The following is a 52,036-nucleotide window of genomic DNA, read 5'->3' on the forward strand; positions in this document are numbered from 1 at the left end:
ATTGTTAAAGAGCGTTGCGGCCAGTGCTTTCGCTTCCTGCCGCGAGGTGGCGTATATTACGCTTTCCTCCTTCAGAGTCAACCTCTTTTTCAGAAGTTTTTCTCCGGCGATTCAGCTTCCTGAACCTCCTGAGCCGCTGGCTGTAAGCCGTTGTGCCGTCTCAGTGGTTGCGCATTATAGGGATCCGTTCGGATAGCACAACCCTTTTTTTGATCTTTCTTTTCGACCGCTGATTTTTCACGCTTATCGTTGTGATAACGGACAATTTGCACAAAAATAGCGCTGATTTTAGTGAAGTTATTGATCGTTATTAGCCTGGGATGCCAGGCTTCATGGATCCTTTTATAAATGAGAGGCAGTTATGTCCGGAAATTTACGTCCTTATAAAGATACGTATCCCCAATGCGGCGAACGCGTCATGGTCGATGCTTCAAGCGTGGTGGTTGGTGAGGTGCAGTTAAATGATGACGTCAGTATCTGGCCGTTGGTTGCCATCCGGGGGGATGTAAATCGCGTTGTTATCGGTAAACGCAGTAATATTCAGGATGGCAGCGTACTGCATGTTACCCACAGGTCTTCTGCTAACCCGGAAGGCTTTCCGCTGATGGTCGGGGAAGATGTTACGGTTGGCCATAAGGCCATGCTCCATGGTTGCAGCATTGGTAATCGTGTACTGGTTGGCATGGGCTCGATACTGCTGGATGGCGTAATAGTAGAAGACGACGTCATGATTGGTGCAGGTAGCCTGGTACCGCCGGGTAAACGGCTGGCCAGCGGCTTTCTTTATTTAGGCAGCCCGGTAAAACAGATTCGGCCGCTTACTGAAGCTGAAATCAGCGGCCTGCTTTATTCATCTAACAACTATGTGAAATGGAAAGATGACTATCTGGCTCAGGAAAGCCAGATCCAGCCCTGAGCGTCTTCCTTTTCCGCCTTGATCGCCGCTTCTGCTTCCTCCTCCAGATCCCAACGATGTTGGCGGAAGCTTTCTATTACTTCTTTATCTTTACCAAAGCGGCGGATCAGCGATTCGCCGTCAATGGCGCAAAGGATCTGAAAGCCGTTGACCAAAGCGGGAAAGCAGATGGCGTTCGCCGACTCATCCCACCATTCACGATCGGGAAACAGGATCGCCTGGTTCATCCCTGAAGTTCCGCCTGCAAAGTAGCAATCACGGGCGCGACATCAGGAAACACATCGTGCCATAAAAAGAATGACCAGGCCGCCTGCCCTACCAGCATTCCAAGCCCGTCCGCCCTATGCGTTGCGCCCCGCTCCCGGCACCAGTGCAGAAACGGCGTTGCGCCAGGCTGATAAAACATATCGTAGCAGCGGGTTTGCGGGCCGATTAGCGATGCCGGTATAGCCGGTATTTCTCCGCCAACGCCGCTGGAAGTGGCATTGATAATAAGATCAAACTGCCTTGCCTCCAGGCTGTCCATCGGTTCGGCAGTGATTTCGCCAGCCTGCCGAAAAAGCTCAGCTAATGTCTGCGCCTTCGCCAGCGTGCGGTTAGTAATAGTCAGATCACAGCGCAAAGACAGCAGAGGCAGGATCACACCGCGAGCAGCGCCGCCCGCGCCCACCAGCAGTACCCGGTCGCCAGGCTTGATCAACGACAGTCTTTCTAAATCGGTCAGCAGACCAATCCCATCGGTGTTGTCGCCCAGCAGCCGCCCGTCGTCCAGCTTCTTTATAGTATTGACCGCGCCCGCCAGCGAAGCCCGCTCGGTCAGTTCATCCACCAGCCGGTAAGCCTGCTCTTTAAAAGGCAGCGTCACGTTAGCGCCCGCGCCGCCCTGAGCAATAAAGTCCGCTACTGAACGATCGAATTCATCCACCGGCGCGCAAATACGACCGTAGGGATGAGGGATGCCGGTCTGCTCTGCAAAAAGCTGATGGATCCGTGGCGACTTGCTGTGATTAATCGGATTACCGAATACCGCAAAATTTCGCATTGTTTATCCCTGTCGAATCAGTTCGCCGGTTAAAGCATCGCGAATTTCAGAAGGATTGTTCCGTCCGCCTGTCTCAGACTGCAAAACGGGGAAATCTTTACCAAACTGCTGATGAACTTCCGCAGCGTGGCGGCAAGGCGGCAGGCCGGTAAGGTTGGCACTGGTGGACACCAGCGGCTTGCCGAAAGCCTCGCATAGCTGACGAACATCGGGATGGTCGCTGACCCGCACCGCCAGCGAATCAAACCGCCCTGTCAGCCAGCGAGGCGTAGTGTTGCGCGCCGGCACTACCCAGGTCACCGGGCCAGGCCAGAACGAGAACATCTTTTCTTTCTGTTCTGCCGTCAGCTGTGTTTCATCAAGGTAGGGCTGCAACTGTTGATAATCCGCCGCAATCAGGATTAATCCTTTTTCGACCGGACGCTGTTTTAACGCCAGTAGCGCCATGACGGCTGTTTCGCTGTCCGGGTTACATCCCAGACCAAATACCGCTTCGGTGGGATAAGCGATGACGGCATCCTGTCGTAAGTGCGCAAGGCAGGCATCCAGCGAGCCTGCCGGGTAGTTATTCTTCAATGCTGTTTCCTGCTGTAACGGGCTTGCCGCAGGCTTTGCTGGCACAAAAGCGCCTGACGCCGCGCGCGGTTTTTTTCTCAATTAATAGAGGGAAATGGCAAAGCTCACACTCGCCCTCTACCGGTGTAAAATTAACTGCAAACTGGCAGTCCGGATAACGATCGCAGGCATGAAACGTCTTGCCGTAGCGTGAACGCCGCTGCACCAGCTTTCCCTTCTCGCACTGTGGGCAGGCAAGCGTGGTTTCGTCGGGCTTATCGATGAGTTCCGTATGCGTGCAGTCGGGATAGCGGCTACAGCCGATGAACATGCCGTAGCGACCCTGACGTAAAGCCAGCTCCGCCTGGCAAACCGGGCAAAACTGGCCTTCAAGGATTTTAACAATATGGCCGTCGGCCTGGTTTTTAAGGGGGCGGATATAGTCGCATTCGGGATACGCTGAGCATCCCAGAAAAGCGCCGTGCTTTCCTGAACGAATGACCAGTTCCGCCCCGCACTGTGGGCAAGGCTCATTTTTTCGCACAGCGAAAAGCGCTGTTTTATTCATAGCATTTACGACACGAAGACGTTCTTCAGTGCACTATTCCTTCATTGACGTCAAAAAGAAGTTCTTCCATCTGTTGGTAGGCGTTTTCACATCCGGGGATGTTAAACAATACCATCAGCACCACCCATTTGAGATCTTCCAGATCGAACTCAAGCGTGTCCAGCGCCATAATACGCTCAATAACCATTTCCCGGGTTTCCAGATTCAGCACCTGAATTTGTTCCAGGAACAGAATGAATCCCCGGCAGTTGGCATCCAACCGCTGGCTCTCTTCTTCGGTATAAATCCTCATGGAAAGCGGATCGGCCGCCAGCAAAAAAGGCGCCGTCAGGCCATCCTGATAATCCGCCAGCTTTTCTAACCAGTTCAACGCATTATAAATATCTTCACGATGAAAACCGGCGTCGGTCAAATCGTCCGTCAATTTATCCTGATCGACGCGCATCTCTGCTTCGCTATGAATATACGTTTCAAATAAATACATCAGTACGTCGAACATGGCTTGCCCTCCTCAATCGGACATAGCCGCCGGGTACAGCTGCGATCCACCCTGCTAACTCCAGCTCAAGCAGCTTAGCTACGATAACTGGCACAGGCTGGCAGGCACGTTCAGCGACGACGTCAACAGGTGTAACCTCATCTCCTACGTTAGCCAACACCTCGGGAAATGGCAATGAACTATTGTCTTCCACAGCAGAATATATTGTTGAGTTTTTCGCCAGGGGTAACCATTTCAAATCGCTTTGTAACTGTTCAAGGATAGTATTGGGATGCGCGGTCAACAGCGCGCCCTGCTGAATAAGCCAGTGCGTGCCTTCACTACCGGGATTGCCGATCGCGCCAGGCAGCGCATAAACATCACGATTTTGCTCTAAAGCCAGCCTGGCGGTTACCAGCGAGCCGCTTTTCAGGGCCGCTTCCACCACCAGCACGCCCAGGCTCAAGCCGCTGATAATTCTGTTACGCCAGGGAAAATGCCAGGCGAACGGCGCAGCGGCAAGCGGGAATTCAGAAACCAGCGCGCCGCCCCCGGCAACAATCGCTTTCGCCAACGAAAGATGCTGGCGAGGATAGATTTTCATCAGCCCGCCCCCTAATACCGCCAGCGTTTTTCCCTTTACCTCTAATGCGGCCCTGTGGGCAACGCTATCGATGCCCAGCGCGAGCCCACTGGTAATGGTAATGCCGCTGAGCGCCAGCGTTTGTGTAAAGAAGGTTCCCCAGTTTCTGCCGTAGGCGGAGCAGCTGCGGCTGCCGATAACCGCTATCTGCGGCGTGGTCAGCAGCGCCGGATCGCCCTGAACAAAAAGGGCGGTGGGGAAATCGTGGATGTTTTTCAGTAAAGGAGGATACGCAGGGCTGTCGCAGGCAATAAAGTAGTGGTTATCCTGTTCCAGCCAGGCGAGCGTGCTGTTGATGACCGTCCGGTCATAAGCCAGAAAAGCCTCGGCTTGCTCAGCCCGCAGGCCCGCTTCAAGAAGCGTATTTTTATCCAGCGCCGTCTTGCATTGCAGCCTGGCGACGATCGCTTCACGCTGTAGCGCGGACAATTGCTTTACGGCTGACAGACGCAGCCAAATCTCCGTTGCCGTCATCGGTGCCATCCCTGCCCTGGGCTTTGGTTAACGTAGCGGGAATGCTGTCAATCATGAGGCGAAATGTCTACAATAAGAGGGATAAATCTCTTATTCCTTGAACACAAATCTGGAAAGTTATGTCCGTTTTGCAGGTATTACATTATCCCGACGATCGTCTTCGCATCGTCGCTAAGCCCGTGGCGGAAGTAAACGCCGATATTCAGCGTATCGTTGATGATATGTTCGACACCATGTATGCCGAAGAAGGTATTGGCCTGGCGGCGACGCAGGTCGATATTCATCAGCGCATTATCGTTATCGACGTTTCAGAAAACCGCGACGAGCGTCTGGTGCTGATCAACCCGGAGCTGCTGGAAAAAAGCGGCGATACCGGTATTGAAGAAGGCTGCCTCTCTATTCCGGAACAGCGGGCACTGGTGCCGCGCGCCGAAAAAGTGAAAATCCGCGCGCTGGATCGTGAAGGCAAAAGCTATGAGCTGGAAGCGGACGGCCTGCTGGCTATCTGTATTCAGCACGAAATGGATCATCTGGTCGGCAAGCTGTTTATCGATTACCTGTCGCCGCTGAAGCGCGATCGTATTCGTAAAAAGCTGGAGAAACTCTATCGCCAGACAGCTCAGGACTGATGAACATCTGAAGAAGGGAACCCCGTGTCCGACTCTTTAAACATTATCTTTGCCGGCACGCCTGACTTTGCAGCGCGTCATCTTGATGCGCTGCTGTCGTCCAGCCACAAAGTAGTAGGCGTTTTTACCCAGCCCGACCGACCGGCGGGCCGCGGCAACAAGCTGACGGCCAGCCCGGTTAAACAGCTGGCTGAGCAGCATGGTATTCCCGTGTTTCAGCCAAAATCCCTGCGTCCCGAAGAAAACCAGCAGCTGGTTGCCGATCTGCATGCTGACGTTATGGTCGTGGTGGCTTATGGCCTGATCCTGCCGGCCGCCGTGCTGGCTATGCCGCGCCTGGGCTGTATTAACGTACACGGTTCGCTGCTGCCAAAATGGCGCGGCGCGGCGCCTATCCAGCGTTCGCTCTGGGCTGGCGATGCGAAAACCGGCGTGACCATCATGCAGATGGATGTAGGCCTGGATACCGGCGATATGCTGCACAAGCTGGCCTGCCCGATTGAAGCGGACGATACCAGCGCCAGCCTCTATCAGAAGCTGGCCGAACTTGGCCCGCAGGGCATGCTGACCACGCTTGAGCAGCTTGCCAGCGGCAGCGCGCAGCCGGAAGTACAGGATGAAGCGCTGGTTAGCTATGCGGAAAAGCTCAGTAAAGAAGAAGCGAAGCTGGACTGGACGCTATCCGCCGCCCAGCTGGAACGCTGCATTCGCGCTTTTAATCCCTGGCCGGTCAGCTATTTCACTATTGACGACCAGCCGGTCAAAGTGTGGAAAGCCTCGGTATTGCCGCACGTGGCAAAACAGCCTGGCGAAATTGTGCAGGCGGACAAAAACGGCATCCAGATTGCGACGGCCGATGGCGTTCTCAATATCGAAGAGCTACAGCCTGCCGGTAAAAAAGCCATGAAGGCGCAGGACCTGCTGAACTCCCGCCGTGAATGGTTTAATCCTGGCAACATCCTTGCCTGACTCCTCGCCCGACCTCGTGTCGGGCGATATTTAAAGCGATCCTATGAAAAAAAATACCAATCTGCGCAGCGTGGCTGCCGAGACTATTGAGAAAGTAGTCGAGCGTGGCGAGTCATTAAGCACCGTGCTGCCTGTCGCGCAAAAATTGCTGGCGGAAAAAGACGCCGCGCTGCTACAGGAGCTTTGCTATGGCGTGTTGCGTACGCTGCCGCAGCTGGAGTGGGTTATCAGTCAGCTGATGGAGCGCCCGCTTACCGGAAAGCAACGCGCCCTTCATTTCCTGATTATGGTGGGTCTTTACCAGCTGATGTTTACCCGTATCCCTGCTCACGCTGCGCTGGCGGAGACGGTGGAAGGCGCGGTCGCACTCAAACGGCAGCAGTTGAAGGGGCTGATCAACGGCGTACTGCGCCAGTTCCAGCGCAAGCAGGAGGAACTGACGACGGCGATGGCCGAAGGCGATCAGCAGTACCTGCATCCAAAATGGCTGCTGGCAAGGCTCAGAAACGCCTGGCCCGAGCAGTGGCCGCAAATCGTGGACGCTAACAACCAGCGCCCGCCAATGTGGCTGCGCGTTAATCGACAGCATCACAGCCGTGAAGCGTGGCTGACGCTGCTGCAGGAAGCCGGTAAAAATGCCGAGCCGCATCCGGTGCACAAGGATGCTCTACGGCTTGAAGCTCCCTGCCCGGTCTCGCAGCTACCCGGATTCGATCTGGGCTGGGTAACGGTACAGGATGCCTCTGCCCAAGGCTGTGTCGCCTTGCTCGATCCGCAAAACGGCGAAACGATTCTGGATCTCTGCGCCGCGCCGGGCGGTAAAACCACGCATATTCTGGAAGCCGCGCCTGAAGCCAGCGTGCTGGCCGTAGATATCGATGCAAAGCGGCTGGCCAGGGTCAGCGAAAATTTGCAGCGGCTGAATATGACTGCCGAAGTGAAAGTCGGCGATGGGACAGCGCCTGAACAATGGTGCGGCGACAGGCAGTTCGATCGCATTTTATTGGATGCGCCATGCTCGGCAACCGGCGTTATTCGTCGTCATCCGGATATTAAATGGCTGCGTCGCGACCGCGATATTCCCGAACTGGCGGCTATTCAGCAGCAAATTCTGGATGCTGTCTGGCCACATCTGAAGCCCGGCGGGACTTTGCTCTATGCTACCTGTTCGGTTCTGCCGGAAGAAAACCATCTGCAGGTTGCGGCATTCTTAGCGCGTCATACTGATGCTACGCTGAGTGATACCGGTGACGAAAAGCAGCCAGGGATTCAGGTTTTTCCTGATGCTCAGGGCGGTGACGGGTTTTATTATGCGAAGCTGGTAAAAAAATAACGTAGCGGCCGGCACGTCCGGCCTAATCCATTTTCCTGAACAGACTGAAGCACAATGAAAATCATTATTCTTGGCGCCGGTCAGGTCGGCGGCACGCTTGCCGAAAACCTGGTAGGTGAAAACAACGATATTACCGTGGTGGATACGGATTCCGGTCGCCTGCGTCAGTTACAGGATAAATACGATTTACGCGTTGTGCAGGGCCACGGTTCCCATCCACGGGTGCTGCGTGAAGCGGGCGCGGAAGATGCCGATATGCTGGTAGCGGTAACCAGCTCGGACGAAACCAATATGGTTGCCTGCCAGGTAGCCTACTCTCTTTTTAATACGCCAAACCGTATCGCCCGTATTCGCGCGCCGGACTATCTGCGCGATGCCGAGCGGCTCTTTATCCCGGAAGCCGTGCCGATTGATCATTTGATCTCGCCAGAACAGCTGGTTATTGACAATATTTACCGGCTAATCGAATATCCGGGCGCGCTACAGGTGGTCAATTTCGCCGAAGGCAAGGTCAGCCTGGCGGTAGTAAAAGCCTATTATGGCGGGCCGCTGGTCGGTAATCCTCTGGCGATCATGCGTGAGCATATGCCGCACATTGATACGCGCGTCGCCGCTATCTTCCGTCAGGACCGCCCTATCCGTCCGCAGGGTTCAACGATTGTGGAAGCAGGCGACGAGGTCTTTTTTATCGCCGCAAGCCAGCATATCCGTGCCGTAATGAGCGAATACCAGCGTCTGGAAAAGCCCTATAAGCGCATTATGATTGTTGGCGGCGGTAATATTGGATCGGGTCTGGCACAGCGGCTGGAAAAAAATTACAGCGTAAAACTGATTGAACGTAATCAGCAGCGCGCCGCCGAGCTGGCCGAGCTGCTGCAAAACACCATCGTCTTTTACGGCGATGCGTCGGATCAGGAACTGCTGGCCGAAGAGCATATCGATCAGATCGATCTTTTTATTGCCATTACCAATGACGACGAAGCTAATATCATGTCGGCAATGCTGGCGAAGAAGATGGGCGCGAAGAAAGTGATGGTGCTGATCCAGCGAAAAGCCTACGTCGATCTGGTGCAGGGCAGCGTGATCGATATCGCCATCTCGCCGCAGCAGGCGACGATTTCTGCGCTGCTGGGCCACGTGCGTAAGGCCGATATTGTCGGCGTCTCCTCGCTGCGCCGTGGCGTGGCCGAAGCGATCGAGGCGATCGCGCATGGGGACGAAACCACCTCGCGCGTTGTCGGCAGATCGATTGACGATATCAAGCTGCCGCCGGGGACTATTATTGGCGCGGTTGTGCGCGGCGATGATGTAATGATCGCTAACGACAATCTGCGGATCGAACAAGGCGATCATGTGATCATGTTCCTGACCGACAAGAAATTTGTGCCAGACGTGGAAAGACTGTTCCAGCCCAGCCCGTTCTTTTTATAACGCTTCGCGCTGCCAGGGACTGGCGCCGTGTTACCCCTTAGCGCTGCTCTTTTCACCCGTCTTGTTTTTCTCCGCCGTTAACATGGCAAAAGCCGGTTCGTTTGTTAGACTTACTCACTGGCACAGGAAAGGAGATAACAATGAGTTTATTCAAAGAGTTTCGCGATTTCGCTATGCGCGGCAACGTTGTCGATCTGGCGGTCGGTGTAATTATTGGTGCCGCATTCGGTAAGATCGTTTCTTCTTTAGTGGCGAACATTATTATGCCGCCGCTGGGATTATTGATTGGTGGAATAGACTTTAAACAGTTTGGCTGGGTACTGAAACCTGCCGTCGGCGATGCGCCTGCGGTTGTGATGCAGTACGGTATCTTCCTACAGAACGTTTTTGATTTTATCATCGTGGCTTTCGCTATCTTCCTGGCTATTAAGCTGATGAACAAGCTGCACAAGAAGAAAGAAGTTGAAAAGCCTGCGCCTAAAATCAGCGCGGAAGAAACGCTGCTGACTGAAATCCGTGATTTGCTGAAGCAGAAAAACGGTCAGATCTGACAGTACCAGTAAAAAAAGAACCGCCTTCAAGGGCGGTTTTTTTATGGCCTGAAAGCAGAAGGCCAGTGGTAAAGTCTGCTTTACCACTGGCCTCCCGGGCTACGTGCTTGTCCTTACGCCGATAGCTGCCTTTGCCTTTTTTATTTGCTTCGATACGCGTTTTGAACAGCGGATCGTGTAGTAAAGCCTCCAGCGCGTTATCGCGAATGGTGCCTTTCTTGTGCTGATATTTAGTCATATACCTTCCTTATGGTTGAATCGGCAATGAATATAGAACTCAAACGGCAAAAGATCAATCCGCCGTCGGGGCCAGCGCGCCTTTTTCTAACGCTTCCAGTATAGAGCAGTAAACGCTGCTGTGAGCCGTCCCGCAGCAGGCATCATTCAGCCTGGTCAGTGAACGCTGCATATGTTGCAGTTCAGCGATCATGCTTTCGACTTCCTGCAGTCTCGTTTGCACAATAGTTTTCGACTCCTGACAGGTATGGTGTTCAGGATCGATGCGGATCGAAAGCAGTTCACGAATGGCTTCCAGACTAAAGCCCAGCTGTCTGCCATAACGAATAAACCGCAGCCGCTGAAGATCGTTCTGGCTATAGAGCCGGAAACCGCCTTCCGTGCGGATCTCATGATCCATCATTTGCTGCTTTTCATAATAGCGGATCGTATCGGGCGTTACGTCCGCCAGTTTCGCCAGCTGACCTATTTTATACATGCCTTTTCTCCAAAAAGCCGCTGCTGTAATTGCCCGCCATACTCGCTCCTGAGGAAGTCGGTACTCATTCCTGCCTGCCTGAGCTTGCTTTCTAAAAGCGCGAGGTGTTTAGCATGTTGAGCATAGCGCTCATCCGTGGGTTCGATACCGGCAAGCAGTTCGTTGAGCTCCACCGCTTCGCGACGCATTTCCAGCTCGGGCGGGAGGAAACCGGAATTCTTCATCAGGCGATACGCCGCGCGCAGTTCGGGCGGCACGTGACTGTCGTCATCCAGCGCCAGCTTTTTACCGCTACCGGGCAGATTATCGAATTCACCCTTTTTTTGGGCTTCAGCAATGTGCTGTTCTACCAGCTGGTCAAATAACCACATCATGACCTCGTGGACGGGGGAAAGAACAAACAGGATAGCGCGTTGTAAAAGGGAGGGGAAATTTCAGATATAAAAAAACCGGGCATACGCCCGGTTTTTCCAGATTGCGGCAGATATTACTCTGCTGCTTCTGCTTGAGCTTCTGGACGATCAACCAGCTCGATGTAAGCCATCGGAGCGTTGTCACCAGCGCGGAAGCCACACTTCAGAATACGAGTGTATCCACCGGCACGGCTCGCGAAACGCGGGCCCAGCTCGTTAAACAGTTTTGCCACGATCTCGTTATCACGAGTGCGGGCGAATGCCAGACGACGATTAGCTACGCTGTCGGTCTTGGCAAGAGTAATCAGCGGCTCAACTACACGACGCAGCTCTTTCGCTTTTGGCAGGGTCGTCTTGATGATTTCATGACGAACCAAAGAGCCTGCCATGTTGCGGAACATAGCCTGGCGATGGCTGCTGTTGCGGTTCAGTTGACGACCACTCTTACGATGGCGCATGACCTTATCCTTCTCAGTGAAACCTTAACCTGTGATCGGGTTATTCATCAGCGATGCTAGCGGGCGGCCAGTTTTCCAGGCGCATGCCCAGAGACAGACCACGAGAAGCCAGCACGTCTTTAATCTCGGTAAGAGATTTTTTACCAAGGTTAGGCGTTTTAAGCAGCTCAACCTCGGTACGCTGTACCAGATCACCGATGTAGTGGATAGCTTCTGCCTTAAGGCAGTTAGCAGAGCGGACAGTCAATTCCAGATCGTCAACAGGGCGCAGCAGGATCGGATCGAATTCTGGTTTCTCTTCTTTCACTTCCGGCTGACGTACATCACGTAAGTCAACGAAAGCTTCCAGTTGTTCAGCCAGAATGGTTGCCGCACGGCGGATCGCTTCTTCAGGATCGATAGTGCCGTTGGTTTCCATTTCGATGACCAGCTTGTCCAGGTCAGTACGCTGTTCTACACGCGCTGCTTCAACATTGTAGGCAATACGCTCTACAGGGCTGTAGCAGGCGTCGACCAACAGACGACCGATCGGGCGCTCATCTTCTTCCGAATGAATTCGGGCAGAAGCCGGCACATAACCACGACCGCGCTGAACTTTGATACGCATGCTGATAGCCGCGTTCTCATCAGTCAGGTGGCAGATCACGTGCTGCGGCTTGACGATTTCGACATCACCATCATGGGTGATATCGGCTGCAGTCACAGGGCCAATGCCAGATTTATTCAGAGTAAGAATAACTTCATCTTTCCCCTGAACTCTTACCGCCAGCCCTTTCAGGTTGAGCAGGATTTCCAGGATATCTTCCTGTACGCCCTCTTTGGTGCTGTACTCATGTAGTACACCATCAATTTCAACCTCGGTCACCGCGCAACCCGGCATTGATGAAAGCAGAATACGGCGCAGTGCGTTACCAAGAGTATGGCCAAAGCCACGCTCTAAAGGCTCAAGGGTCACCTTGGCGTGCGTCGAACTCACTTGCTCGATATCTACCAGGCGCGGTTTTAGAAACTCTGTCACAGAACCCTGCATTGTGTCCTCTCTTTGGTACTAAGCTTTACTTGGAGTAAAGCTCGACGATCAGGTGTTCGTTAATGTCCGCAGACAGATCGGTACGTTCAGGAATACGTTTGAACACACCTTCCATCTTAGTTGCATCAACTTCCAGCCAGGTTGGCTTTTCACGCTGCTCAGCCAGCTCCAGAGCGGCTTTCACGCGAGACTGCTTTTTGGCTTTCTCACGGATGCTAACAACGTCATTCGGAGTTACCTGATAAGAAGCGATGCTAACAACGCGACCATTTACCATGATGGATTTGTGGCTAACCAGCTGACGTGCTTCTGCACGAGTGGCGCCAAAGCCCATACGGTAAACAACGTTATCCAGACGACCTTCCAGCAGAGCTAACAGGTTTTCACCGGTGTTGCCTTTCAGACGTGCTGCTTCTTTATAATAGTTACGGAACTGACGCTCCAGCACGCCGTAGATACGACGAACTTTTTGCTTTTCACGTAACTGTACGCCATAGTCAGACAGACGCGGTTTACGCGCACCGTGCTGGCCAGGGGCTTGTTCAATCTTACACTTGGTATCAATCGCGCGAACGCCAGACTTCAGGAAGAGGTCTGTACCTTCACGACGGCTCAGCTTGAGCTTAGGACCCAAATATCTTGCCATTTTCTTTCTCCAACATTCCTAAAAAACGAGCGTTATACGCGGCGTTTTTTCGGCGGACGACAACCGTTGTGAGGGATCGGAGTCACATCAGTAATATTAGTGATGCGGAAACCAGCAGCGTTCAGAGCACGAATCGTTGATTCGCGGCCTGGACCAGGACCCTTAACCATAACTTCCAGGTTCTTAATACCGTACTCTTTCACGGCGTCTGCGCAACGTTCAGCGGCAACCTGTGCAGCGAACGGCGTAGATTTACGAGAACCACGGAAACCGGAACCACCGGCTGTTGCCCAACCCAGCGCGTTACCCTGACGATCGGTAATGGTCACGATGGTGTTGTTGAAAGATGCATGGACATGAGCCACGCCATCAGAGACTTGCTTTCTTACACGCTTGCGTGCACGAACTGGTGCCTTTGCCATTATTCAATCACCCCGATTATTTCTTGATCGGTTTACGCGGACCCTTACGGGTACGTGCGTTGGTCTTGGTACGCTGACCGCGCACTGGAAGACCACGACGATGACGTAAACCACGATAGCAACCAAGGTCCATCAGACGCTTGATGCTCAGGGTGACTTCACGACGCAGATCGCCTTCAACAACAAACTTTGCAACTGCGTCACGCAGAATGTCGATTTGTTCTTCAGACAGCTCACTGATCTTAACATTTTCAGCGATTCCCGTTGATGCACAGATAGCCTGTGAGCGGGTCTTGCCGATACCGAAGATCGCGGTTAGTGCGATAACAGTATGTTTATGATCAGGAATGTTAATGCCTGCTATACGGGCCACTATGCACTCCTACTATTTAAATATGCGCCCCATGCTGAAAAGCCCGTTTTCAGGATACTCAAATGGAAACGCATAGACATACAAAAGATTGGCTGGCTAATCTAGCCAGCTCAACCCGACTTTGCAAGAAAAATATTAGCCCTGACGCTGTTTATGCTTAGGCTCGGCGCTGCAAATCACACGTACGACACCATCACGACGGATGATTTTGCAGTTACGACATAATTTCTTGACGGAAGCACGAACTTTCATTTTTACTCTCCGTAACTTCTCAAGCGCCTGAATTAACGGCCGTAGCCCTTCAGGTTTGCTTTCTTCAATGCAGACTCGTATTGACTGGACATCATCAGAGTTTGCACTTGAGCCATAAAGTCCATGATGACAACAACTACGATCAGCAGTGAAGTACCGCCGAAGTAGAATGGAACTTTCATCGCATCACGCATGAACTCCGGGATTAGGCAGATGAAAGTAATGTAGAGCGCACCCACTAACGTGAGGCGAGTCATTACTTTATCGATGTACTTCGCCGTCTGTTCTCCCGGACGAATTCCTGGTACAAATGCACCAGACTTCTTCAGGTTATCTGCTGTTTCACGCGGGTTGAAAACCAACGCCGTATAGAAGAAACAGAAGAAGATGATTGCAGTCGCATAGAGTAACACATAAAGCGGTTGACCAGGCTGCAAATACATTGAAATAGTCGTCAGCCAGTTCCAACCGGTTCCGCCCCCGAACCATGAAGCTATGGTCGCCGGGAACAGGATAATGCTGGAAGCAAAGATTGCCGGGATAACCCCTGCCATATTCACTTTCAACGGTAAATGTGTGCTCTGCGCAGCATAGACACGACGGCCTTGCTGACGTTTCGCATAGTTCACCACAATGCGGCGTTGACCACGCTCAACGAAAACAACGAAGAAGGTCACTGCAAATACAAGAACTGCAACCAACAGCAACAGGAGGAAGTGCAGGTCGCCTTGCCGCGCTTGCTCGATGGTATGGCCAATGGCCGGCGGCAGTCCCGCAACAATACCAGCGAAGATTATGATGGAGATACCGTTGCCGATACCCCGCTCAGTAATCTGTTCACCCAGCCACATCAGGAACATTGTCCCGGTCACCAGGCTGACAACAGCGGTAAAGTAGAAGGCAAAGCCTGGGTTTAACACCAGGCCCTGCATTCCAGGCATATTCGGCAGACCGGTAGCAATACCGATAGACTGAAATATGCCCAGTACCAGTGTGCCGTAGCGGGTGTACTGGCTAATCTTACGACGGCCAGCCTCCCCTTCTTTCTTTATTTCTGCCAGCGCGGGATGAACCACGGTCAGCAGCTGGATAATAATCGAGGCCGAAATATACGGCATAATACCCAGGGCAAAGATAGAAGCACGGCTCAGAGCACCACCAGAGAACATGTTGAACATTTCAATGATGGTGCCACGCTGTTGCTCAAGCAGTTTGGCAAGTACAGTGGCATCGATACCAGGGATTGGAATAAAAGAGCCAATGCGGAATACAATCAGCGCACCAATCACAAACAGAAGTCTGCGTTTTAGTTCGCCAAAACCACCTTTGGCACTTTGAAAATCTAATCCCGGTTGCTTAGCCATCTGCTACTTATTCCTCAATTTTACCGCCAGCAGCTTCGATTGCAGCACGAGCGCCTTTAGTGACACGCAGACCGCGAACCGTTACCGGAGCAGAGACTTCGCCAGACAGGATAACCTTAGCGAATTCGATCTGAATACCGATAATGTTGGCCGCTTTCAGCGTGTTCAGGTCGACGATCCCGCCTTCAACTTTCGCCAGGTCAGACAGACGAACTTCTGTCGTAACCATAGATTTGCGAGAGGTGAAACCGAATTTCGGCAGACGACGGTACAGAGGCATCTGGCCACCTTCGAACCCACGACGTACGCCACCGCCAGAACGAGAGTTCTGACCTTTGTGACCACGACCGCCGGTTTTACCGAGGCCAGAACCGATACCACGACCCAGACGCTTGGAAGCGTGTTTAGACCCGTCGGCCGGAGACAGAGTATTTAAACGCATCTGTTACTCCTCCACTTTAACCATGTAGGAAATCGCGTTAACCATGCCGCGTACAGCTGGCGTGTCTTCACGCTCTACGGTGTGGTTAATACGACGCAGACCCAGGCCAAGCAGCGTTGCCTTGTGTTTCGGCAAACGTCCGATCGAACTGCGGGTTTGAGTAATTTTAATAGTCTTAGCCATGGTCATTACCCCAGAATGTCTTCAACGGATTTGCCACGCTTGGCAGCGACCATTTCTGGGGAATTCATGTTGGCCAGGCCATCCAGCGTTGCACGAACCACGTTAATCGGGTTAGTGGAACCGTAGGCTTTAGCCAGAACGTTATGAACCCCAGCGACTTCCAGAACGGCGCGCATTGCACCGCCGGCAATGATACCGGTACCTTCAGAAGCCGGCTGCATGAACACACGAGAACCTGTGTGCACACCTTTAACAGGGTGCTGCAGGGTGCCGTTGTTCAGCGCGACATTGATCATATTGCGACGAGCTTTTTCCATCGCTTTCTGGATCGCTGCTGGAACTTCACGCGCTTTACCGTAACCAAAACCGATGCGACCGTTACCGTCGCCTACCACTGTCAGTGCAGTGAAGGAGAAAATACGACCACCTTTAACGGTTTTCGATACGCGATTTACCGCGATCAGCTTTTCCTGCAGTTCGCCAGCTTGTTTTTCGATGTGTGCCATCTTACACCTCTACCTTAGAACTGTAGGCCAGCTTCACGGGCAGCATCTGCCAGTGCCTGGACACGACCATGATATTGGAAACCAGAGCGGTCGAAAGAAACACCAGTGATGCCTTTTTCGATTGCGCGCTCAGCAACTGCTTTACCAACAGCGGCGGCGGCGTCTTTGTTTCCAGTGTACTTCAGTTGCTCACTGATTGCTTTTTCTACTGTAGAAGCAGCAACCAGAACTTCAGAACCGTTTGGAGCAATTACCTGTGCGTAAATATGACGCGGGGTACGATGTACCACCAGGCGAGTTGCACCCAGCTCTTTGAGCTTGCGGCGTGCGCGGGTCGCACGACGGATACGAGCAGATTTCTTATCCATAGTGTTACCTTACTTCTTCTTAGCCTCTTTGGTACGCACGACTTCGTCGGCGTAACGAACACCCTTGCCTTTATAAGGCTCAGGACGACGGTAGGCGCGCAGATCGGCTGCAACCTGTCCAATCATCTGCTTATCAGCGCCTTTCAGCACGATTTCAGTTTGAGTTGGGCATTCAGCAGTGATTCCCGCTGGCAGCGCGTGTTCAACAGGGTGAGAAAAGCCCAGGGCCAGACTCACAGCGTTGCCTTTCACGGCCGCACGATAACCTACACCAACCAGCTGCAGCTTCTTAGTGAAGCCTTCGGTAACACCGATAACCATACTGTTCAGCAGTGCGCGAGAAGTACCAGCCTGTGCCCAACCGTCTGCAAAACCTTCGCGTGGTGCGAAAGTCAGAGTGTTGTCAGCATGCTTAACTTCTACAGCATTGTTGATAGTACGAGTCAGCTCGCCGTTTTTACCTTTAATCGAAATAACCTGACCGTCGAGTTTTACCTCTACGCCGGCAGGAATGACGACAGGTGCTTTAGCAACACGAGACATTCTTTCCTCCGTTAAGCTACGTAGCAGATAATTTCGCCACCAAGACCAGCCTGGCGCGCTGCACGATCGGTCATGACACCTTTAGAGGTAGAAACAACAGCGATACCCAGTCCAGCCATTACTTTTGGCAGTTCGTCTTTGCGTTTGTAGATACGCAGACCTGGACGGCTTACACGCTGAATGCTTTCTACCACAGCCTTGCCCTGGAAATACTTAAGAGTCAGTTCCAGTTCTGGCTTGGTGTCGCCTTCGATTTTAAATTCTTCAATATATCCTTCTTCCTTCAGCACGTTGGCAATTGCCACTTTCAGCTTGGAGGAAGGCATGGTGACCGCAACTTTGTTCGCGGCCTGACCGTTACGGATACGGGTCAGCATATCCGCGATCGGATCTTGCATGCTCATCTGTCTTTACTCCCGTGATTCAATTGGTAATTACCAGCTAGCCTTTTTCAAGCCAGGCACTTCACCGCGCATGGCGGCTTCACGCAGCTTGATACGGCTCAACCCGAATTTGCCCACATAACCATGTGGACGGCCAGTTTGGCGGCAGCGGTTACGCTGACGGGACGGGCTGGAATCACGCGGCAGAGTTTGCAGCTTGAGAACCGCATTCCAACGATCTTCGTCGGAAGAGTTCACACTAGAGATGATAGCTTTTAATTCCTCGCGTTTAGCGCGGTATTTATCAGCCAGTTTTACGCGAACGACTTCGCGTGCCTTCATCGATTGCTTAGCCATGAAGTAACCCTACCTTACTTGCGGAACGGGAAGTCAAAGGCAGCCAGCAGAGCACGGCCTTCATCGTCAGATTTCGCAGTAGTGGTAATGGTAATATCCAAACCACGAACGCGATCGACTTTGTCATAGTCGATTTCTGGGAAGATGATCTGCTCACGAACGCCCATGCTGTAGTTACCACGACCGTCGAATGACTTAGCGGACAGGCCACGGAAGTCACGGATACGAGGTACAGCAATAGAGATCAGACGCTCAAAGAACTCCCACATGCGTTCGCCACGCAGAGTTACTTTACAGCCGATCGGATAGCCCTGACGGATTTTGAAGCCTGCAACAGATTTGCGTGCTTTGGTGATAAACGGTTTTTGACCGGAGATTGCTGCCAGGTCAGCTGCTGCGTTATCCAGCAGTTTCTTGTCAGCGATCGCTTCACCAACACCCATGTTCAGGGTGATCTTCTCGACCCGAGGGACTTGCATGACAGAATTGTAGTTAAACTCAGTCATGAGTTTCTTAACTACTTCGTCTTTGTAGTAATCATGCAGTTTCGCCATCGTACTACTCCAAATTACTTGATAGTTTCGCTGTTAGACTTGAAGAAACGGACTTTTTTGCCGTCTTCGAATCTAAAGCCTACACGGTCAGCCTTGCCGGTGGCAGTGTTGTAAAGCGCAACGTTGGAAACCTGAATAGCGGCTTCTTTTTCAACGATGCCACCTGGTTGGTTCAGAGCCGGAACCGGCTTCTGATGTTTCTTCACCAGGTTGATACCTTCAACAATGACCTTGCCAGAAGACAGGACGTTCTTAACTTTACCGCGCTTACCTTTATCTTTGCCGGTCAGCACGATAACTTCGTCATCGCGACGGATTTTAGCTGCCATTTTTCGCTCCTTAGAGTACTTCTGGTGCCAGAGAGATAATTTTCATGAACTTTTCAGTACGAAGTTCACGAGTTACCGGCCCAAAAATACGCGTTCCGATAGGCTGCTCGCTGTTATTGTTCAGAATAACGCATGCATTACCATCGAAGCGAATGACAGAACCGTCCGGGCGACGAACACCCTTCTTGGTGCGCACCACTACCGCCTTCAGCACATCACCTTTCTTAACCTTACCGCGAGGAATTGCTTCCTTGATGGTAATTTTGATGATATCGCCTACGCCTGCGTAGCGACGGTGCGAGCCACCCAGAACCTTGATACACATTACGCGACGTGCACCGGAGTTGTCGGCGACGTTCAGCATAGTCTGTTCTTGGATCATTTTAGTGCTCCGCTAATGTCAACTACTACTTCGGGACCTGATTCAGGTCGTATAAAAGCCCCATTATTGAGGGCGCAGCATTATAACACCGCATCTCGCATATGGGTAGAAAAAATAAACGACTCATATCGAGTCGATATTTGATCCTCTAAATTGAGGAACGCGACATTCTAAGGAATTGTTCACCCGGTAGCAATCGTAATCTGCACACTTCTTCAGCTTGATGGGTGTTTAAAGGCGTAATTCTGGAAACGGCTCGTAAAAAAGACGGTTTTCTGACCGTCTTTTGTGCCGATTTTCACTGCTCAGGGATAAAGCGTGGCGGCGAGCGCATTGTGCTGCGCAACGGTTTTGTCCAAATCCATCACCGTCATCTGCCCTTTCTCGACCACGACTCTGCCATTAATCACGCTGTAAGCTACCGTTCCCGGATTGCAAAAGACCAGCGCCGCCAGCGGATCGTGTCCGGCGCCTGCCAGGCCGGGACGATTCAGATCGAAAGCGACGATATCCGCCATCATACCGGGCGCAATGGCGCCGACATCGTCACGGTTCAACACTTTTGCGCCGTTAAGCGTCGCCAGTTCCAGCGCCTGCCTGGCCGTCATCGCATCCGGGCCGAAGCCAACCCGCTGCAACAGCATCGCCTGACGCACTTCCGCTATCATATCCGCCGTGTCATTTGACGCCGAACCATCCACGCCCAATCCCACATTCACGCCGGCATTGAGCATGGTTCTTACTGGTGCGATACCGGAGGCCAGCCGCATATTGGAACAGGGGCAGTGTGCAATGCCCGTGCCGGTGCGGGCAAAAAGGTTAATGCCGTAATCATCCAGCTTCACGCAGTGGGCATGCCACACGTCATGCCCGACCCAGCCCAGCTCTTCAACATACTGCGCCGGCGTACGGTTGAATTTTTCCTGGCTATAGCGAACGTCGTTATCGTTTTCCGCCAGATGAGTGTGCAGAGACACTTTATAGCTGCGCGCCAGGCTGGCCGACTCCCTCATTAAATCCTGAGTGACGGAAAAAGGCGAGCAAGGCGCCACTACGATCCGCAGCATCGAGCCGCGTCGGGCGTCGTGATAACGCTCAATGACCCGCTGGGTGTCGGTCAAAATTGCCGCTTCGTCTTCCGCCAGGGAATCCGGCGGCAGTCCTCCCCTGCTCTGCCCCAGGCTCATGCTGCCGCGACTGGCATGAAAACGCATTCCCATCCGGGCGGCGGCGTCAATACTGTCATCTAATTTACAGCCACCAGGATAAAGGTAAAGATGATCGCTGGTCGTGGTGCAGCCGGACAGGATCAGCTCGGCCATCGACATCATGGTCGAAACGCGGATCATCTCCGGCGTCATTTTCTGCCAGATGGGATAAAGGTTGCTGATCCATTTAAACAGCTCGCCATCCTGGGCGGGAGGAATGACCCGTGTCAGGCTCTGGTACATATGGTGATGGGTATTGATCAGCCCGGGAATGGCAATGTGTCCCTTCAGATCGATGACCTCATCTGCCTGCTGCGGTAGCTCTTCGGCTTTGCCGACCGCCGTAATAACATTGCCTTTTATCAGTATGCTGCCGTGACGGATCTCTCGCCTTTCGTGATCCATAGTGGCAATCATATCGGCGTTTTTCAGCAGCAGCGTCCGGTCAGGTTTTACGGGATGATGCTCTTTAGCCGGGGCCGCAGAGGGCGAGACGGCAAAAAGTTTAGAGGAAGCGGCAAGCAGCGGTAGAGTCAGCAGCAGCCGACGGGTCTGGTCTGGTTGATTGTGCATAATTACTTTCCATGTCGTATTCCCGATACAGGGCTGACTACCCACGCGCCCTGCGCAAGTCCGCCCGGCAGCGCCGAACGATAAGCTTATCTTAAGCATTATGGAAAGATTAAACGTGATCGGGATCATCGGGCGGCTGCCGCAATCGGCGAGCATTCATTGATGAGGGTTTTGCAGAGGGAAAAGCGGGAGAGCAGAAAAGAAAAAACCCCCGCAAGCGGGGGTTTTTCAGAGAGAAGAAGTTCTTACAGAACCGCTTTCTCTACAACGCGAACCAGGGTCCAGGACTTAGTCTTGGACAGTGGACGGCATTCACGGATTTCAACCTTGTCGCCGATACCACATTCATTGTTCTCGTCATGTACGTGCAGTTTAGTCGTACGCTTAATGAACTTACCGTAGATAGGGTGTTTCACGAAACGTTCGATAGCTACAACAATGGATTTCTCCATTTTGTCGCTAGTCACACGACCTTGCAGAGTACGGATTTTATCGGTCATTACGCACCCGCCTTCTCAGTCAGTAAAGTCTTAACGCGTGCAACATCACGGCGAACATTTTTCAACAGATGAGTCTGTTGCAGTTGGCCAGATGCTGCCTGCATGCGCAGGTTAAACTGCTCACGCAGCAGGTTAAGCAGCTCAGTGTTCAGCTCTTCAACGCTTTTCTCACGCAGCTCAGTTGCTTTCATTACATCACCGTCTTAGTTACAAAGGTGGTTTTGATAGGCAGTTTTGCTGCTGCCAGCTTGAATGCTTCACGGGCCAGCTCTTCCGGAACACCGTCCATTTCATACAGGACTTTACCAGGCTGGATCAGGGCAACCCAATACTCAACGTTACCCTTACCTTTACCCATACGCACTTCCAGCGGCTTCTCGGTAATTGGTTTGTCCGGGAATACACGGATCCAAATTTTACCTTGACGCTTAACTGCACGGGTCATAGCACGACGTGCTGCTTCGATCTGACGAGCAGTCAGACGACCACGGCCAACAGCTTTCAGACCGAAAGTACCGAAGCTAACATCCGTACCCTGCGCCAGACCACGGTTGCGGCCTTTGTGCACTTTACGGAATTTTGTACGCTTTGGTTGTAACATCAGCGACTCTCCTTACTTACGGCCTTTACGCTGCTGCTTTTTAGGTTGAGCAGCCGGTTCCGGTTGTTCAACAGCAGCCATACCACCCAGGATCTCGCCTTTGAAGATCCATACCTTAACGCCGATTACACCGTAAGTGGTGTGCGCTTCAGAGGTGTTGTAGTCAATGTCAGCACGCAGGGTGTGCAACGGCACGCGGCCTTCACGGTACCATTCGGTACGCGCGATTTCAGCACCGCCCAGACGGCCACTAACTTCAACTTTGATCCCTTTAGCGCCCAGACGCATTGCGTTCTGTACAGCACGCTTCATCGCACGACGGAACATCACGCGACGCTCCAGCTGTGAAGTGATGCTGTCAGCAACCAGTTTAGCGTCCAGTTCCGGTTTACGGACTTCGGCGATATTGATCTGTGCAGGAACGCCAGCGATATCCGCTACGACCTTGCGCAGTTTTTCTACGTCTTCGCCTTTCTTACCGATCACGATGCCAGGACGAGCGGTGTGAATGGTCACACGGATGCTCTTAGCCGGACGCTCGATAACGATACGAGAAACGGACGCCTTAGCCAGTTCTTTAGTCAGGAACTGACGTACTTTAAAGTCGCTGTCCAGGTTGTCAGCGAATTCTTTGGTATTTGCGAACCAGGTAGAGTTCCAGGGTTTAACAATACCCAGGCGAATACCATTAGGATGTACTTTCTGACCCATTGCTAGTCTCCAGAGTCTCAGCGATCGGACACAACCACAGTAATGTGGCTGGTGCGCTTCAGGATGCGATCTGCACGACCTTTTGCACGCGGCATAATGCGCTTCATGCTTGGGCCTTCGTCTACGAAGATCTTCGTGACTTTCAGATCATCAATGTCAGCGCCATCGTTGTGTTCGGCGTTAGCAATGGCAGATTCCAGAACTTTCTTGACCAGTACAGCCGCTTTCTTATTGGTGTAGGTCAAAATGTCCAGAGCCTGCGACACTTTCTTACCGCGGACAAGATCTGCTACCAGGCGAACCTTCTGAGCAGAAGAACGAGCGTGGCGATGTTTAGCGATAGTTTCCATCTCTTCCTCCTGTTAGCGTTTCTTGGCTTTCTTATCAGCAGTGTGACCGCGATAAGTACGAGTCGGTGCAAATTCACCCAGTTTGTGACCGACCATTTCGTCGGAAACAAAGACAGGAACGTGCTGACGACCATTATGGACAGCGATGGTCAAACCGATCATGTTAGGGAAGATCGTTGAACGACGGGACCAGGTGCGCAAAGGCTTCTTGTCTCCGCTTTCCACCGCTTTCTCTACCTTCTTCAGCAAGTGCAGGTCAATAAAAGGACCTTTCTTGAGAGAACGTGGCATGGCTTATCCTCTAAAATTATTTGCTACGGCGACGTACGATAAATTTATCAGTACGCTTGTTGCTACGGGTCTTCTTACCTTTAGTCTGCAGGCCCCAAGGTGAAACAGGGTGCTTACCAAAGTTACGACCTTCACCACCACCGTGCGGGTGATCGACTGGGTTCATCGCAGTACCGCGAACGGTAGGACGAACACCACGCCAACGAGCTGCACCGGCTTTACCCAGAACGCGAAGCATGTGCTCAGCGTTGCCGACTTCGCCCAGGGTCGCGCGGCAGTCGGATTCGACTTTACGCATTTCACCAGAACGCAGACGCAGGGTAACGTAGGAACCTTCACGCGCAACGATCTGCACGTAAGCACCGGCTGAACGGGCAATCTGACCGCCTTTGCCTGGTTTCATTTCTACGTTGTGTACGGTGGAACCCACTGGGATGTTGCGCATCGGCAGGGTGTTACCCGCTTTAATCGCCGCATCAACGCCAGACTGAATCTGGTCGCCAGCTTTCAGGCCTTTAGGGGCCAGGATGTAACGGCGCTCGCCGTCTTTGTACAGAACCAGCGCGATGTTCGCGGAGCGGTTCGGATCGTACTCAAGACGTTCAACGGTAGCCGGGATACCATCTTTGTTGCGTTTGAAGTCAACAATACGGTAAGCCTGCTTGTGACCACCACCGATATGACGGGTAGTGATGCGACCATTGTTGTTACGGCCACCGGATTTGCTGTTTTTTTCTACCAGCGGGGCAAATGGTTTGCCCTTGTGCAGCTCCGCGTTTACCACTTTAACTACGTGGCGACGACCCGGAGATGTCGGTTTACATTTAACAACTGCCATTGTTCTTCTCCTCCGACTTACTCAGCGCCGCCGACGAAGTCCAGATTCTGGCCTTCTTTCAGGGTGACGTAAGCTTTTTTCCAGTCGTTACGACGGCCAATACGCTGTCCGGAACGCTTAACTTTCCCTTTCATGACCAGGGTGTTAACTTCCTTCACTTCCACTTCGAAAAGCTTCTGTACAGCGGCTTTGATTTCTGCTTTGGTCGCGTCTTTAGCAACTTTGAGAACGATGGTGTTGGTTTTTTCCATCGCAGCAGACGCTTTTTCAGATACGTGCGGCGAGCGCAGTACTTTCAGCAGACGTTCTTCACGGATCATGCCAGCATCTCCTCAACTTGCTTAACTGCATCAGCAGTCATAACGACTTTGTCGAAGGCGATCAGGCTAACTGGGTCGATACCCGCTGCATCACGTACGTCAACCTTGTACAGGTTGCGAGCGGCCAGGAACAGGTTCTCTTCCAGTTCGCCAGTGATGATCAGCACGTCTTCCAGCGCCATGTCTTTCAGTTTCTCTACCAGCAGCTTAGTTTTAGGCGCTTCCAGAGAGAACTGCTCGACAACGATCAGACGATCTTGACGTACCAGCTCGGACAGGATGCTTTTCAGCGCGCCGCGGTACATCTTTTTGTTAACTTTTTGACTGTGGTCCTGCGGCTTCGCAGCGAAGGTCACGCCACCGGAACGCCAGATTGGGCTCTTTGCAGAACCTGCACGCGCACGGCCGGTACCTTTCTGGCGCCACGGCTTTTTGCCGGAACCAGTTACTTCAGCACGGGTCTTCTGAGCACGGGTACCTTGACGGGCACCTGCTGCATAAGCAACAACAACCTGATGTACCAGCGCTTCGTTGAAATCACGACCGAAGGTAGTTTCGGAAACAGTCAGCGCGCTTTGCGCGTCTTTCAATACTAATTCCATTGCTATCCCCTTACGCCTTCACAGCTGGTTTAACAATCAGGTCGCTACCGGTTGCACCGGGAACTGCACCTTTAACCAGCAGCAGGTTGCGCTCAGCGTCAACACGTACTACGTCCAGGCTCTGAACGGTTACGCGCTCATTACCCAGCTGGCCTGCCATTTTCTTGCCTTTGAACACTTTGCCCGGAGTCTGGTTCTGACCGATAGAACCCGGAACGCGGTGAGACAAGGAGTTACCGTGAGTAGCATCCTGAGTACGGAAGTTCCAGCGCTTAACAGTACCGGCAAAACCTTTACCTTTAGATGTGCCAGTCACGTCAACTTTTTTCACGTCAGCGAAAATATCAACGTTAATGCTCTGGCCTACGGTGAACTCGTCGCCTTCAGCGGTACGGAATTCCCAAAGACCACGGCCAGCTTCTACGCCAGCTTTAGCAAAATGGCCTGCTTCAGGCTTGGTGACGCGGTTTGCTTTTTTAGCACCGGCAGTTACCTGGATAGCAGTGTAGCCGTCGTTTTCCAGGTTCTTAACCTGAGTCACGCGGTTTGCTTCAATTTCGATCACGGTTACTGGGATAGATACGCCGTCTTCAGTGAAGACGCGGGTCATGCCCACTTTTTTACCGACTAAACCAATCATTGTTTCAACCTCTCAATCGCTCAATGACCTGATTAACCCAGGCTGATCTGCACGTCAACACCTGCAGCCAGATCCAGACGCATCAGAGCATCAACCGTTTTTTCAGTTGGCTCAACGATGTCAACCAGACGCTTGTGAGTGCGAATTTCATACTGATCGCGCGCATCTTTGTTGACGTGCGGGGAGATCAGAACGGTAAAGCGCTCTTTGCGGGTCGGCAGAGGAATTGGACCACGAACCTGCGCACCAGTGCGCTTGGCAGTCTCAACGATTTCTGCGGTCGATTGATCGATCAGACGATGATCAAACGCTTTAAGACGGATACGGATTCTTTGGTTCTGCATGAGACCAGAGCTCCAATTATTTATAAACGAAAAAAATTACTACTCACACCCATTACGATTGATGGGGGAGTGTAATCGTCTGCACATAACTCCCCGATTGGGAGTATTGTCAGGGAGCTAATTGCTCGCCTGCGGTTCAGATTGAACCGGGCCGTCATTTCTGACAGGCCCGCGCATTATACGTACGTGGGCGGGCTTTGCAAGGTGTTTCTTGCCGTCATCGCTGCATGAAGGGGATAATGAAAGAGGGATAAGAGGACGGCAGAGACAAAAATGCCGCCGAAGTTACTGTTTCGGCGGCGTATATTTATTCAGCAACATGGGCCCTGCTATTCCACTTTTATTTGTGACTGGAGATAGTTCTGCACACCGATTTTCGCGATCAGCTCCAGCTCGGTTTCCAGAAAGTCGATATGGTGCTCTTCATCTTCCAGAATGACGATCATCATATCGCGGCTGACGTAGTCGTGAACCTTGTCGGCATAAGAGATAGCCTCGCGCAGATCTCTGGCCCCTTCCAGTTCCAGCGCCAAATCTGAACGCAGTATCTCCTCAACGTCTTCGCCAATGCGTAACCGCCCCAAATCCTGCAGGTTAGGCAGGCCTTCGAGAAAAAGAATGCGCTCTATATATTTATCCGCATGTTTCATCTCGTCGATCGACTCGTGATACTCAATATCGTTAAGGCGCATCAGTCCCCAGTTTTTGAACATCCGCGCGTGCAAAAAGTACTGGTTGATGGCAACCAGCTCATTTCCAAGCAGTTTGTTTAAATGACTTATGATTTTGGCATCGCCCTTCATCTTGCTTCCTCCGCTTCCGGTTATTCAGATCGTAGATGCACAATCCGGGAAGTCAAAAAAGCATGACAAATTGCAGGGGATTATCAGGCAATCTCTTTATACAGCGGCGCGTTCGGCAGCTCTTCATTCATGATGTCGTGCGCCAGGCGCAGGCATTTGCCGCACTGCTTGCCCACAGGGAGGAGCTTGCGCAGCTGCTGGATAGATTTGGGCTGGTAGCGGCGAACCACTTCACGAAGGGTTTTGTCGCTGATGGCGTTACACAGGCAGACGTACATAATTTTATTCCGGTACAAATAACGATCAAATTGTAAATGAGAATCGTTTTTATTTCAACCTGAACGCGGTTTCCTTTCTGACCCTGCGCTTTCTGAATAGCGCCCATAAAAAAAGAGCACCGAAGTGCTCTTTTTATCAGCAAGCAGAGCGAAATCTGCCGTTATCTACAATTAAGCGATAACTTTAGCAACAACGCCCGCGCCAACGGTACGGCCGCCTTCACGGATTGCGAAACGCAGACCGTCGTCCATTGCGATTGGGTGGATCAGGGTAACAACCATTTTGATGTTGTCGCCTGGCATAACCATCTCAACGCCTTCCGGCAGCTCGATGGTACCGGTCACGTCAGTTGTACGGAAGTAGAACTGTGGACGGTAGCCTTTGAAGAACGGAGTATGACGGCCGCCTTCGTCTTTGGACAGGATGTAAACCTCAGACTCGAACTGAGTGTGTGGCTTGATGGTGCCTGGCTTAGCCAGAACCTGGCCACGCTGGATATCTTCACGCTTGATGCCGCGCAGCAGGATACCACAGTTCTCGCCCGCACGACCTTCGTCCAGCAGCTTACGGAACATCTCAACGCCGGTACAGGTTGATTTCACGGTATCTTTGATACCAACGATTTCAACTTCTTCACCGACTTTAACGATACCGCGCTCTACACGACCGGTAACAACGGTACCACGACCGGAGATGGAGAATACGTCTTCGATTGGCAGCAGGAACGGCTTGTCGATTGCGCGCTCTGGTTCCGGGATGTAGTTATCCAGGTGACCGGCCAGCTCGATGATTTTCGCTTCCCACTCGGCGTCGCCTTCCAGCGCTTTCAGCGCGGAACCGTGAACGATTGGGGTGTCGTCGCCAGGGAAGTCGTACTGTGACAGCAGGTCACGTACTTCCATCTCAACCAGCTCCAGCAGCTCTTCGTCATCAACCATGTCGCACTTGTTCAGGAACACGATGATGTAAGGAACGCCAACCTGACGGCCCAGCAGGATGTGCTCACGGGTCTGCGGCATTGGGCCGTCAGTCGCAGCAACAACCAGGATAGCGCCGTCCATCTGCGCAGCACCGGTGATCATGTTTTTCACATAGTCGGCGTGGCCAGGGCAGTCAACGTGCGCGTAGTGGCGAGTCGGGGTGTCATACTCAACGTGAGAAGTGTTGATGGTGATACCACGAGCTTTTTCTTCTGGTGCGTTATCGATCTGGTCGAATGCACGAGCAGAACCGCCGTAGGTTTTAGCCAGAACGGTGGTGATAGCAGCAGTCAGGGTAGTTTTACCGTGGTCAACGTGGCCGATAGTACCAACGTTGACGTGCGGTTTGGAACGTTCAAATTTTTCTTTAGCCACGGCGATATTCCTTACTTTCTGTGCTCTCCCCTGTGGAAAGGAGAGCACGGGATCAATTGGTTAAACCCGATTATTTACCACGGGCTTCAATAACAGCCTGAGCGACGTTGTTTGGCGCGTCATCATACTTCAGGAATTCCATGGAGTAAGATGCACGGCCTTTGGTGATAGAACGCAGCTGTGTAGCATATCCGAACATTTCGGACAGCGGCACTTCAGCGTGGATCACAACGCCAGTCACGTTGGATTCCTGACCGCGCAGCGTACCACGACGACGGCTCAGGTCACCGATAACGTCACCAGTGTTCTCTTCTGGCGTTTCAACTTCAACCTTCATGATAGGCTCAAGCAGCACAGGCTGTGCTTTCTTAAAGCCATCTTTAAAGGCGATTGATGCCGCCAGTTTAAACGCCAGCTCAGAGGAGTCAACGTCATGGTAAGAACCGAAGTGCAGACGCACGCCCAGATCTACTACCGGGTAACCCGCCAGTGGGCCAGCTTTCAGCTGTTCCTGAATGCCTTTATCAACCGCAGGGATGTATTCGCCAGGAATTACACCACCTTTGATGTCGTTGACAAATTCGTAGCCTTTCGGGTTTGAACCCGGCTCCAGTGGGTACATGTCGATAACAACATGACCGTACTGACCGCGACCACCAGACTGCTTGGCGTGTTTACCTTCGACGTCAGTTACTTTAGAGCGAATCGCTTCGCGGTAAGCAACCTGAGGTTTACCGACGTTCGCTTCAACGTTGAATTCACGCTTCATGCGGTCAACGATGATGTCGAGGTGCAGCTCACCCATACCGGCGATGATAGTCTGGTTAGACTCTTCATCAGTCCATACGCGGAATGATGGGTCTTCTTTAGCCAGACGGCCCAGAGCCAGACCCATTTTTTCCTGGTCAGCTTTGGTTTTCGGTTCTACAGCGATAGAGATTACCGGCTCAGGGAATTCCATGCGCTCCAGAATGATAACGTTGTCCGGGTCACACAGGGTGTCACCGGTAGTCACGTCTTTCAGACCGATAGCCGCAGCGATATCGCCTGCGCGAACTTCTTTGATCTCTTCACGCTTGTTAGCGTGCATCTGTACGATACGGCCCAGACGCTCGCGCTGAGATTTAACCGGGTTGTACACGGTGTCGCCAGAGTTAACGATACCAGAGTAAACGCGGAAGAATGTCAGGTTACCAACAAACGGGTCGGTCGCGATTTTAAACGCCAGCGCAGCAAACGGCTCGTTGTCGTCTGAGTGACGAACTGCCGGCGTATCTTTACCGTCGTCCAGAATACCGTTGATCGCTGTAACGTCAGTTGGTGACGGCAGATATTCGATCACGGCATCCAGCATCGCCTGAACACCTTTGTTCTTAAATGCAGAACCACAGGTAACCAGGATGATTTCGTTGTTCAGTACGCGCTTACGCAGAGAAGTTTTGATCTCTTCTTCGGTCAGCTCTTCGCCGCCAAAGAATTTCTCCATCAGCTCATCAGAGCCTTCAGCTGCGGCTTCAATCAGTTTCTGGCGCCATTCTTCAGCCAGTTCCTGCATATCAGCTGGGATCTCTTCGTAATCGAAGGTCACGCCTGCGTCTGCGTCGTTCCAGTTGATCGCTTTCATCTTGATCAGGTCAACAACGCCGGTGAAGTTCTCTTCTGCGCCGATAGCCAGCTGCAGAGGAACCGGAGTTGCGCCCAGACGTGCTTCAATCTGGCCAACTACTTTCAGGAAGTTAGCACCCATGCGGTCCATTTTGTTAACGAACGCGATGCGTGGAACTTTATATTTGTTAGCCTGACGCCATACGGTCTCAGACTGTGGCTGAACACCACCAACTGCACAGTAAACCATTACTGCGCCGTCAAGAACACGCATGGAACGTTCTACTTCGATGGTGAAGTCAACGTGTCCTGGGGTGTCGATGATGTTAACGCGGTGCGGCTCGAACTGCTTAGCCATACCTGACCAGAAAGCGGTAGTCGCTGCGGAGGTAATGGTAATACCACGCTCCTGCTCCTGCGCCATCCAGTCCATTGTGGCTGCGCCATCATGAACTTCACCGATTTTATGGTTTACACCGGTGTAGAACAGAATACGTTCGGTAGTGGTCGTCTTACCGGCGTCGATGTGTGCACTGATACCAATGTTACGGTAGCGTGTAATGGGTGTTGTACGAGCCATTTGATTCCTCTGATTCTAGGACGTTCAAAGTTAAATCCCAGCGGGGTCAACTGAACGCCCGCTGGGTTAATAACAACTACTGAGCTGTTACCAGCGGTAGTGTGCGAACGCCTTGTTGGCTTCGGCCATACGGTGAACGTCTTCACGTTTCTTCACTGCGGTACCTTTGTTTTCCGCAGCATCAGAAAGTTCGTTCGCCAGGCGCAGAGCCATTGATTTATCACCGCGTTTACGAGCAGCTTCAACGATCCAACGCATTGCCAGAGCATTACGACGAACCGGACGGACTTCAACTGGTACCTGATAAGTAGAACCACCAACGCGACGGGATTTAACTTCCACGGTTGGGCGGACGTTGTCCAAGGCTACTTCGAATGCTTCCAGTTCGCCTTTACCAGCACGCTGAGCCAGGGTCTCAAGTGCGGTATAAACGATTGATTCGGCAGTAGATTTTTTACCATCTACCATCAGGATATTTACAAATTTGGCCAGCAGCTCTGATCCGAACTTAGGATCTGGCAGAATTTTACGCTGACCAATGACGCGACGACGTGGCATGGAAATACTCCGTTGTTAATTCAGGATTGTCCAAAACTCTACGAGTTTATTATGACATTTAAGATAAAACGTTTGGCCTTACTTAACGGAGAACCATTAAGCCTTTGGCTTCTTCACGCCGTACTTGGAGCGAGCCTGCTTACGGTCTTTAACACCTGAGCAGTCCAGCGCGCCACGAACGGTGTGGTAACGCACACCTGGCAAGTCTTTAACACGACCGCCACGGATCAGGATCACGGAGTGTTCCTGCAGGTTATGACCTTCACCGCCGATATAGGAGGTAACTTCAAAACCGTTGGTCAAACGCACACGGCAAACTTTACGCAGTGCGGAGTTTGGTTTTTTAGGGGTAGTGGTGTACACACGAGTACATACGCCACGTTTCTGCGGGCAAGCTTCCAGCGCAGGCACGTTGCTCTTTGCAACTTTGCGTGCGCGTGGTTTGCGAACCAGCTGGTTAACTGTTGCCATTAAATAGCTCCTGGAATTTGCTTTTGCTTCGTAAACACGTAATAAATCGCCTCGTCAGATAACGAGGACGCGGAATTTTAGGGCTGAGCAGAAAAGGTGTCAAGAAATAACCAGGATATCGTACTCACCAGGTCATTTGTTGAGTCTGTTTTACCGTCAGCGCGACGAACTCAGTATAGCTTACTGCGGCCGCGCTGGATGAAATTTGAGCAGAAAGCCCGCGAGCGATAACATCGTCCTGCAGCACGTAAAGAGAAATGGGGGCGGCACGCAGCGATTCAAGGGCCTGGCTACCTTCCAGCGCCGCCAGCACGCCGTCCTGAAGCAGCAGCACCTCGTCCCCTTCCGCCAGCAGCCGCAGCATGGCGTTGAAATCGCACTTAAAAGGCGAGTTGATCAGCGTATGCAGCATACTTCCTCAGAAAGAAATTATTTGATCGTATTTTTCCAGCTCCGCACGCAATGCGTGAGGCGACAGCACCGCTACCGGCAGTGCCTTTAACGCGGCGGCGTCAATGCCTCGCTCGGCCAGCGAAGCTGAACAGGCATAAAAATTTTCCAGATCGTAGAGCGGCAGCACGCCAAAGGTGGCGACGTAGTTGCGCGCCAGCACTTTTTCCGGCTGCTGGTCGCCCAACAACTGCATCACGCCGTCGCTGATAAAAAACAGCGCCACGTCCTCGCTAAGCGCGGAAACGGCCAGCACCGCATCCAGCCCCTCTCTTCCGGCGCTGGAGCCGTGCGGCGCCTGGCTGAATACAAAGGCGATTCGCTTCATCAAAACTGCACCATTCGTTCACTGCTTAATGCGGCTTCCGCCAGCGCGCCCAGGCCGGCAAGCTGAAAGCCTTCAGCCAGATTGGCGGCGGGCAGGCCCTGGTTTTTCGCTTCCTGCTCGTCCGTGATACCGCGGCGCAGCGCGGCGGCCACACAGATATTGAGCGCAACGTGATGGTCACGATGCAGCTGCTGCCAGGCCTGGGTCAGATTGAACTCGTCGCTGGCCGGCGAGGTCAGCGCGCTGGCGTTAAGTACGCCCTCGCGATAAAAAAAGACGCTTTCCAGCTCGTGGCCTTCCGCCAGCAGCGCTTGCGCGAATAGCCAGGCCGAGCTGGCCTGCTGGGTGCCATAGGCCGGGCCGGTGACTAACAGCGTGTAACGCATCAGCGCTCGCTTCCCTGGAAGTCGCCGTTTTTAAACTGGCGGATATAGAGATAAACGGTGTGCTTGGAAATATTCAGTCGATCCGCCACCTGATTGATCGCGTCTTTGATGTCGAAGATGCCTTTCTCATAGAGGTTCAGCACAATCTGGCGGTTCTTGGCATTGTTGGAGATATTACGGTCGTTGCTGACCTCTTCAATCGTAAACTCCAGCGTCTGCATCACCAGATCCTCTACCGAGGAGGCGAAGTTGACGGAAGAGTCCATCTCCGGCGTTTCCGGCGGGATAAAAGTCGCCATAATCTGCGAGAAAGGCACGTCCAGGTTCATATTGATACACAGCAAACCGATAACGCGCTGTTTGCCGTTACGGATAGCGATGGTCACGGATTTCATCAGCACGCCGCTTTTGGCGCGGGTGAAATAGGCTCTGGAAACATTACTTTCCGCATCGGTCATATCATGCAGCATTCGCAACGCCAGATCGGTTATCGGCGAACCGATTTTGCGGCCGGTATGTTCGCCATTAGCGATCCTGACCGCCGAGCATTTCAAATCTTCCAGCGAATGCAGGACGATTTCGCAGTGCGAGCCGATCAGCATCGCCAGCCCGTCGACCACGGCTTCGTAAGATTTAAGAATATCAAAATCGGTTTGTTCGAAGGGATGCTGCTCCAGTAATTCCAGATCGTTCACATCACCGGTAAAAATTGAACCAGACATTAAGACACCACCCTTAAAAGAGCCCGCGGTATGCGGCTCGCGCAGGTTAGTTTCGAAGAGCGTCAGTCTAGCAAATATCGGAAATGCCTGTCCTGACCTTTGTCATGTATTTCTTGTGGACATAGCGCGGGGGAGGAAAAAGCGGGGAAAATGCCGCCACGAGCGTGGCGGCACGGGCATTATTTGGTCTGGGCAGCGGCTGGCGCTTCGGTCGGTGCCTGCGCGCTAGCGTCCGCTTTAGCGGCCGGTTTGATGTCCAGCAGTTCTACATCGAACACCAGCGTAGAGTTAGCCGGGATACCCGGTACGCCGTTTTTACCGTAGGCAAGCTGCGGTGGGATCACCAGCTTGATCTTGCCGCCTTTTTTCACGTGCTTCAGGCCTTCGGTCCAGCCAGGGATCACGCCGTCAAGACGGAAAGAGAGCGGCTCGCCGCGCGTGTAGGAGTTGTCGAACTCGGAGCCGTCGATCAGCGTCCCTTTGTAGTTAACCACTACGGTATCGCTGTCTTTCGGCGCGTCGCCGGTGCCTTCTTTCTCTACCTGATACAGCAGGCCGGATTCGGTTTTCTTCACGCCTTTTTCTTTGGCGAATTTAGTCGCGAAAGCGTTGCCTTTCTCGGTGTTTTCTTTCGCATCTTTTTCCATCTTCGCCTGAGCGGCGGTTTTCACGCGGCCTTCAAACGCCTGCAGGGTCTGCTCGATCTCCTGATCGGAAAGCTTGCTCTTGCCGGCGAAAGCGTCCTGGACGCCGGAGATCAGCTGCTGCTTATCCAGCGTGATGCCCAGTTTCTCCTGCTCTTTCAGCGAGTTTTCCATGTAGCGGCCAAGCGATGCGCCCAGTGCATAGGCAGACTGCTGGTCTTCGTTTGTAAACGCGGCATTCTTCGGTGCCTGCTGTGCGGCTGGAGCTGATGGCGCCGCGGCGGTTTCGGCTGCTGAGGCCAGCGGTGCGTTCAGCGCAACGCCCAGGGTGGTGGCTAACAGTGTGACTTTAAATAGTGATTTCATCCATTTCTCCAAAACCGAAGCCTCTCACCTCGGAAATCGTTTTACAGACAGAGCCTGTACTCTAACAACCGTGCGCGAGCAAACTGCATACTCTCGCAATGAAAACTAACTACTTCCGACCGCTTGTCTGTCCGAAAGTTTCACTATGAAGATGCAGGCAACCAGGGCTTTTTTCAACGGTAAGGGCGAAATTAAACCGGCTATGCCTGTGCTGGCCCGGTTTTTGTCGTTAGAATCGGAACAATCCAGCCCTGGCGGCAGCAAGAGGAAAGAATATGCAACAATCCGTGTTTGAGCAGCGCTTAGAGCTGTTGGAAAGCCGTTTGGCCTTTCAGGAGCACACTATCGAAGAGCTGAACCAGACGGTGGTTCATCACGAGCTGGAAATGGCCCGCCTGCGCGAACAGATGCGCCTGCTGACCGACAAACTGAAGGCGGCAGCGCCGTCAATGGTCGCCTCGCAGTCGGAAGAGACGCCGCCGCCGCACTATTGATTTCGCGCCAAAAAAAAGGCCACCTTATCGGTGGCCTTTTTTCATTTAAGCTTAGTGGCTGCAGCCGCAGCCGCCGGTGCCACAACCGCCTTTGCCGTGGTCATGATCGTGGTCGTGATCGTGATGATGGTCGTGCTCGCCGTGAACATGGCCATGAGCCAGCTCTTCTTCGGTAGCTTCACGGATCGCCACCACTTCCACGTTGAAGTTCAGGTTCTGGCCAGCCAGCATATGGTTACCGTCAACCACCACGTGGTCATCTTCCACTTCGGTGATTTCAACCGGTACCGGGCCCTGATCGGTTTCCGCCAGGAAACGCATGCCAACCTGCAGTTCATCAACGCCCATAAAGACGTCTTTCGGCACGCGCTGCACCAGGTTGTCGTCGTACTGGCCGTAGGCTTCGTCAGCTGCGATGTGCACTTCAAACTTGTCGCCGGCTTCGTGATTTTCCAGCGCCTTTTCCAGACCAGAAATCAGGGAACCATGACCGTGCAGATAGTCCAGCGGTGCGGTCACCGGAGACTCATCAACCAACACACCGTCTTCCGTACGTACCTGATATGCCAGGCTGACTACCAGGTCTTTTGCTACTTTCATGATTACTCCTAACCGTTGAGAGCTTGAAACATCGGCGGATTTGCCGGCAAGCTCTGAGTTTGCGCTGATTGTAATGAATTTCAACGCCGCTGTAAGATACAGCTTAAAAAAAGCTGAGCCATAACGCTACTCAGGATGAAAAATTCCGATCACTTGCTCATTAGTGCGAACTTCGTCACGAACATGCTTGTCTGCTTCGCGCATCTGATGACCGCACTTAACGCATTCAACCACATCGACATTATTTTCAACCCACAGAGCAAGGGTATCTTTAGCCTGGCACTTTGGACAAGTCGCCCCGGCAATAAATCTTTTACGCATAGGTTTTCCGATTAAATAAAAGGCAACGCAAAGCGATGCCGACTCAGTAAGAGGCTTTCGCCCCGCCCTATTCCGATTCGTCCCAGCCGTCAAACTGGCGCTTTTCGTGCCGCATTTCGGCCTGGAAGATATCTTCCAGCTCGCGCCGGGCTTCTTTCACGCGGGAAATCTGCTGGCTGTCGCCGTGGTTCGGCATCAGCTCGCGCAGCATGCGCATATCCAGACGGCGGAAGTGCTGCTGCGCGCGAAAGGCCTGATGCGGATGCATCCCCAGCGACATCAGCGTTTTACGGCCAAGCTCCAGCGCGCTGGAGAAGGTTTCACGCGAGAACTGGGTGACGCCGGCCTGCAACAGTTCGTGCGCCTCCACGCGGCCGCGCGCCCGCGCCAGGATTTGCAGATGCGGGAAATGATGCTGGCAGAGCCGCACGATTTCCATCGCGTCTTCCGGGCCGTTGCAGGTAATGACGATAGACTGCGCCGTTTCTGCGCCTGCGGCGCGTAACAGCTCCAGCTCGGTGGCATCGCCATAGTATACTTTATAGCCATAGGTTCGCATCAGGCTGACCGCGCTGATATCGCGCTCCAGCACCGTGATCCGCTTTTCGTTGGCCATCAGCAAACGCGCCACCACCTGACCAAAACGTCCGAAGCCGACCACGATAACCTGCGGCTTGTCGTCTTCGACAAAGTGCTTCTCTTCGCTGTCGTCGCCGTCGTTAAACCGCTTCGCCAGGATTTTATCCACGCTCTGCATCAGCAGCGGCGTGGTCATCATCGACAGCGTTACCGTCACCAGCAGCAGCGGCATCTGGTCGCCGCTGAACAGTTTTGCCGACGAGGCGGCGGAAAAAAGCACGAACGCGAACTCGCCGCCCTGGCTCAACACCGCCGAAAACTGTAGCCGCTCAGAACTGCGCAGGCCAAAGATACGCGACAGCAGATAAAGCACGCCCGCTTTGATCGCGACCAGCAGCACCACGCCCACTAAAATCTCGACGATATGGGTATAAAGCACGCCCAGATTCAGCGCCATGCCTACCGAGATAAAGAACAGCCCCAGCAGCAAGCCTTTAAAAGGATCGATAGCGACTTCCAGCTCGTGTCGGTATTCGCTTTCCGCCAGCAGAATGCCGGCGATAAAGGTCCCCAGCGCCATCGACAGCCCCAGCGCGTCCATAAACAGCGCCGATCCCAGCACCAGCAGCAGGGCAGCGGCGGTAAAAACTTCCCGCACGCCGGAAGCGGCGATAAAGCGGAAAATAGGCCGCAGCAGAAAACGGCCGCCGACCAGCATCCCGGCAAACGCCAGCACCTTCATGCCCACTTTCATCCAGTCGGTGTGGCCGCTGTCGCCGCCCGCCAGCAGCGGCACCAGCGCCAGCGCCGGGATCACCGCCAGATCCTGGAACAGCAGCACCGAAAAGCCCAGCTGGCCGGATTCATTGCGCTTCATGCCCTTGTCGCTCATCAGCTGCAGCGCCATCGCCGTAGAGGACATCGCCAGGCCAAGACCGCCGATCGCCGCCGCCTGCCAGGAGAAGTCGGTCAGCCAGAGCAGGCCGCCCAGTATCGCCGCGCTGAAAATAACCTGCGCCGCGCCAACGCCGAAAATCGAGCGCCGCAGCTCCCAAAGTTTGGAAGGATTCAGCTCCAGGCCGATGATAAACATCAGGAAGACCACGCCCAGCTCGGAGAAATGCAGAATTTCCTCTACGTCGCTGATAAAGCCCAGTCCCCATGGCCCGATAGCGATACCGGCCAGCAGATAGCCCAGCACCGCGCCAATGCCGAGCCGGGCCGCGATCGGAACGGCAATAACCGCCGCAAAAAGATAGACCACGCCAGCCGTGAGCAGGGTTTGTCCTTCCATTCAGGTGCCTCCATAGGGCAAAGGTGACGACAGCCAGTCGCCGTAGGCGCGCGCATAATTTTTCATGACTTCCGGGGTCTGCCGTCGCGCCCAGTAGATAATCATCGGCGTCAGCCAGTGCATACGGCACATTTGCGCCGTCAGCTCGAACGGCCGCATGATGGCCGACAGCGGATAACGGTTAAGCCCTTCCTGGTGGTAGGCCGTTTCCGGTTCGCCGGTGGTCACCACGCTGCGCCAGTATTTTCCTTCCAGCACGTTGCCGCCAGGGCCGCTGGCGAAGCCGCGCGACAGCACGCGATCCAGCCACTCCTTCAGCAGCGCGGGGCAGCTGTAGGTATAAAGCGGATGTTGAAAAACAATGATGTCATGCTCGCGCAGCAGCTGCTGTTCGTAGTGGATATCAATAAAAAAGTCTGGATAGTGCGCGTACAGGTCGTGAACGGTCACGTTAGGTAACGCTTTAGCCGGCTCCAGCAAAACCCGATTGGCAATCGAGTCCTGGGATTCCGGATGCGCGTAAAGCAGCAAAACTTTGGGCGGCTGCGACATCAATCCCCTCCAAATCGTCGTCACGGCGGGGAAATTCCGCTACCATGCTCGACACCGCGGAATCGTGCATTCCGCAAAGCATTTATGATGTTTCAATTTAACATATTCTGGTTATTACGGCGCTTATGATTCTCTTCTCATCGTTACAAATCCGACGCGGCGTGCGCGTCCTGCTGGATAACGCCTCCGCCACCATCAATCCCGGTCAGAAAGTGGGGCTGGTAGGCAAAAACGGCTGCGGTAAATCCACGCTGCTGTCGCTGCTTAAGAACGAGATAAGCGCCGATGCGGGCAGCTTTACCTATCCGGGCAACTGGTCGCTGGCCTGGGTTAACCAGGAGACGCCCGCGCTGAATACGCCCGCTATCGAATATGTCATTGATGGCGATCGCGAGTACCGCCAGCTGCAGGCGGAGCTGGCGAAGGCCAACGAGAACGACGACGGGCACGCTATCGCCACGCTGCACGGCAAGCTGGACGCCGTCCAGGCATGGACAATACAGTCGCGCGCCGCCAGCTTGCTTAACGGTTTGGGCTTTTCTCAGGAGCAGCTTCAGCGGCCCGTCAGCGACTTCTCCGGCGGCTGGCGGATGCGCCTGAACCTGGCGCAGGCGCTGATTTGCCGCTCCGACCTGCTGCTGCTTGACGAACCAACCAACCACCTCGATCTGGACGCGGTGATCTGGCTGGAGCGCTGGCTGAAAAGCTATCAGGGTACGCTGATCCTGATTTCCCACGACCGCGACTTTCTCGATCCCGTGGTGGATAAAATCCTGCATATCGAACAGCAGTCGATCTTTGAATACACCGGCAACTACAGCTCGTTTGAGATCCAGCGCGCCACCAAACTGGCGCAGCAGCAGTCGATGTTTGAAAACCAGCAGCAGAAGGTGGCGCATCTGCAAAGTTTTATCGACCGCTTTAAGGCCAAGGCCAGCAAGGCGAAGCAGGCGCAAAGCCGCATCAAAATGCTGGAGCGCATGGAGCTTATCGCGCCCGCCCACGTCGATAATCCTTTTACTTTCAGCTTCCGCGCGCCGGAAAGCCTGCCTAATCCGCTGTTGAAGATGGAAAAAGTCAGCGCGGGCTATGCCGATCGCATCATTCTGGATTCTATCAAGCTGAACCTGGTTCCCGGCTCGCGCATCGGTCTGCTGGGCCGCAACGGCGCGGGCAAATCCACGCTGATTAAGCTGCTGGCCGGCGAGCTGGCGCCGCTGAAAGGCGATATCGGCCTGGCGAAAGGCATCAAGCTCGGCTACTTCGCCCAGCATCAGCTGGAATTCTTACGGGCGGATGAATCACCGTTGCAGCATCTGGTGCGGCTGGCGCCAAAAGTGCTGGAACAGCAGCTGCGCGACTACCTGGGCGGCTTTGGTTTTCAGGGCGATAAGGTCACCGAGCAGACCGAACGCTTCTCCGGCGGCGAAAAAGCGCGGCTGGTGCTGGCGCTGATTGTCTGGCAGCGCCCTAACCTGCTGCTGCTGGATGAACCGACCAACCACCTCGATCTGGATATGCGCCAGGCGCTGACCGAAGCGCTGATCGATTTTGAAGGGGCGCTGGTGGTGGTTTCGCACGACCGCCATCTGCTGCGCTCCACCACTGACGATCTCTACCTGGTCCACGACGGTAAAGTAGAAGCCTTTGACGGCGATCTGGAAGACTACCAGCAGTGGCTGAGCGATCTGCAAAAGCAGACCAGCGCCGCCGCTGAACCTAAACAGGAGAGCGGCAACAGCGCGCAGGCCAGAAAGGATCAGAAGCGCCGCGAGGCGGAACTGCGCACGCAAACGCAGCCGCTGCGCAAGCAGATCGAAAAGCTGGAAAAGCAGATGGAAAAACTCAACGCCACGCTGGCCGATGCGGAAACAAAGCTGGCGGATACCGCGCTGTACGATCAGAGCCGCAAGGCCGATCTTACGGCGGCGCTGCAGCAGCAGGCTGAAGCGAAATCCGCGCTGGAAGCGTGCGAGATGGACTGGCTGGATGCGCAGGAGCAGCTCGAAACGATGCTGGCTTCATAAACAGAGCCGGGAGAAAGGTTTCTTTCTCCCGACCTGATTACCGCTCCGCCAGGCGTCGACGCAGCGTGGACAGATCCTCAGCGTTAAGCAGTTTGCCGTTTAAAAAACGGGTTTTCAGTTCGCCGCCCTGCTCCTGCTCCCGGCTCTGCCGATCCAACAGGTAGTAGTCGCCTGCGCTATCCCGCTCTACCCGTAGCAGCCCTCTGGCGGATTTTTTCAGGCCGCCGTCGGTTTTTGGCTGCTTGAAAATCTCACGCTCAACGCCCCGCACCTCGCCCCATGTCGCCTTCATCGCAAAGCCGAACGTATCGCGCGTACTGTATTGATAAGTATAAGATCCGACGCCGAAGACCACGTTGCTGCTGGCGAAACCTTTAGCCTCCAGACGGGCAAGGATCTGGTTAGCCCGCTCCAGCGTAATCGAGTCGCCATAGATCAGCCCAACGTGCTCATCCAACACCCGGTAGCCTTTCGCATTAACGGTGCCGCCAAAAATATCCCACAGCACCTCTACCGAGCCTTTTTGCTGTGGCGTCCGCGCCGGATCGCTGTCGCTATCGTCGCTGGTTCCGCAAAGGATCTCCACCGGGTCGCCGCTGTCCGGGCGAAAAACCAGACGCCCCTGCCGCGCCATGATGTCTGCTTTCAGCTCGCGGCTGTATTCCGTAAGCACCTTCCAGTAATCCCAGGTATCCGAGACGATGGAAACGAAGCCGTGGGGATAGAGCTCGGTGATCAGACGACGAAAGGTGGCGATCTCTCCCTGCTCTTCGCCCATGCACATAACGCTGTGCTCCGTCGCCGGAATGCTGCCCGCAATAAAATAGTCTTTGGGCGGCGTGTAGTACTGACGAAGATAAAGAATCGAAGGAATGCTGTCGGTGCCGGTAAAGCTCAGCAGATGGCCGGCGCCCGCCTGGGCGGCATCGTGCAGCCCGGACATGCCCCGCAGCGAAAAATCATGGCACTGAAAATCCAGATGGCTCTGGTCATCACAGGTCAGGGCCGCCCAACGCTCGCAGACCAGCCGGTAATGGTAAGCGATAGTGGCGTTAGTAGAGGCTTTCCATAATTCTGCTGACATCACGCTTTCCAGGTAATTAACCAGCCAGAAAAAATCATCAACGGTGTTGGTAATGGTCAGAACCGGCACCTGCATCGGCACCTTGCTGCCTTCATCCAGGCTTTTGATTTCCAGCGGCAGATAGCCCAGGCGATGCAGCGCCCGGATGTGTTCCACATCAATACGCGCTTTGCCAAGATAGCTGTCCATCAGCTGTTGGTATTCCGTGACGACTTCCTCTTCGGGTCGGGCAAAAAACGCCTCGTTAAACAGATCGACCATAAACCACTGCAGAAAGCCCTGTAGCCCAAAGAATACCAGCCGGTTATCCGACAGCGGCGAGGTAAAAAAGCGGTTACCGCGCGGCGTAAAATTTGAGTAAATGCGGCTGGTTCCCTGCGGGTACTGTTCGCGATGGGAGGTTTTATAGCCGTCGATAGCCAGAATGGGATTAATGCGCATGGGCCGCTCCTTCGTTGTTATAAATAGTTTCAATATCAATCAGTTCAACCCGCTCCCCGGCTATCGCCGGATCGGCTACTGAAGTCGTCGTCCAGATACGGTCGATGCCCTGCTGCAACAGCGCGGCGACGCCCCGGCTAAACAAGCCGTGGGTAACGTACAGGCTGACCGAACGCGCGCCCGCCGCACGCAGCACCGCGGCCGAGCCGATAAAGGTGCCGCCCGCATCGCACAAATCATCGGCTATCAGCACATCTTTGCCGGCTACGTCGCCCTGCAGCAGTGAAAAACCACTCAGCGCACCGCTGCTCAGGTCGCGGTGTTTCCCCAGGATGCCGTACTCGCGGGCCGCCACCTGCTGCGCAACAGCGTGGATTTTTTTTAGCGCGCCCGCGTCCGGCGCCATCAGCATCATGCCGCTTTGCAGTTTTTCTATCAGGTTCGCGCTGTGTCGCAGGCAAAGGTGCTGCGGAATAGCCACCATGTTATTGACCACGGCACCCGCCACGTCGCTATGGGGATCCAGCACCCGTATCCGGTCAAAGCCCAGCTGATTCAAAAAACCGGCAAAGATCTTCAGGGCGAAACTGTCGCCTTCCTGCATACTGCGGTCCTGACGGGCATAGGGAAGCCAGGGCAGCTCCAGCGTTGTCCAGTGCAAATCGTATTGGCTGCGGGCGGCGTCCATAACCTGCGCCAGCAGCATCAAATCGTCCATATTGCGCATGGCCGTGGCGCGGATTTTCAATTTTTCCGCCCGGGGAAGCCGTGGCGGCAGCAGCCTTACGCGGACTGCGCCATCGGGAAAGCGGCCTGTTTCCAGCGCGACTTTGTTTCCATCAAGAAAGAGTTCCAGCAGCATTGTTTTCCTCCGGGGCTAATAATGTCTTTGTGACATTTATATAATTGTCCCTGTGACATTATTTAGCAAGTGGAATTTACCTCCCTGAAGGAAAAATCAATTAACAAGCTGATTAATAATGATTAAAAAAATGAAAAGGCGGTCGTACATTGCAGGATATCCGTCCGCAATGCTAATGTGTCTGAGCGACAATTATTTACGGAAAAGCTTATGCTTTCAGAATCAGAGTATCTGGCCAGCTACGACGCCTCGCGCTACCCCTCTCCAATTGTGACCGTCGACAGCGTACTTTTTACGCTGCACGAGCAACAGCTCTGCGTACTGCTGGTACAGCGGGCCAATCATCCGCAAAAAGGCTGGTGGGGATTGCCGGGAGGGTTTATCGATATGCAGCATGATGCCTCAACGCGCGCCACCGCGTTAAGGAAGCTGCAGGAGAAAACCGGTGTGGTTCCGCCGTGGCTGGAACAGCTCGAAACTTTTTCCGGCCCCGATCGCGACCCGCGCGGCTGGAGCCTGACCACCGCCTGGTATGCGCTGATTGCGCAGGAGAGCTGTCGATCGTACAGCGGCGATGTCAGCGACGCCGCGTGGCTGCCGGTCAACACCGTGATGCAGCGCAAGGATATCGCCTTCGATCACCAGACTATTATTACCAGCGCCTTAAAAAGGCTGCGGCAAAAAACGCTGTATACGCTACTGCCGGTGTTTTGCCTGCCGGAACGCTTTACGCTGACTCAGCTACAGGAAGCCACCGAAGCCATCCTTGGCCGCCCGGTGCAGCGGAAAAGCCTGATCCGCCGCTTTGATTCCTCAGAGATGTTTGAGGAAACGGGCGAGAGCGTAGCTACCGGCGCGCGCAAAGCCAAACTGTACCGCCGCAGGAAAGAGGCCGACGTGCACAACTTTACGCGTAATCTTATGCCTGCCGATTAGGCCGTGGCGTTTATGCCCGGCCAGGCTGATAGAAAGGCTTGTCGCCCAGAATAGTGGCGCGATGCATAATCCGCCGTGCAGGCAGGTAGTCTGCATTGGCGTAGTGCTGGGTCACGCGGTTATCCCAAATCGCCACATCGTCCTGCTGCCATCGCCAGCGCACCTGGAACTCCGGTTTGGTGATATGCGCAAACAGGAAATTCAGCAGCGCGTCGCTCTCTTTCGGGCTGAGATCGACAATGCGCGTGGTGAATCCCTCATTAACAAACAGCGCCGACTTGCCGCTAACCGGATGCGTGCGCACGACCGGATGCAGCAGCGGCGGATTCTTCGCCACGGCCTGCCGCCAGCGCGCATGCTCCTCCTCGCTGCCGCGATACTTAAATTCCTGAAACGATTTGGTGAAGTCGTGCTCCGCCCGCAGGCCGGCAAGCAGGGCCTTAAAAGGCTCTGAAAGCGCGTTGTAAGCAGCAATGCCGCTGGCCCAGAGCGTATCGCCACCCGTTTCCGGCAGCTGCTTTGCCGCCAGGATCGCCCCGGCCGGCGGCGTCTCGATAAAGGTCACGTCGGTGTGCCAGTTATCGTTGTCCGGCGGGTTATCATCATGCGTATCCAGCACGATAATCTCTTCCACATCCGGCGCGTGCGGATAGACGGGATGGATGTGCAGATCGCCAAAACGGGCCGCCAGCGCTCGCTGTTGGGCAGGCGTAACGGGCTGATTGCGGAAGAACAGCACCTGATGACGGATCAGCGCATGGTAAAGCTGCTCAAACTGCGCGTCGCTCAGCGGGCGGCTGAGATCCACGTCAGCGACCAGCGCGCCGATATAGGGGCCAAGCGCGGTAACAGACAGACGTTCGTTCATGATGTGACTCCATGCCAGGGGGTTAAACGGCGCTGTAAGGCTCGCAGCCCCAGCTCAAGCGAAAAAGCAATCAGCGCGATAACGGCGATGCCTGCCAGTACCACATCGGTTGCCAGAAATTCACCGGCGGACTGCACCATAAAGCCCAGCCCGCGCGTGGCGGCGATAAGTTCGGCGGCCACCAGCGTTGACCAGCCGACGCCAAGACCGATCCGCAGCCCGGTTAAAATTTCCGGCAGCGCGCCGGGCAGCACCACGAACCACAGCGTTTGCCAGCGGCTGGCGCCCAGCGACTGCGCGGCGCGCAGACGAACCTGCTGCGCGCTTTTGACGCCCGCCAGCGTGGACATCACCACGGGCGCGAAGATGGCCAGATAGATCAGCAGGATTTTGGACGTTTCGCCGATACCGAACCAGATCACCATCAGCGGCAGATAGGCCAGCGGCGGCACCGGTCGATACAGCTCAATCAGCGGGTCAAGGATGCCGCGCGCGGTGGCGTTCAGCCCCATCAGGATACCAACCGGCACGCCGATCAGCGTGGCCGCCAGCAGCGCTATCGCTATCCTTGTCAGGCTGGCGGCAAGATGCTGCCAGAGCGTCGCATCCATAAAACCCTGCGGGCCGGCAACCACCAGCAGCTGATGGAAAACCTGCTGCGGCGCGGGCAGAAAGAGCGGCGCGATCAGGCCAAAAGCGGTTACTGCCCACCAGATGCCCAGCAGCACCAGCAGGGTCGCCACGCTCAGGGTAAGCTGACGGCCAAACGGCCAGCGCAGCCTCAATCGGCGCACCGCGACTTTCTCCGTGGATAACAGGCTCATGAAAACACCTCGCGCTGTTGGAACACCCGGCTTAATACATATTCCCGCGTGGCGATAAAAGCGGGATCGGATTTAATGCTGCGGCAGGCTTCGCCGGCGGCATAGCGGCGGCCAAACGCCAGCGGCAGACGCTCGATAATTTTGCCGGGGCCGGGCGACAGCAGGATCAGCTCGCTGGCCAGAAAAACCGCCTCTTCAATATCGTGCGTAATCAGCAGCACCTGCTTGCCGCTGTCCCGCCACAGGTTCAGCAGCAGCTCCTGCATTTGCTCGCGGGTAAAGGCATCCAGCGCGCCGAAAGGCTCATCCAGCAACAGCAGCTGCGGATCGGCGGCTAAGGCTCTGGCGATACCTACGCGCTGGCGCATCCCACCGGAAAGCTGCCAGATAAATTTCTTTTCCGCGCCGCCCAGCCCGACGCTTTTCAGCATCTGACGGGCCGTTTGATGGCGCGTCGCTTTATCCATCCCGGCCAGCTGCAGGCCAAAGGCGACGTTATCCAGCACGTTGCGCCACGGCAGCAGCCCTTCATGCTGAAACACCACGCCGCGCTCGGCTCCCGGCCCGGTTACGCGCTGGCCGTCCAACGTAATGCTGCCCGACTCCGGCGTCAGAAAACCGGCAATCAGATTCAGCAGCGTGGTTTTGCCACAGCCTGAAGGCCCCAGCACCACCACCAGCTCTTGCCCGGCAATCGTCAGGTTAATATCTTCAAGCGCGAGGTGGCCGTCGTAGCGGGCCGTCAGATGCGAGACTGAAAGCATGGCGGCTCCTTACTGCGTAAGATTTTTAACAAAGCGGTTGGTGACAAAGCCGCTGTAATCGCTGGCAACCTGCGGCACTTTGCCCTGCTCTTTTAAAAACTGTGCGGTATCGCCGATAGCCTTATCGACCGGCTGGCCCAGCTGTTCAACCTGCTGCTGCGCCGTCAGGTAAGTGTTGCCTTTTACCAGCCCCGGCACCTGCTGTGTCGGCACGCCGCTCAGACGCGACAGTTTGTTGAGGTGATTGTCATCTTTCAGCCACTGCTCAGGGCTGTCGAGGTAGGCTTTTTGCGCCTCCAGCGCGCTACGGGCGAAAGCGGTGACCACTTCAGGATGCTGCTGCGCGAAATCTTTACGCACAACCCAGACGTCCAGCGTTGGCGCGCCCCACTTGCCGACCTGCGCGGAGTCGGTCAGTACCTTTCCTTCCTTCTCCAGCTCGTTCACCGCCGGCGCCCAGACGTAGGCGCCGTCAATGTCGCCACGTTGCCAGGCAGCGATAATCGCGGGCGGCTGAAGATTGACGATTTGCACCTGGCCCGGCTTGATGCCCCAGTGCTTAAGCGCGGCCAGCAGGCTGTAGTGAGTGGTGGAGATAAAAGGCACGGCGATACGTTTGCCGATCAAATCTTTGGGATCCTTGATGCTTTTCTTCACCACCAGCGCTTCGGAACTGCCGAGCTGCGACGCCAGCAGAAACACCTCAATCGGCACCTGCTGGCTGGCCGCTACGGCAAGCGGGCTGGAGCCGATATTGCCGATTTGCACATCGCCCGAAGCCAGCGCTCTGACCACGCTGGAGCCGCTGTCAAACTTGCGCCAGTCCACTTTTGCGCCGCTGGCTTTGGCAAAAGCGTCATCGGCCTGGGCCACTTTGGCCGGTTCTGCCGAGGTCTGATACGCCACGGTAACGTCCAAAGCCTGTGCGCTCAGCGCCGAAAAAGAAAGGCTGAAGGCCAGCAGTGAAAGAGTAAATTTATGCGCCATGCTTTGCTCCAGTCGTTATTGTTATAAAAGTGAACAACGCCTTTGTAACCGAGAGCGCTTGCCGCGATAAAGTAATAAAAAATTATCGGTTATAACGATAAGTCCTTAGAAGAAAAACAGGATTTTAATGCCGGAGAGTGGGATTGCCTTTAAGACGTCAGAGGCTGGCAGCAGCGTAAGTAGCGGGTTCGAAAACCCGCCGCAACGGCGCCCGCTGCTTACGAATTGAGAATGGGGAAAGCACTTTGCCCGAAGCGACGTTCGCCAGGCACTCTGCTTAGCGCCAGATAAGCAGCACGCAGGCCGCTGTCAGCACGCCCATCGCCATATTGAACAGCGTCCAGGCGCGACGGCTGCGCAGCAGGCGGCCAATCAGCGTGCCAAAGCCAAGCCAGATCAGGCCGGAAACCAGGTTGACCAGCGCCATCGCAAAGCTGATAGCCATTACCGATCCCCGATAAGCCTCACCGCCCAGGCTGAAGCTGGCGACCGCGCCCAGCGCCATCAGCCAGGCTTTGGGATTGATCAGCTGTAGCAGGCCGCCCTGCCAGAACGGCATTGGCGCTGTGGGGAGAGTGCCGGTATCCAGCCGCTCATATTTCGCCGTGGCGATTTTCCACGCCAGCCACAGCAGATAGACGCTCCCGGCGATTTTCAACACCAGATGCAAAGCAGGATAAAGCAGGATCAGGCCGCCAATACCGAACGCGACCAGCAGCAGCATGACCTGCATCCCGATCATGATGCCGATCAGCAGCCACAGCGAACGCAGAAAACCAAAGTTGGCGCCCGAGGCGGTGAGTAACATATTATTAGGGCCTGGCGTGATCGCAGCGACCCACAAAAAACCCAGCATCGACAAAAACAGTTTCAGTTCCATATGAAACGGGCGCTCCTCACCCCACTTAACAACAAACTTATCGAAGCTAACAGTATGACAAGGATCCGGGAAGCCTTTTGAAGATGAATTTTGACGGGTCGCTGGAAAATACTTTTCGTCCACTGGCGGGCATGAGCAACGCGCATTTGCAAACCATCCTGCCGCGCCTGGTCCGTCGCCGTATCGCTTTGCAGCCGCACTGGCAGCGCCTGACGCTGCCGGACAGTGATTTTGTCGATCTTGCCTGGAGCGAAGATCCGGCGCAGGCGAGCCACAAGCCGCGCGTGGTGCTTTTTCATGGCCTTGAGGGCAGCTTTCACAGCCCTTACGCGCACGGGCTTTTGCAGGCCTGTCGACAGCGCGGCTGGCTGGGGGTAGTGATGCATTTTCGCGGCTGCGGCGGCGAACCGAACCGTCTGGAGCGCATTTATCATTCGGGCGAAACCGAAGACGCCAGCTATTTTTTACGCTGGCTACGGGAAACCTGGGGAACGGTGGCGACCGCTGCCGTGGGCTTTTCGCTTGGCGGTAATATGCTGGGCTGCCTGATGGGCCAACAGGGCGACAGCTGTTTGCTGGATGCCGGCGTTATCGTTTCCGCGCCGCTGATGCTGGAACCCTGCAGCCAGCGGCTGGAGCAGGGATTCTCGCGTGTCTATCAGCGCTACCTGCTAAACTTGCTGAAGCAGAACGCCACCCGCAAACTGCACGCCTGGCCCGGCACGCTGCCTGTCGATCTGACGCAGCTTAAGGCGCTTAAGAGACTCAGGGAGTTTGACGACGCCATTACTGCCAGAGCGCACGGTTTTGTGGACGCGACGGATTACTATCGCCGCTGTAGCGCGCTGCCGCTGCTTTCCGGCGTGCGTAAACCTCTGCTGATTATTCATGCTAAAGACGATCCCTTTATGACCGACGAGGTCATTCCTGCAACCGACAGGCTGCCCGATTGCGTAACGTATCAGCTGACGCAGCACGGCGGACATGTGGGATTCGTGGGGGGAACGCTGCGCAGGCCGCAAATGTGGCTGGAGCAGCGTATACCGCAATGGCTTTCAACCTGGCTGGACAACGATGATTATTCCCTGGAAAGAACTGGACCCGGACACGCTCGCTAACCTGATTGAAGCCTTCGTGCTGCGGGAAGGCACCGACTATGGCGAGCAGGAGCGCTCGCTGGAGCAAAAAGTCAATGACGTTCGTCGTCAGCTGACAAACGGCGAGGCGGTGCTGGTCTGGTCAGAGCTGCACGAGACGGTCAATATCATGCCTAAAGGCCAGATCCGTTAACGCCTCCCGCTGAGGGGGCAAAAGCCTATCGGCGACGCCGTGTTCTTCTTACCGCTTGGCTAGTCGGAAGACGGCGATCTCGTTTTCCTGATGGCTAAACCGCTGTTCGCGCTTGGCTTTATTGCATAACCTCTGCCGCGCGCTCACCCTTGGGCAGAAGATGACAGGCTATAGCAAAACGTGATAACAATGGCGGAATAACGTTCACAGGAAACTCGTTTATGTCCGCCATACATCCAGTGATTGCCGTGACCGGTTCCAGCGGCGCGGGCACCACCACCACCAGCCTGGCCTTCCGCAAAATTTTTCAGCAGCTGAACCTGCACGCGGCGGAAGTGGAAGGCGACAGCTTCCATCGCTATACCCGTCCCGAAATGGATATGGCAATCCGCAAAGCGCGCGATATGGGCCGCCATATCAGCTATTTCGGCCCGGAGGCCAACGATTTTTCGCTGCTGGAGCAAACCTTCGCGGAATATGGCCGCAGCGGCAGCGGCCAGTCCAGAAAATATCTGCACACCTATGACGAAGCGGTGCCCTGGAACCAGGTGCCCGGCACTTTTACGCCGTGGCAGCCGCTGCCGGAACCCACCGACGTGCTGTTTTACGAAGGGCTGCACGGCGGCGTGGTGACGCCGCAGAACAATGTCTCGCAGCATGTCGATCTGCTGGTGGGCGTGGTGCCTATCGTCAACCTGGAGTGGATCCAAAAAATGATCCGCGATACCAGCGAACGCGGTCATTCACGCGAGGCGGTGATGGATTCCGTGGTGCGCTCAATGGACGATTATATTAACTTCATTACGCCACAATTTTCCCGCACCCATATTAACTTTCAGCGTGTCCCTACCGTGGATACGTCCAACCCTTTTGCCGCGCGCGGCATTCCTTCGCTCGACGAGAGCTTCGTGGTTATCCATTTCCAGGCGCTGGAACAGATTGACTTCCCCTATCTGCTGGCGATGCTGCAAGGCTCTTTTATCTCCCATATCAACACGCTGGTGGTGCCGGGCGGCAAAATGGGCCTGGCGATGGAGCTGATTATGGGGCCGCTGGTCAAGCGCCTGATGGAAGGCAAAGCTATCAAGTAACGCCCATCTCATGGCTATGGGTAAGAGTCACGCCCTTACCCAGCATCAGCGCGACCGGGCAATATTTTCCGACCGCAAGGCTGACCGCGCGCGCCAGCGCCTTATCCGTCAGCCCGCTGCCGCTGACAATAAAATGCAGGTTGATGCGGGTAAACAGGCGCGGCGGCTTCTCGCGTCGGGCTGACGTCAGCTTCACCTCGCAGTTTTCAACCGTAAAACGCCCTTTTTGCAGAATGGCAACCACTTCCGCCGCGCTACAGCCGCCTGCCGCCATCAGCAGCATTTCCATCGGGCTGGGCGCTTTATCGCCCGCGTTGCCGTCCATCACGATCTGATGGCCCGATGAGGATCCTCCCAAAAAGGTCAGTCCTTCCACCCATTTGACGCTCGCTTGCATAACAAACTCCTCTAATTCATTTAGTTAAGCCGCGGTCGGCTTAAGGCAACTAAAACAGCAGCGCGGCAGATTTCCCGCTATGCTGAAGCGAGACAACAGAAGACACCCATGCAAAGCTGTGCTACAAACAAGGCTGTATTTCGTCAGTACTCTACAGACCAGACGAAACGGGACGACATAACGAGCCCGGCACTCAACAGAGAGCCGAATAACTTTCCTGCATGGGAAGCGCTTGACTATTTCAACGCCTGTCAGGGAACTCTGCCCCTGTATTTAGGCACGATAACAACAGAGGATAACAGCGAATGGTTCTCGGCAAACCGCAAACAGACCCGACACTTGAATGGTTCCTGTCACATTGCCATATTCATAAGTATCCATCCAAAAGCACGCTGATCCACCAGGGTGAGAAAGCAGAAACCCTTTACTACATCGTCAAAGGCGCGGTAGCGGTGCTCATCAAGGATGAAGAAGGTAAAGAGATGATCCTGTCTTACCTTAACCAGGGCGATTTTATCGGCGAGCTTGGCCTGTTTGAAGAAGGCCAGGAGCGCAGCGCATGGGTGCGGGCAAAAACGGCCTGTGAAGTGGCGGAAATCTCCTATAAGAAGTTTCGCCAGCTGATCCAGGTCAACCCGGATATTCTGATGCGTCTCTCTTCACAGATGGCGCGCCGCCTGCAGGTTACCTCCGAGAAAGTGGGCAATTTAGCTTTCCTCGATGTGACAGGTCGCATCGCGCAAACGCTATTGAATCTGGCCAAACAGCCGGACGCTATGACCCACCCGGATGGGATGCAGATCAAAATTACCCGCCAGGAGATTGGCCAGATCGTCGGCTGCTCGCGCGAAACCGTCGGCCGTATTCTGAAGATGCTGGAAGATCAGAATCTGATCTCCGCACACGGTAAA

At 54.3% G+C, this 52,036-nt stretch carries 75 protein-coding genes (1 of these 75 cut by a window edge); 14 read left to right on the forward strand and 61 right to left on the reverse strand.

All coding sequences use genetic code 11. The annotated features are described in order from the left end of the window. The coding region (locus ACA373_RS18025) for a hypothetical protein (protein WP_370734923.1) at positions 1–196 on the forward strand (196 nt) is incomplete at its 5' end. A 165-nt stretch (positions 197–361) separates the two neighbouring features. After that, positions 362–916, forward strand: a complete 555-nt coding sequence (locus ACA373_RS18030) for a gamma carbonic anhydrase family protein (protein ID WP_301253475.1) — start codon at positions 362–364, stop codon at positions 914–916. Here ACA373_RS18030 and ACA373_RS18035 read toward each other — a convergent pair. The 6 genes from ACA373_RS18035 to dprA are packed head-to-tail and all read right to left on the reverse strand — an operon-like array spanning position 892 to position 4,676. Next, positions 892–1,143 carry a DUF1488 domain-containing protein gene (locus ACA373_RS18035; RefSeq protein ID WP_301253474.1) on the reverse strand — a complete coding sequence of 84 codons (252 nt, stop codon included), beginning with the start codon at positions 1,141–1,143 and terminating at the stop codon, positions 892–894. The genes ACA373_RS18030 and ACA373_RS18035 overlap by 25 nt on opposite strands. After that, positions 1,140–1,958: a shikimate dehydrogenase gene (aroE, locus tag ACA373_RS18040; RefSeq protein WP_301253473.1), complete on the reverse strand. Its 819-nt coding sequence runs from the start codon at positions 1,956–1,958 to the stop codon at positions 1,140–1,142. The genes ACA373_RS18035 and aroE overlap by 4 nt, the downstream gene beginning before the upstream one ends. 3 nt (positions 1,959–1,961) lie before the next feature. Beyond that, a complete protein-coding gene (gene tsaC, locus ACA373_RS18045) occupies positions 1,962–2,534 on the reverse strand; it encodes an L-threonylcarbamoyladenylate synthase type 1 TsaC (RefSeq protein WP_369897003.1) in 573 nt (190 codons plus the stop codon). Continuing rightward, on the reverse strand, positions 2,524–3,081 hold the full coding sequence (locus ACA373_RS18050; RefSeq protein WP_369897005.1) for a topoisomerase DNA-binding C4 zinc finger domain-containing protein: 558 nt from the start codon (positions 3,079–3,081) through the stop codon (positions 2,524–2,526). Before ACA373_RS18050 ends, tsaC begins: the two co-directional genes overlap by 11 nt. Before the next feature lie 25 nt (positions 3,082–3,106). After that, positions 3,107–3,580: a DUF494 family protein Smg gene (smg, locus tag ACA373_RS18055; protein ID WP_125290971.1), complete on the reverse strand. Its 474-nt coding sequence runs from the start codon at positions 3,578–3,580 to the stop codon at positions 3,107–3,109. Continuing rightward, on the reverse strand, positions 3,552–4,676 hold the full coding sequence (gene dprA, locus ACA373_RS18060) for a DNA-protecting protein DprA (RefSeq protein ID WP_253457759.1): 1,125 nt from the start codon (positions 4,674–4,676) through the stop codon (positions 3,552–3,554). The genes smg and dprA overlap by 29 nt, the downstream gene beginning before the upstream one ends. A gap of 119 nt (positions 4,677–4,795) precedes the next feature. Between dprA and def the strand changes: the two genes are divergently transcribed. The 5 genes from def to mscL all read left to right on the forward strand — a co-directional run bounded on the left by def (position 4,796) and on the right by mscL (position 9,589). Continuing rightward, the gene (gene def / locus ACA373_RS18065; RefSeq protein WP_125290972.1) at positions 4,796–5,305 is read left to right on the forward strand and encodes a peptide deformylase; all 510 of its coding nucleotides are present in this window, start codon (positions 4,796–4,798) and stop codon (positions 5,303–5,305) included. 24 nt (positions 5,306–5,329) lie between these two features. After that, positions 5,330–6,274, forward strand: coding sequence for a methionyl-tRNA formyltransferase (gene fmt, locus ACA373_RS18070; RefSeq protein WP_301253470.1), 945 nt, complete (start codon positions 5,330–5,332; stop codon positions 6,272–6,274). Between the two features lie 43 nt (positions 6,275–6,317). Further along, positions 6,318–7,607: a 16S rRNA (cytosine(967)-C(5))-methyltransferase RsmB gene (rsmB, locus tag ACA373_RS18075; protein WP_370734924.1), complete on the forward strand. Its 1,290-nt coding sequence runs from the start codon at positions 6,318–6,320 to the stop codon at positions 7,605–7,607. A 54-nt stretch (positions 7,608–7,661) separates the two neighbouring features. Continuing rightward, complete coding sequence (gene trkA, locus ACA373_RS18080) at positions 7,662–9,038, forward strand: Trk system potassium transporter TrkA (protein WP_301253468.1); 1,377 nt, start codon at positions 7,662–7,664, stop codon at positions 9,036–9,038. 140 nt (positions 9,039–9,178) lie between these two features. Next, complete coding sequence (gene mscL / locus ACA373_RS18085) at positions 9,179–9,589, forward strand: large-conductance mechanosensitive channel protein MscL (RefSeq protein ID WP_125290976.1); 411 nt, start codon at positions 9,179–9,181, stop codon at positions 9,587–9,589. On the opposite strand, the gene ACA373_RS18090 is transcribed toward mscL, so the two are convergent. The 43 genes from ACA373_RS18090 to fkpA form a co-directional block, all read right to left on the reverse strand. Beyond that, positions 9,522–9,827: an alternative ribosome-rescue factor A gene (locus ACA373_RS18090; protein WP_301289652.1), complete on the reverse strand. Its 306-nt coding sequence runs from the start codon at positions 9,825–9,827 to the stop codon at positions 9,522–9,524. The genes mscL and ACA373_RS18090 overlap by 68 nt on opposite strands. Before the next feature lie 54 nt (positions 9,828–9,881). Beyond that, positions 9,882–10,304: a Zn(2+)-responsive transcriptional regulator gene (gene zntR, locus ACA373_RS18095; RefSeq protein ID WP_253457748.1), complete on the reverse strand. Its 423-nt coding sequence runs from the start codon at positions 10,302–10,304 to the stop codon at positions 9,882–9,884. Continuing rightward, positions 10,292–10,675: a DUF1992 domain-containing protein gene (locus tag ACA373_RS18100; protein WP_253457745.1), complete on the reverse strand. Its 384-nt coding sequence runs from the start codon at positions 10,673–10,675 to the stop codon at positions 10,292–10,294. Before ACA373_RS18100 ends, zntR begins: the two co-directional genes overlap by 13 nt. Positions 10,676–10,791: 116 nt before the next feature. Continuing rightward, positions 10,792–11,175, reverse strand: coding sequence for a 50S ribosomal protein L17 (gene rplQ / locus ACA373_RS18105; protein ID WP_120458461.1), 384 nt, complete (start codon positions 11,173–11,175; stop codon positions 10,792–10,794). Positions 11,176–11,215: 40 nt separating this feature from the next. Next, positions 11,216–12,205, reverse strand: a complete 990-nt coding sequence (gene rpoA, locus ACA373_RS18110; protein WP_002919219.1) for a DNA-directed RNA polymerase subunit alpha — start codon at positions 12,203–12,205, stop codon at positions 11,216–11,218. Between the two features lie 25 nt (positions 12,206–12,230). Continuing rightward, positions 12,231–12,851, reverse strand: a complete 621-nt coding sequence (gene rpsD / locus ACA373_RS18115) for a 30S ribosomal protein S4 (RefSeq protein ID WP_004160561.1) — start codon at positions 12,849–12,851, stop codon at positions 12,231–12,233. Positions 12,852–12,883: 32 nt separating this feature from the next. Then, on the reverse strand, positions 12,884–13,273 hold the full coding sequence (gene rpsK, locus ACA373_RS18120; RefSeq protein ID WP_034899652.1) for a 30S ribosomal protein S11: 390 nt from the start codon (positions 13,271–13,273) through the stop codon (positions 12,884–12,886). Positions 13,274–13,289: 16 nt separating this feature from the next. Then, positions 13,290–13,646, reverse strand: coding sequence for a 30S ribosomal protein S13 (gene rpsM, locus ACA373_RS18125; protein ID WP_048917626.1), 357 nt, complete (start codon positions 13,644–13,646; stop codon positions 13,290–13,292). Between the two features lie 135 nt (positions 13,647–13,781). Beyond that, complete coding sequence (rpmJ, locus tag ACA373_RS18130; protein WP_004160566.1) at positions 13,782–13,898, reverse strand: 50S ribosomal protein L36; 117 nt, start codon at positions 13,896–13,898, stop codon at positions 13,782–13,784. A gap of 32 nt (positions 13,899–13,930) precedes the next feature. Continuing rightward, on the reverse strand, positions 13,931–15,262 hold the full coding sequence (secY, locus tag ACA373_RS18135) for a preprotein translocase subunit SecY (RefSeq protein WP_124233601.1): 1,332 nt from the start codon (positions 15,260–15,262) through the stop codon (positions 13,931–13,933). A 7-nt stretch (positions 15,263–15,269) separates the two neighbouring features. Further along, positions 15,270–15,704, reverse strand: a complete 435-nt coding sequence (gene rplO, locus ACA373_RS18140; RefSeq protein WP_125290979.1) for a 50S ribosomal protein L15 — start codon at positions 15,702–15,704, stop codon at positions 15,270–15,272. A 3-nt stretch (positions 15,705–15,707) separates the two neighbouring features. Continuing rightward, complete coding sequence (gene rpmD / locus ACA373_RS18145; RefSeq protein WP_004160569.1) at positions 15,708–15,887, reverse strand: 50S ribosomal protein L30; 180 nt, start codon at positions 15,885–15,887, stop codon at positions 15,708–15,710. A 5-nt stretch (positions 15,888–15,892) separates the two neighbouring features. Continuing rightward, entirely contained in the window at positions 15,893–16,393 is a 501-nt protein-coding gene (gene rpsE / locus ACA373_RS18150) for a 30S ribosomal protein S5 (RefSeq protein WP_004160571.1), read from the reverse strand. 14 nt (positions 16,394–16,407) lie between these two features. Continuing rightward, positions 16,408–16,761 (reverse strand): 50S ribosomal protein L18, encoded by a 354-nt coding sequence (rplR, locus tag ACA373_RS18155; RefSeq protein WP_004160572.1) that lies wholly within the window; start codon positions 16,759–16,761, stop codon positions 16,408–16,410. Between the two features lie 9 nt (positions 16,762–16,770). Beyond that, positions 16,771–17,304: a 50S ribosomal protein L6 gene (gene rplF / locus ACA373_RS18160; RefSeq protein WP_253457742.1), complete on the reverse strand. Its 534-nt coding sequence runs from the start codon at positions 17,302–17,304 to the stop codon at positions 16,771–16,773. A gap of 11 nt (positions 17,305–17,315) precedes the next feature. Next, positions 17,316–17,708 carry a 30S ribosomal protein S8 gene (gene rpsH / locus ACA373_RS18165; RefSeq protein ID WP_052902739.1) on the reverse strand — a complete coding sequence of 131 codons (393 nt, stop codon included), beginning with the start codon at positions 17,706–17,708 and terminating at the stop codon, positions 17,316–17,318. A 30-nt stretch (positions 17,709–17,738) separates the two neighbouring features. Next, a complete protein-coding gene (gene rpsN, locus ACA373_RS18170) occupies positions 17,739–18,044 on the reverse strand; it encodes a 30S ribosomal protein S14 (protein WP_052902737.1) in 306 nt (101 codons plus the stop codon). Positions 18,045–18,058: 14 nt separating this feature from the next. Beyond that, entirely contained in the window at positions 18,059–18,598 is a 540-nt protein-coding gene (rplE, locus tag ACA373_RS18175; RefSeq protein ID WP_024966584.1) for a 50S ribosomal protein L5, read from the reverse strand. A gap of 14 nt (positions 18,599–18,612) precedes the next feature. After that, positions 18,613–18,927 carry a 50S ribosomal protein L24 gene (rplX, locus tag ACA373_RS18180; protein WP_020322770.1) on the reverse strand — a complete coding sequence of 105 codons (315 nt, stop codon included), beginning with the start codon at positions 18,925–18,927 and terminating at the stop codon, positions 18,613–18,615. A gap of 10 nt (positions 18,928–18,937) precedes the next feature. Next, positions 18,938–19,309 (reverse strand): 50S ribosomal protein L14, encoded by a 372-nt coding sequence (gene rplN / locus ACA373_RS18185; protein ID WP_002919748.1) that lies wholly within the window; start codon positions 19,307–19,309, stop codon positions 18,938–18,940. A gap of 305 nt (positions 19,310–19,614) precedes the next feature. Then, on the reverse strand, positions 19,615–21,090 hold the full coding sequence (locus ACA373_RS18190) for an 8-oxoguanine deaminase (RefSeq protein ID WP_370734925.1): 1,476 nt from the start codon (positions 21,088–21,090) through the stop codon (positions 19,615–19,617). Between the two features lie 245 nt (positions 21,091–21,335). Beyond that, a complete protein-coding gene (gene rpsQ / locus ACA373_RS18195; protein ID WP_024966581.1) occupies positions 21,336–21,590 on the reverse strand; it encodes a 30S ribosomal protein S17 in 255 nt (84 codons plus the stop codon). After that, complete coding sequence (gene rpmC, locus ACA373_RS18200; protein ID WP_024966580.1) at positions 21,590–21,781, reverse strand: 50S ribosomal protein L29; 192 nt, start codon at positions 21,779–21,781, stop codon at positions 21,590–21,592. Before rpmC ends, rpsQ begins: the two co-directional genes overlap by 1 nt. Continuing rightward, positions 21,781–22,191: a 50S ribosomal protein L16 gene (gene rplP, locus ACA373_RS18205; protein WP_002438716.1), complete on the reverse strand. Its 411-nt coding sequence runs from the start codon at positions 22,189–22,191 to the stop codon at positions 21,781–21,783. Before rplP ends, rpmC begins: the two co-directional genes overlap by 1 nt. 12 nt (positions 22,192–22,203) lie before the next feature. Next, positions 22,204–22,902, reverse strand: a complete 699-nt coding sequence (gene rpsC, locus ACA373_RS18210) for a 30S ribosomal protein S3 (protein ID WP_002919766.1) — start codon at positions 22,900–22,902, stop codon at positions 22,204–22,206. 17 nt (positions 22,903–22,919) lie between these two features. After that, the gene (gene rplV, locus ACA373_RS18215; protein ID WP_000447532.1) at positions 22,920–23,252 is read right to left on the reverse strand and encodes a 50S ribosomal protein L22; all 333 of its coding nucleotides are present in this window, start codon (positions 23,250–23,252) and stop codon (positions 22,920–22,922) included. Between the two features lie 12 nt (positions 23,253–23,264). Then, positions 23,265–23,543, reverse strand: coding sequence for a 30S ribosomal protein S19 (rpsS, locus tag ACA373_RS18220; protein WP_013204132.1), 279 nt, complete (start codon positions 23,541–23,543; stop codon positions 23,265–23,267). Between the two features lie 16 nt (positions 23,544–23,559). After that, complete coding sequence (gene rplB, locus ACA373_RS18225) at positions 23,560–24,381, reverse strand: 50S ribosomal protein L2 (protein WP_125290981.1); 822 nt, start codon at positions 24,379–24,381, stop codon at positions 23,560–23,562. 17 nt (positions 24,382–24,398) lie between these two features. Further along, positions 24,399–24,701, reverse strand: coding sequence for a 50S ribosomal protein L23 (rplW, locus tag ACA373_RS18230; protein ID WP_125290982.1), 303 nt, complete (start codon positions 24,699–24,701; stop codon positions 24,399–24,401). Further along, positions 24,698–25,303, reverse strand: a complete 606-nt coding sequence (gene rplD / locus ACA373_RS18235; RefSeq protein ID WP_125290983.1) for a 50S ribosomal protein L4 — start codon at positions 25,301–25,303, stop codon at positions 24,698–24,700. The genes rplW and rplD overlap by 4 nt, the downstream gene beginning before the upstream one ends. A gap of 10 nt (positions 25,304–25,313) precedes the next feature. Beyond that, positions 25,314–25,943, reverse strand: coding sequence for a 50S ribosomal protein L3 (rplC, locus tag ACA373_RS18240; RefSeq protein ID WP_301253465.1), 630 nt, complete (start codon positions 25,941–25,943; stop codon positions 25,314–25,316). Positions 25,944–25,975: 32 nt separating this feature from the next. Continuing rightward, the gene (gene rpsJ, locus ACA373_RS18245; protein WP_001181005.1) at positions 25,976–26,287 is read right to left on the reverse strand and encodes a 30S ribosomal protein S10; all 312 of its coding nucleotides are present in this window, start codon (positions 26,285–26,287) and stop codon (positions 25,976–25,978) included. A 329-nt stretch (positions 26,288–26,616) separates the two neighbouring features. Further along, positions 26,617–27,090 (reverse strand): bacterioferritin, encoded by a 474-nt coding sequence (bfr, locus tag ACA373_RS18250; RefSeq protein WP_125290985.1) that lies wholly within the window; start codon positions 27,088–27,090, stop codon positions 26,617–26,619. An 83-nt stretch (positions 27,091–27,173) separates the two neighbouring features. Beyond that, positions 27,174–27,368 (reverse strand): bacterioferritin-associated ferredoxin, encoded by a 195-nt coding sequence (gene bfd, locus ACA373_RS18255; protein WP_125290986.1) that lies wholly within the window; start codon positions 27,366–27,368, stop codon positions 27,174–27,176. A 171-nt stretch (positions 27,369–27,539) separates the two neighbouring features. Continuing rightward, a complete protein-coding gene (tuf, locus tag ACA373_RS18260; RefSeq protein ID WP_246761077.1) occupies positions 27,540–28,724 on the reverse strand; it encodes an elongation factor Tu in 1,185 nt (394 codons plus the stop codon). A gap of 70 nt (positions 28,725–28,794) precedes the next feature. Then, positions 28,795–30,909 (reverse strand): elongation factor G, encoded by a 2,115-nt coding sequence (gene fusA, locus ACA373_RS18265; protein WP_253457736.1) that lies wholly within the window; start codon positions 30,907–30,909, stop codon positions 28,795–28,797. Positions 30,910–30,996: 87 nt separating this feature from the next. Beyond that, entirely contained in the window at positions 30,997–31,467 is a 471-nt protein-coding gene (rpsG, locus tag ACA373_RS18270; protein WP_125289829.1) for a 30S ribosomal protein S7, read from the reverse strand. A 96-nt stretch (positions 31,468–31,563) separates the two neighbouring features. Continuing rightward, positions 31,564–31,938 (reverse strand): 30S ribosomal protein S12, encoded by a 375-nt coding sequence (gene rpsL / locus ACA373_RS18275; RefSeq protein ID WP_075182598.1) that lies wholly within the window; start codon positions 31,936–31,938, stop codon positions 31,564–31,566. A gap of 124 nt (positions 31,939–32,062) precedes the next feature. Continuing rightward, complete coding sequence (tusB, locus tag ACA373_RS18280) at positions 32,063–32,350, reverse strand: sulfurtransferase complex subunit TusB (protein WP_253457734.1); 288 nt, start codon at positions 32,348–32,350, stop codon at positions 32,063–32,065. A 6-nt stretch (positions 32,351–32,356) separates the two neighbouring features. Next, positions 32,357–32,716 carry a sulfurtransferase complex subunit TusC gene (gene tusC / locus ACA373_RS18285; RefSeq protein ID WP_253457732.1) on the reverse strand — a complete coding sequence of 120 codons (360 nt, stop codon included), beginning with the start codon at positions 32,714–32,716 and terminating at the stop codon, positions 32,357–32,359. Beyond that, entirely contained in the window at positions 32,716–33,102 is a 387-nt protein-coding gene (tusD, locus tag ACA373_RS18290) for a sulfurtransferase complex subunit TusD (RefSeq protein WP_253457730.1), read from the reverse strand. Before tusD ends, tusC begins: the two co-directional genes overlap by 1 nt. After that, a complete protein-coding gene (locus tag ACA373_RS18295; RefSeq protein ID WP_253457728.1) occupies positions 33,102–33,824 on the reverse strand; it encodes a transcriptional regulator in 723 nt (240 codons plus the stop codon). Before ACA373_RS18295 ends, tusD begins: the two co-directional genes overlap by 1 nt. A gap of 179 nt (positions 33,825–34,003) precedes the next feature. Next, positions 34,004–34,834, reverse strand: a complete 831-nt coding sequence (fkpA, locus tag ACA373_RS18300; RefSeq protein ID WP_253457725.1) for an FKBP-type peptidyl-prolyl cis-trans isomerase — start codon at positions 34,832–34,834, stop codon at positions 34,004–34,006. 275 nt (positions 34,835–35,109) lie between these two features. On the opposite strand from fkpA, the gene ACA373_RS18305 reads away from it, so the two are divergent. Beyond that, a complete protein-coding gene (locus ACA373_RS18305; RefSeq protein ID WP_125289835.1) occupies positions 35,110–35,328 on the forward strand; it encodes a protein SlyX in 219 nt (72 codons plus the stop codon). 51 nt (positions 35,329–35,379) lie between these two features. On the opposite strand, the gene slyD is transcribed toward ACA373_RS18305, so the two are convergent. The 4 genes from slyD to kefG form a co-directional block, all read right to left on the reverse strand. After that, positions 35,380–35,928, reverse strand: a complete 549-nt coding sequence (slyD, locus tag ACA373_RS18310; RefSeq protein WP_125289836.1) for a peptidylprolyl isomerase — start codon at positions 35,926–35,928, stop codon at positions 35,380–35,382. 126 nt (positions 35,929–36,054) lie between these two features. Beyond that, entirely contained in the window at positions 36,055–36,249 is a 195-nt protein-coding gene (locus tag ACA373_RS18315; RefSeq protein WP_125289837.1) for a YheV family putative zinc ribbon protein, read from the reverse strand. Between the two features lie 67 nt (positions 36,250–36,316). Next, complete coding sequence (gene kefB / locus ACA373_RS18320; RefSeq protein ID WP_253457721.1) at positions 36,317–38,122, reverse strand: glutathione-regulated potassium-efflux system protein KefB; 1,806 nt, start codon at positions 38,120–38,122, stop codon at positions 36,317–36,319. Then, positions 38,123–38,674, reverse strand: coding sequence for a glutathione-regulated potassium-efflux system ancillary protein KefG (gene kefG / locus ACA373_RS18325; protein WP_125289994.1), 552 nt, complete (start codon positions 38,672–38,674; stop codon positions 38,123–38,125). 125 nt (positions 38,675–38,799) lie between these two features. On the opposite strand from kefG, the gene ACA373_RS18330 reads away from it, so the two are divergent. Beyond that, positions 38,800–40,701: an ABC transporter ATP-binding protein gene (locus ACA373_RS18330; protein WP_301251817.1), complete on the forward strand. Its 1,902-nt coding sequence runs from the start codon at positions 38,800–38,802 to the stop codon at positions 40,699–40,701. Positions 40,702–40,738: 37 nt separating this feature from the next. Here ACA373_RS18330 and ACA373_RS18335 read toward each other — a convergent pair whose 3' ends face one another. Together ACA373_RS18335 and prs are read right to left on the reverse strand one after the other, a co-directional pair. Next, the gene (locus ACA373_RS18335) at positions 40,739–42,226 is read right to left on the reverse strand and encodes a nicotinate phosphoribosyltransferase (RefSeq protein ID WP_370734926.1); all 1,488 of its coding nucleotides are present in this window, start codon (positions 42,224–42,226) and stop codon (positions 40,739–40,741) included. Beyond that, positions 42,216–43,088, reverse strand: a complete 873-nt coding sequence (prs, locus tag ACA373_RS18340) for a ribose-phosphate diphosphokinase (protein ID WP_370734927.1) — start codon at positions 43,086–43,088, stop codon at positions 42,216–42,218. Before prs ends, ACA373_RS18335 begins: the two co-directional genes overlap by 11 nt. 210 nt (positions 43,089–43,298) lie before the next feature. Here prs and ACA373_RS18345 point away from each other — a divergent pair, with 210 nt between their 5' ends. Then, the gene (locus ACA373_RS18345) at positions 43,299–44,024 is read left to right on the forward strand and encodes an NUDIX domain-containing protein (protein WP_253457709.1); all 726 of its coding nucleotides are present in this window, start codon (positions 43,299–43,301) and stop codon (positions 44,022–44,024) included. Between the two features lie 10 nt (positions 44,025–44,034). Here the strand turns inward: ACA373_RS18345 and tauD are convergent, their stop codons facing one another. The 5 genes from tauD to ACA373_RS18370 all read right to left on the reverse strand — a co-directional run bounded on the left by tauD (position 44,035) and on the right by ACA373_RS18370 (position 48,347). Then, on the reverse strand, positions 44,035–44,892 hold the full coding sequence (gene tauD, locus ACA373_RS18350; RefSeq protein WP_125289843.1) for a taurine dioxygenase: 858 nt from the start codon (positions 44,890–44,892) through the stop codon (positions 44,035–44,037). Continuing rightward, the gene (gene tauC / locus ACA373_RS18355; protein WP_253457706.1) at positions 44,889–45,716 is read right to left on the reverse strand and encodes a taurine ABC transporter permease TauC; all 828 of its coding nucleotides are present in this window, start codon (positions 45,714–45,716) and stop codon (positions 44,889–44,891) included. Before tauC ends, tauD begins: the two co-directional genes overlap by 4 nt. Next, entirely contained in the window at positions 45,713–46,480 is a 768-nt protein-coding gene (tauB, locus tag ACA373_RS18360; RefSeq protein ID WP_370734928.1) for a taurine ABC transporter ATP-binding subunit, read from the reverse strand. Before tauB ends, tauC begins: the two co-directional genes overlap by 4 nt. A gap of 9 nt (positions 46,481–46,489) precedes the next feature. Then, complete coding sequence (gene tauA, locus ACA373_RS18365; protein ID WP_253457700.1) at positions 46,490–47,467, reverse strand: taurine ABC transporter substrate-binding protein; 978 nt, start codon at positions 47,465–47,467, stop codon at positions 46,490–46,492. 277 nt (positions 47,468–47,744) lie between these two features. Continuing rightward, a complete protein-coding gene (locus tag ACA373_RS18370; protein ID WP_301730892.1) occupies positions 47,745–48,347 on the reverse strand; it encodes a LysE family translocator in 603 nt (200 codons plus the stop codon). Between the two features lie 83 nt (positions 48,348–48,430). On the opposite strand from ACA373_RS18370, the gene ACA373_RS18375 reads away from it, so the two are divergent. The 3 genes from ACA373_RS18375 (at position 48,431) to ACA373_RS18385 (ending at position 50,728) form a co-directional block, all read left to right on the forward strand. Next, entirely contained in the window at positions 48,431–49,465 is a 1,035-nt protein-coding gene (locus ACA373_RS18375) for a hydrolase (RefSeq protein ID WP_301251899.1), read from the forward strand. Further along, entirely contained in the window at positions 49,422–49,637 is a 216-nt protein-coding gene (locus ACA373_RS18380; RefSeq protein WP_253457694.1) for a YheU family protein, read from the forward strand. The genes ACA373_RS18375 and ACA373_RS18380 overlap by 44 nt, the downstream gene beginning before the upstream one ends. A gap of 221 nt (positions 49,638–49,858) precedes the next feature. Continuing rightward, positions 49,859–50,728, forward strand: coding sequence for a phosphoribulokinase (locus ACA373_RS18385; protein ID WP_125289852.1), 870 nt, complete (start codon positions 49,859–49,861; stop codon positions 50,726–50,728). Here ACA373_RS18385 and ACA373_RS18390 read toward each other — a convergent pair. After that, positions 50,721–51,125 (reverse strand): OsmC family protein, encoded by a 405-nt coding sequence (locus tag ACA373_RS18390; RefSeq protein WP_370734929.1) that lies wholly within the window; start codon positions 51,123–51,125, stop codon positions 50,721–50,723. The two genes, ACA373_RS18385 and ACA373_RS18390, sit on opposite strands and share 8 nt — an antisense overlap. A 305-nt stretch (positions 51,126–51,430) precedes the next feature. Here ACA373_RS18390 and crp point away from each other — a divergent pair, with 305 nt between their 5' ends. Then, positions 51,431–52,036 carry the 5' portion of a cAMP-activated global transcriptional regulator CRP gene (crp, locus tag ACA373_RS18395; protein ID WP_017803012.1) on the forward strand. It continues 27 nt past the right edge of the window, so only the first 606 of its 633 coding nucleotides appear in the window; the start codon lies at positions 51,431–51,433; the stop codon falls past the right edge of the window.

It is taken from the genome of Erwinia sp. STN24, assembly GCF_041320675.1.
Classification (GTDB): domain Bacteria; phylum Pseudomonadota; class Gammaproteobacteria; order Enterobacterales; family Enterobacteriaceae; genus Erwinia; species Erwinia aeris.

What these genes read in the sequence shown, in the direction of transcription:
- rplP (WP_002438716.1), bottom strand. Translation starts at nt 22,191, where the DNA reads ATGTTACAACCAAAGCGTACAAAATTCCGTAAAGTGCACAAAGGCCGC.
- rplV (WP_000447532.1), bottom strand. Translation starts at nt 23,252, where the DNA reads ATGGAAACTATCGCTAAACATCGCCACGCTCGTTCTTCTGCTCAGAAG.
- fkpA (WP_253457725.1), bottom strand. Translation starts at nt 34,834, where the DNA reads ATGAAATCACTATTTAAAGTCACACTGTTAGCCACCACCCTGGGCGTT.
- trkA (WP_301253468.1), top strand. Translation starts at nt 7,662, where the DNA reads ATGAAAATCATTATTCTTGGCGCCGGTCAGGTCGGCGGCACGCTTGCC.
- rplW (WP_125290982.1), bottom strand. Translation starts at nt 24,701, where the DNA reads ATGATCCGTGAAGAACGTCTGCTGAAAGTACTGCGCTCGCCGCACGTA.
- rpmC (WP_024966580.1), bottom strand. Translation starts at nt 21,781, where the DNA reads ATGAAAGCAACTGAGCTGCGTGAGAAAAGCGTTGAAGAGCTGAACACT.
- tusD (WP_253457730.1), bottom strand. Translation starts at nt 33,102, where the DNA reads ATGCGTTACACGCTGTTAGTCACCGGCCCGGCCTATGGCACCCAGCAG.
- rplC (WP_301253465.1), bottom strand. Translation starts at nt 25,943, where the DNA reads ATGATTGGTTTAGTCGGTAAAAAAGTGGGCATGACCCGCGTCTTCACT.
- rplE (WP_024966584.1), bottom strand. Translation starts at nt 18,598, where the DNA reads ATGGCGAAACTGCATGATTACTACAAAGACGAAGTAGTTAAGAAACTC.
- tauC (WP_253457706.1), bottom strand. Translation starts at nt 45,716, where the DNA reads ATGAGCCTGTTATCCACGGAGAAAGTCGCGGTGCGCCGATTGAGGCTG.
- mscL (WP_125290976.1), top strand. Translation starts at nt 9,179, where the DNA reads ATGAGTTTATTCAAAGAGTTTCGCGATTTCGCTATGCGCGGCAACGTT.
- rpsJ (WP_001181005.1), bottom strand. Translation starts at nt 26,287, where the DNA reads ATGCAGAACCAAAGAATCCGTATCCGTCTTAAAGCGTTTGATCATCGT.
- rplD (WP_125290983.1), bottom strand. Translation starts at nt 25,303, where the DNA reads ATGGAATTAGTATTGAAAGACGCGCAAAGCGCGCTGACTGTTTCCGAA.
- rpsL (WP_075182598.1), bottom strand. Translation starts at nt 31,938, where the DNA reads ATGGCAACAGTTAACCAGCTGGTTCGCAAACCACGCGCACGCAAAGTT.
- rpsH (WP_052902739.1), bottom strand. Translation starts at nt 17,708, where the DNA reads ATGAGCATGCAAGATCCGATCGCGGATATGCTGACCCGTATCCGTAAC.
- ACA373_RS18035 (WP_301253474.1), bottom strand. Translation starts at nt 1,143, where the DNA reads ATGAACCAGGCGATCCTGTTTCCCGATCGTGAATGGTGGGATGAGTCG.
- rpsS (WP_013204132.1), bottom strand. Translation starts at nt 23,543, where the DNA reads ATGCCACGTTCTCTCAAGAAAGGTCCTTTTATTGACCTGCACTTGCTG.
- ACA373_RS18100 (WP_253457745.1), bottom strand. Translation starts at nt 10,675, where the DNA reads ATGTGGTTATTTGACCAGCTGGTAGAACAGCACATTGCTGAAGCCCAA.
- tauD (WP_125289843.1), bottom strand. Translation starts at nt 44,892, where the DNA reads ATGAACGAACGTCTGTCTGTTACCGCGCTTGGCCCCTATATCGGCGCG.
- secY (WP_124233601.1), bottom strand. Translation starts at nt 15,262, where the DNA reads ATGGCTAAGCAACCGGGATTAGATTTTCAAAGTGCCAAAGGTGGTTTT.
- rpsD (WP_004160561.1), bottom strand. Translation starts at nt 12,851, where the DNA reads ATGGCAAGATATTTGGGTCCTAAGCTCAAGCTGAGCCGTCGTGAAGGT.
- ACA373_RS18050 (WP_369897005.1), bottom strand. Translation starts at nt 3,081, where the DNA reads ATGAATAAAACAGCGCTTTTCGCTGTGCGAAAAAATGAGCCTTGCCCA.
- rpsC (WP_002919766.1), bottom strand. Translation starts at nt 22,902, where the DNA reads ATGGGTCAGAAAGTACATCCTAATGGTATTCGCCTGGGTATTGTTAAA.
- rplR (WP_004160572.1), bottom strand. Translation starts at nt 16,761, where the DNA reads ATGGATAAGAAATCTGCTCGTATCCGTCGTGCGACCCGCGCACGCCGC.
- rpsK (WP_034899652.1), bottom strand. Translation starts at nt 13,273, where the DNA reads ATGGCAAAGGCACCAGTTCGTGCACGCAAGCGTGTAAGAAAGCAAGTC.
- ACA373_RS18315 (WP_125289837.1), bottom strand. Translation starts at nt 36,249, where the DNA reads ATGCGTAAAAGATTTATTGCCGGGGCGACTTGTCCAAAGTGCCAGGCT.
- zntR (WP_253457748.1), bottom strand. Translation starts at nt 10,304, where the DNA reads ATGTATAAAATAGGTCAGCTGGCGAAACTGGCGGACGTAACGCCCGAT.
- rplN (WP_002919748.1), bottom strand. Translation starts at nt 19,309, where the DNA reads ATGATCCAAGAACAGACTATGCTGAACGTCGCCGACAACTCCGGTGCA.
- bfr (WP_125290985.1), bottom strand. Translation starts at nt 27,090, where the DNA reads ATGAAGGGCGATGCCAAAATCATAAGTCATTTAAACAAACTGCTTGGA.
- bfd (WP_125290986.1), bottom strand. Translation starts at nt 27,368, where the DNA reads ATGTACGTCTGCCTGTGTAACGCCATCAGCGACAAAACCCTTCGTGAA.
- ACA373_RS18370 (WP_301730892.1), bottom strand. Translation starts at nt 48,347, where the DNA reads ATGGAACTGAAACTGTTTTTGTCGATGCTGGGTTTTTTGTGGGTCGCT.
- tauB (WP_370734928.1), bottom strand. Translation starts at nt 46,480, where the DNA reads ATGCTTTCAGTCTCGCATCTGACGGCCCGCTACGACGGCCACCTCGCG.
- ACA373_RS18330 (WP_301251817.1), top strand. Translation starts at nt 38,800, where the DNA reads ATGATTCTCTTCTCATCGTTACAAATCCGACGCGGCGTGCGCGTCCTG.
- kefB (WP_253457721.1), bottom strand. Translation starts at nt 38,122, where the DNA reads ATGGAAGGACAAACCCTGCTCACGGCTGGCGTGGTCTATCTTTTTGCG.
- prs (WP_370734927.1), bottom strand. Translation starts at nt 43,088, where the DNA reads ATGCTGCTGGAACTCTTTCTTGATGGAAACAAAGTCGCGCTGGAAACA.
- slyD (WP_125289836.1), bottom strand. Translation starts at nt 35,928, where the DNA reads ATGAAAGTAGCAAAAGACCTGGTAGTCAGCCTGGCATATCAGGTACGT.
- rpsQ (WP_024966581.1), bottom strand. Translation starts at nt 21,590, where the DNA reads ATGACCGATAAAATCCGTACTCTGCAAGGTCGTGTGACTAGCGACAAA.
- smg (WP_125290971.1), bottom strand. Translation starts at nt 3,580, where the DNA reads ATGTTCGACGTACTGATGTATTTATTTGAAACGTATATTCATAGCGAA.
- aroE (WP_301253473.1), bottom strand. Translation starts at nt 1,958, where the DNA reads ATGCGAAATTTTGCGGTATTCGGTAATCCGATTAATCACAGCAAGTCG.
- dprA (WP_253457759.1), bottom strand. Translation starts at nt 4,676, where the DNA reads ATGACGGCAACGGAGATTTGGCTGCGTCTGTCAGCCGTAAAGCAATTG.
- rplX (WP_020322770.1), bottom strand. Translation starts at nt 18,927, where the DNA reads ATGGCAGCTAAAATCCGTCGCGATGACGAAGTTATCGTGCTGACCGGC.
- rpsN (WP_052902737.1), bottom strand. Translation starts at nt 18,044, where the DNA reads ATGGCTAAGCAATCGATGAAGGCACGCGAAGTCGTTCGCGTAAAACTG.
- rsmB (WP_370734924.1), top strand. Translation starts at nt 6,318, where the DNA reads ATGAAAAAAAATACCAATCTGCGCAGCGTGGCTGCCGAGACTATTGAG.
- ACA373_RS18385 (WP_125289852.1), top strand. Translation starts at nt 49,859, where the DNA reads ATGTCCGCCATACATCCAGTGATTGCCGTGACCGGTTCCAGCGGCGCG.
- rplQ (WP_120458461.1), bottom strand. Translation starts at nt 11,175, where the DNA reads ATGCGCCATCGTAAGAGTGGTCGTCAACTGAACCGCAACAGCAGCCAT.
- tauA (WP_253457700.1), bottom strand. Translation starts at nt 47,467, where the DNA reads ATGGCGCATAAATTTACTCTTTCACTGCTGGCCTTCAGCCTTTCTTTT.
- rpoA (WP_002919219.1), bottom strand. Translation starts at nt 12,205, where the DNA reads ATGCAGGGTTCTGTGACAGAGTTTCTAAAACCGCGCCTGGTAGATATC.
- rpmD (WP_004160569.1), bottom strand. Translation starts at nt 15,887, where the DNA reads ATGGCTAAGACTATTAAAATTACTCAAACCCGCAGTTCGATCGGACGT.
- tusC (WP_253457732.1), bottom strand. Translation starts at nt 32,716, where the DNA reads ATGAAGCGAATCGCCTTTGTATTCAGCCAGGCGCCGCACGGCTCCAGC.
- rplO (WP_125290979.1), bottom strand. Translation starts at nt 15,704, where the DNA reads ATGCGTTTAAATACTCTGTCTCCGGCCGACGGGTCTAAACACGCTTCC.
- ACA373_RS18375 (WP_301251899.1), top strand. Translation starts at nt 48,431, where the DNA reads ATGAATTTTGACGGGTCGCTGGAAAATACTTTTCGTCCACTGGCGGGC.
- rplF (WP_253457742.1), bottom strand. Translation starts at nt 17,304, where the DNA reads ATGTCTCGTGTTGCTAAAGCACCTGTCGTCATTCCTGCCGGCGTAGAG.
- rpmJ (WP_004160566.1), bottom strand. Translation starts at nt 13,898, where the DNA reads ATGAAAGTTCGTGCTTCCGTCAAGAAATTATGTCGTAACTGCAAAATC.
- ACA373_RS18380 (WP_253457694.1), top strand. Translation starts at nt 49,422, where the DNA reads ATGATTATTCCCTGGAAAGAACTGGACCCGGACACGCTCGCTAACCTG.
- ACA373_RS18335 (WP_370734926.1), bottom strand. Translation starts at nt 42,226, where the DNA reads ATGCGCATTAATCCCATTCTGGCTATCGACGGCTATAAAACCTCCCAT.
- ACA373_RS18305 (WP_125289835.1), top strand. Translation starts at nt 35,110, where the DNA reads ATGCAACAATCCGTGTTTGAGCAGCGCTTAGAGCTGTTGGAAAGCCGT.
- ACA373_RS18190 (WP_370734925.1), bottom strand. Translation starts at nt 21,090, where the DNA reads ATGCACAATCAACCAGACCAGACCCGTCGGCTGCTGCTGACTCTACCG.
- ACA373_RS18345 (WP_253457709.1), top strand. Translation starts at nt 43,299, where the DNA reads ATGCTTTCAGAATCAGAGTATCTGGCCAGCTACGACGCCTCGCGCTAC.
- rplB (WP_125290981.1), bottom strand. Translation starts at nt 24,381, where the DNA reads ATGGCAGTTGTTAAATGTAAACCGACATCTCCGGGTCGTCGCCACGTA.
- ACA373_RS18030 (WP_301253475.1), top strand. Translation starts at nt 362, where the DNA reads ATGTCCGGAAATTTACGTCCTTATAAAGATACGTATCCCCAATGCGGC.
- rpsG (WP_125289829.1), bottom strand. Translation starts at nt 31,467, where the DNA reads ATGCCACGTCGTCGCGTCATTGGTCAGCGTAAAATTCTGCCAGATCCT.
- ACA373_RS18295 (WP_253457728.1), bottom strand. Translation starts at nt 33,824, where the DNA reads ATGTCTGGTTCAATTTTTACCGGTGATGTGAACGATCTGGAATTACTG.
- rpsE (WP_004160571.1), bottom strand. Translation starts at nt 16,393, where the DNA reads ATGGCACACATCGAAAAACAAGCTGGCGAACTGCAGGAAAAGCTGATC.
- tusB (WP_253457734.1), bottom strand. Translation starts at nt 32,350, where the DNA reads ATGCTGCATACGCTGATCAACTCGCCTTTTAAGTGCGATTTCAACGCC.
- kefG (WP_125289994.1), bottom strand. Translation starts at nt 38,674, where the DNA reads ATGTCGCAGCCGCCCAAAGTTTTGCTGCTTTACGCGCATCCGGAATCC.
- ACA373_RS18090 (WP_301289652.1), bottom strand. Translation starts at nt 9,827, where the DNA reads ATGACTAAATATCAGCACAAGAAAGGCACCATTCGCGATAACGCGCTG.
- def (WP_125290972.1), top strand. Translation starts at nt 4,796, where the DNA reads ATGTCCGTTTTGCAGGTATTACATTATCCCGACGATCGTCTTCGCATC.
- ACA373_RS18390 (WP_370734929.1), bottom strand. Translation starts at nt 51,125, where the DNA reads ATGCAAGCGAGCGTCAAATGGGTGGAAGGACTGACCTTTTTGGGAGGA.
- fusA (WP_253457736.1), bottom strand. Translation starts at nt 30,909, where the DNA reads ATGGCTCGTACAACACCCATTACACGCTACCGTAACATTGGTATCAGT.